The 55602-nt window shown below is 58.8% G+C and carries 60 protein-coding genes and 1 riboswitch (2 of these 61 cut by a window edge); of the genes, 32 read left to right on the plus strand and 28 right to left on the minus strand.

All coding sequences use genetic code 11. From position 1 onward, the window contains the following. From ACXYMP_RS04495 to fabA, 10 genes are all read right to left on the minus strand, one after another. A protein-coding gene (locus tag ACXYMP_RS04495; protein ID WP_458904599.1) for a class I SAM-dependent methyltransferase crosses the window boundary here: on the minus strand, positions 1-349 show its beginning. The gene continues 350 nt to the left of window position 1, outside the view; the window shows 349 of its 699 coding nt (coding positions 1-349); it begins with the start codon at positions 347-349; the stop codon falls past the left edge of the window. Positions 350-473: 124 nt separating this feature from the next. After that, positions 474-1562: a Zn-dependent alcohol dehydrogenase gene (locus ACXYMP_RS04500; RefSeq protein ID WP_298568214.1), complete on the minus strand. Its 1089-nt coding sequence runs from the start codon at positions 1560-1562 to the stop codon at positions 474-476. A 9-nt stretch (positions 1563-1571) separates the two neighbouring features. After that, a complete protein-coding gene (locus ACXYMP_RS04505) occupies positions 1572-2279 on the minus strand; it encodes an alpha/beta fold hydrolase (RefSeq protein WP_458904601.1) in 708 nt (235 codons plus the stop codon). After that, positions 2272-3066, minus strand: a complete 795-nt coding sequence (gene pcaD, locus ACXYMP_RS04510) for a 3-oxoadipate enol-lactonase (RefSeq protein WP_458905325.1) — start codon at positions 3064-3066, stop codon at positions 2272-2274. The genes ACXYMP_RS04505 and pcaD overlap by 8 nt, the downstream gene beginning before the upstream one ends. Next, a complete protein-coding gene (locus tag ACXYMP_RS04515) occupies positions 3066-4271 on the minus strand; it encodes an endonuclease/exonuclease/phosphatase family protein (RefSeq protein WP_458904603.1) in 1206 nt (401 codons plus the stop codon). Before ACXYMP_RS04515 ends, pcaD begins: the two co-directional genes overlap by 1 nt. 12 nt (positions 4272-4283) lie before the next feature. Beyond that, on the minus strand, positions 4284-5255 hold the full coding sequence (locus ACXYMP_RS04520; RefSeq protein WP_458905327.1) for a threonine ammonia-lyase: 972 nt from the start codon (positions 5253-5255) through the stop codon (positions 4284-4286). Then, positions 5252-6079, minus strand: a complete 828-nt coding sequence (locus ACXYMP_RS04525) for an alpha/beta fold hydrolase (protein ID WP_298568206.1) — start codon at positions 6077-6079, stop codon at positions 5252-5254. Before ACXYMP_RS04525 ends, ACXYMP_RS04520 begins: the two co-directional genes overlap by 4 nt. 204 nt (positions 6080-6283) lie before the next feature. Next, a complete protein-coding gene (locus ACXYMP_RS04530) occupies positions 6284-7072 on the minus strand; it encodes an enoyl-ACP reductase FabI (protein WP_298568203.1) in 789 nt (262 codons plus the stop codon). A 28-nt stretch (positions 7073-7100) separates the two neighbouring features. Then, on the minus strand, positions 7101-8330 hold the full coding sequence (gene fabB / locus ACXYMP_RS04535) for a beta-ketoacyl-ACP synthase I (protein ID WP_458904606.1): 1230 nt from the start codon (positions 8328-8330) through the stop codon (positions 7101-7103). A gap of 59 nt (positions 8331-8389) precedes the next feature. After that, positions 8390-8899, minus strand: a complete 510-nt coding sequence (fabA, locus tag ACXYMP_RS04540) for a bifunctional 3-hydroxydecanoyl-ACP dehydratase/trans-2-decenoyl-ACP isomerase (protein WP_298568197.1) — start codon at positions 8897-8899, stop codon at positions 8390-8392. A gap of 189 nt (positions 8900-9088) precedes the next feature. Between fabA and irrA the strand changes: the two genes are divergently transcribed. Then, positions 9089-9505, plus strand: coding sequence for an iron response transcriptional regulator IrrA (irrA, locus tag ACXYMP_RS04545; protein ID WP_298568824.1), 417 nt, complete (start codon positions 9089-9091; stop codon positions 9503-9505). Between the two features lie 110 nt (positions 9506-9615). Here irrA and ACXYMP_RS04550 read toward each other — a convergent pair whose 3' ends face one another. Together ACXYMP_RS04550 and ACXYMP_RS04555 are read right to left on the minus strand one after the other, a co-directional pair. Then, entirely contained in the window at positions 9616-10044 is a 429-nt protein-coding gene (locus ACXYMP_RS04550) for an FKBP-type peptidyl-prolyl cis-trans isomerase (protein WP_458904609.1), read from the minus strand. Positions 10045-10161: 117 nt separating this feature from the next. After that, entirely contained in the window at positions 10162-11025 is an 864-nt protein-coding gene (locus ACXYMP_RS04555; RefSeq protein WP_458904611.1) for a hypothetical protein, read from the minus strand. Between the two features lie 147 nt (positions 11026-11172). Here ACXYMP_RS04555 and miaB point away from each other — a divergent pair, with 147 nt between their 5' ends. The 18 genes from miaB to trpB all read left to right on the plus strand — a co-directional run bounded on the left by miaB (position 11173) and on the right by trpB (position 27955). Beyond that, on the plus strand, positions 11173-12504 hold the full coding sequence (gene miaB, locus ACXYMP_RS04560) for a tRNA (N6-isopentenyl adenosine(37)-C2)-methylthiotransferase MiaB (RefSeq protein ID WP_298568189.1): 1332 nt from the start codon (positions 11173-11175) through the stop codon (positions 12502-12504). Between the two features lie 234 nt (positions 12505-12738). Continuing rightward, the gene (locus tag ACXYMP_RS04565) at positions 12739-13317 is read left to right on the plus strand and encodes an OmpA family protein (protein WP_458904613.1); all 579 of its coding nucleotides are present in this window, start codon (positions 12739-12741) and stop codon (positions 13315-13317) included. Positions 13318-13321: 4 nt separating this feature from the next. Next, positions 13322-13657: a hypothetical protein gene (locus ACXYMP_RS04570; RefSeq protein ID WP_458904615.1), complete on the plus strand. Its 336-nt coding sequence runs from the start codon at positions 13322-13324 to the stop codon at positions 13655-13657. Between the two features lie 155 nt (positions 13658-13812). Next, a complete protein-coding gene (locus tag ACXYMP_RS04575) occupies positions 13813-14865 on the plus strand; it encodes a PhoH family protein (protein WP_298568180.1) in 1053 nt (350 codons plus the stop codon). A gap of 1 nt (position 14866) precedes the next feature. After that, on the plus strand, positions 14867-15358 hold the full coding sequence (ybeY, locus tag ACXYMP_RS04580; RefSeq protein WP_298568822.1) for an rRNA maturation RNase YbeY: 492 nt from the start codon (positions 14867-14869) through the stop codon (positions 15356-15358). Between the two features lie 36 nt (positions 15359-15394). Continuing rightward, entirely contained in the window at positions 15395-16342 is a 948-nt protein-coding gene (locus ACXYMP_RS04585) for a hemolysin family protein (RefSeq protein ID WP_298568177.1), read from the plus strand. After that, entirely contained in the window at positions 16335-17858 is a 1524-nt protein-coding gene (gene lnt, locus ACXYMP_RS04590; protein WP_458904618.1) for an apolipoprotein N-acyltransferase, read from the plus strand. Before ACXYMP_RS04585 ends, lnt begins: the two co-directional genes overlap by 8 nt. A gap of 32 nt (positions 17859-17890) precedes the next feature. Continuing rightward, positions 17891-17939, plus strand: a riboswitch (SAM-SAH riboswitch). Between the two features lie 4 nt (positions 17940-17943). Then, entirely contained in the window at positions 17944-19110 is a 1167-nt protein-coding gene (gene metK / locus ACXYMP_RS04595) for a methionine adenosyltransferase (RefSeq protein ID WP_298568172.1), read from the plus strand. A gap of 82 nt (positions 19111-19192) precedes the next feature. Further along, complete coding sequence (gene trmB, locus ACXYMP_RS04600) at positions 19193-19921, plus strand: tRNA (guanine(46)-N(7))-methyltransferase TrmB (RefSeq protein ID WP_298568169.1); 729 nt, start codon at positions 19193-19195, stop codon at positions 19919-19921. 67 nt (positions 19922-19988) lie between these two features. Further along, positions 19989-21341 (plus strand): 3-phosphoshikimate 1-carboxyvinyltransferase, encoded by a 1353-nt coding sequence (aroA, locus tag ACXYMP_RS04605; protein ID WP_458904620.1) that lies wholly within the window; start codon positions 19989-19991, stop codon positions 21339-21341. Beyond that, complete coding sequence (locus tag ACXYMP_RS04610) at positions 21338-21859, plus strand: hypothetical protein (RefSeq protein ID WP_298568163.1); 522 nt, start codon at positions 21338-21340, stop codon at positions 21857-21859. The genes aroA and ACXYMP_RS04610 overlap by 4 nt, the downstream gene beginning before the upstream one ends. Then, positions 21856-22458: a (d)CMP kinase gene (gene cmk / locus ACXYMP_RS04615; RefSeq protein WP_458904621.1), complete on the plus strand. Its 603-nt coding sequence runs from the start codon at positions 21856-21858 to the stop codon at positions 22456-22458. Before ACXYMP_RS04610 ends, cmk begins: the two co-directional genes overlap by 4 nt. A gap of 103 nt (positions 22459-22561) precedes the next feature. After that, positions 22562-23191, plus strand: a complete 630-nt coding sequence (locus ACXYMP_RS04620; RefSeq protein ID WP_298568157.1) for an NAD(P)H-dependent oxidoreductase — start codon at positions 22562-22564, stop codon at positions 23189-23191. Positions 23192-23430: 239 nt separating this feature from the next. Then, positions 23431-25110, plus strand: a complete 1680-nt coding sequence (rpsA, locus tag ACXYMP_RS04625) for a 30S ribosomal protein S1 (protein ID WP_298568154.1) — start codon at positions 23431-23433, stop codon at positions 25108-25110. A 291-nt stretch (positions 25111-25401) separates the two neighbouring features. Next, positions 25402-25683: an integration host factor subunit beta gene (ihfB, locus tag ACXYMP_RS04630; protein ID WP_298568151.1), complete on the plus strand. Its 282-nt coding sequence runs from the start codon at positions 25402-25404 to the stop codon at positions 25681-25683. Positions 25684-25692: 9 nt separating this feature from the next. Then, positions 25693-26043 carry a LapA family protein gene (locus tag ACXYMP_RS04635; RefSeq protein WP_458904622.1) on the plus strand — a complete coding sequence of 117 codons (351 nt, stop codon included), beginning with the start codon at positions 25693-25695 and terminating at the stop codon, positions 26041-26043. A gap of 6 nt (positions 26044-26049) precedes the next feature. Then, entirely contained in the window at positions 26050-26694 is a 645-nt protein-coding gene (locus ACXYMP_RS04640; protein WP_298568146.1) for a phosphoribosylanthranilate isomerase, read from the plus strand. Between the two features lie 13 nt (positions 26695-26707). Next, entirely contained in the window at positions 26708-27955 is a 1248-nt protein-coding gene (trpB, locus tag ACXYMP_RS04645) for a tryptophan synthase subunit beta (RefSeq protein ID WP_298568143.1), read from the plus strand. 6 nt (positions 27956-27961) lie between these two features. Here the strand turns inward: trpB and ACXYMP_RS04650 are convergent, their stop codons facing one another. Genes ACXYMP_RS04650 through pth form a run of 3 tightly spaced genes read right to left on the minus strand, consistent with a single transcriptional unit; the run spans position 27962 to position 30877 of the window. Continuing rightward, complete coding sequence (locus ACXYMP_RS04650; RefSeq protein WP_298568141.1) at positions 27962-29128, minus strand: serine hydrolase domain-containing protein; 1167 nt, start codon at positions 29126-29128, stop codon at positions 27962-27964. A 22-nt stretch (positions 29129-29150) separates the two neighbouring features. Further along, positions 29151-30173, minus strand: a complete 1023-nt coding sequence (locus tag ACXYMP_RS04655; RefSeq protein ID WP_458904623.1) for a DUF2332 domain-containing protein — start codon at positions 30171-30173, stop codon at positions 29151-29153. Then, positions 30170-30877 carry an aminoacyl-tRNA hydrolase gene (gene pth, locus ACXYMP_RS04660; RefSeq protein ID WP_458904624.1) on the minus strand — a complete coding sequence of 236 codons (708 nt, stop codon included), beginning with the start codon at positions 30875-30877 and terminating at the stop codon, positions 30170-30172. The genes ACXYMP_RS04655 and pth overlap by 4 nt, the downstream gene beginning before the upstream one ends. Before the next feature lie 151 nt (positions 30878-31028). On the opposite strand from pth, the gene ACXYMP_RS04665 reads away from it, so the two are divergent. Beyond that, the gene (locus ACXYMP_RS04665) at positions 31029-31682 is read left to right on the plus strand and encodes an FkbM family methyltransferase (RefSeq protein ID WP_458904625.1); all 654 of its coding nucleotides are present in this window, start codon (positions 31029-31031) and stop codon (positions 31680-31682) included. 56 nt (positions 31683-31738) lie between these two features. On the opposite strand, the gene ACXYMP_RS04670 is transcribed toward ACXYMP_RS04665, so the two are convergent. The 11 genes from ACXYMP_RS04670 to ACXYMP_RS04720 form a co-directional block, all read right to left on the minus strand. After that, positions 31739-32398, minus strand: coding sequence for a 50S ribosomal protein L25/general stress protein Ctc (locus ACXYMP_RS04670; RefSeq protein WP_458904626.1), 660 nt, complete (start codon positions 32396-32398; stop codon positions 31739-31741). A 110-nt stretch (positions 32399-32508) separates the two neighbouring features. Then, positions 32509-32910, minus strand: a complete 402-nt coding sequence (locus ACXYMP_RS04675) for a hypothetical protein (RefSeq protein ID WP_458904627.1) — start codon at positions 32908-32910, stop codon at positions 32509-32511. Then, on the minus strand, positions 32903-34003 hold the full coding sequence (locus ACXYMP_RS04680; protein ID WP_458904628.1) for an EscU/YscU/HrcU family type III secretion system export apparatus switch protein: 1101 nt from the start codon (positions 34001-34003) through the stop codon (positions 32903-32905). The genes ACXYMP_RS04675 and ACXYMP_RS04680 overlap by 8 nt, the downstream gene beginning before the upstream one ends. Continuing rightward, on the minus strand, positions 34003-34776 hold the full coding sequence (locus ACXYMP_RS04685; RefSeq protein ID WP_298568120.1) for a flagellar biosynthetic protein FliR: 774 nt from the start codon (positions 34774-34776) through the stop codon (positions 34003-34005). Before ACXYMP_RS04685 ends, ACXYMP_RS04680 begins: the two co-directional genes overlap by 1 nt. Next, entirely contained in the window at positions 34773-36854 is a 2082-nt protein-coding gene (gene flhA / locus ACXYMP_RS04690; protein WP_458904631.1) for a flagellar biosynthesis protein FlhA, read from the minus strand. Before flhA ends, ACXYMP_RS04685 begins: the two co-directional genes overlap by 4 nt. Continuing rightward, complete coding sequence (locus ACXYMP_RS04695; RefSeq protein ID WP_458904633.1) at positions 36851-37669, minus strand: transglycosylase SLT domain-containing protein; 819 nt, start codon at positions 37667-37669, stop codon at positions 36851-36853. Before ACXYMP_RS04695 ends, flhA begins: the two co-directional genes overlap by 4 nt. Positions 37670-37747: 78 nt before the next feature. After that, entirely contained in the window at positions 37748-40006 is a 2259-nt protein-coding gene (locus tag ACXYMP_RS04700) for a hypothetical protein (RefSeq protein ID WP_458904635.1), read from the minus strand. Continuing rightward, complete coding sequence (gene motA, locus ACXYMP_RS04705; RefSeq protein ID WP_298568111.1) at positions 40003-40872, minus strand: flagellar motor stator protein MotA; 870 nt, start codon at positions 40870-40872, stop codon at positions 40003-40005. The genes ACXYMP_RS04700 and motA overlap by 4 nt, the downstream gene beginning before the upstream one ends. 75 nt (positions 40873-40947) lie before the next feature. Then, positions 40948-41565, minus strand: coding sequence for a MotE family protein (locus tag ACXYMP_RS04710; protein WP_458904638.1), 618 nt, complete (start codon positions 41563-41565; stop codon positions 40948-40950). Further along, positions 41562-41951 carry a hypothetical protein gene (locus ACXYMP_RS04715; protein WP_458904640.1) on the minus strand — a complete coding sequence of 130 codons (390 nt, stop codon included), beginning with the start codon at positions 41949-41951 and terminating at the stop codon, positions 41562-41564. Before ACXYMP_RS04715 ends, ACXYMP_RS04710 begins: the two co-directional genes overlap by 4 nt. A 15-nt stretch (positions 41952-41966) precedes the next feature. Further along, on the minus strand, positions 41967-42464 hold the full coding sequence (locus ACXYMP_RS04720; RefSeq protein ID WP_458904642.1) for a flagellar basal body-associated FliL family protein: 498 nt from the start codon (positions 42462-42464) through the stop codon (positions 41967-41969). A 127-nt stretch (positions 42465-42591) separates the two neighbouring features. Between ACXYMP_RS04720 and fliF the strand changes: the two genes are divergently transcribed. Genes fliF through fliP form a run of 4 tightly spaced genes read left to right on the plus strand, consistent with a single transcriptional unit; the run spans position 42592 to position 45902 of the window. Further along, on the plus strand, positions 42592-44238 hold the full coding sequence (gene fliF / locus ACXYMP_RS04725; protein ID WP_458904644.1) for a flagellar basal-body MS-ring/collar protein FliF: 1647 nt from the start codon (positions 42592-42594) through the stop codon (positions 44236-44238). 14 nt (positions 44239-44252) lie between these two features. After that, positions 44253-44861 carry a FliH/SctL family protein gene (locus tag ACXYMP_RS04730; protein ID WP_298568101.1) on the plus strand — a complete coding sequence of 203 codons (609 nt, stop codon included), beginning with the start codon at positions 44253-44255 and terminating at the stop codon, positions 44859-44861. Continuing rightward, complete coding sequence (locus tag ACXYMP_RS04735) at positions 44854-45144, plus strand: FliM/FliN family flagellar motor C-terminal domain-containing protein (protein ID WP_298568099.1); 291 nt, start codon at positions 44854-44856, stop codon at positions 45142-45144. Before ACXYMP_RS04730 ends, ACXYMP_RS04735 begins: the two co-directional genes overlap by 8 nt. A 17-nt stretch (positions 45145-45161) precedes the next feature. Next, positions 45162-45902, plus strand: coding sequence for a flagellar type III secretion system pore protein FliP (gene fliP / locus ACXYMP_RS04740; protein WP_298568098.1), 741 nt, complete (start codon positions 45162-45164; stop codon positions 45900-45902). A 50-nt stretch (positions 45903-45952) separates the two neighbouring features. Here the strand turns inward: fliP and ACXYMP_RS04745 are convergent, their stop codons facing one another. Beyond that, positions 45953-47116, minus strand: a complete 1164-nt coding sequence (locus ACXYMP_RS04745; protein WP_298568097.1) for an alpha-hydroxy acid oxidase — start codon at positions 47114-47116, stop codon at positions 45953-45955. A gap of 191 nt (positions 47117-47307) precedes the next feature. Here ACXYMP_RS04745 and ACXYMP_RS04750 point away from each other — a divergent pair, with 191 nt between their 5' ends. From ACXYMP_RS04750 to ACXYMP_RS04770, 5 genes are all read left to right on the plus strand, one after another. After that, positions 47308-48369, plus strand: coding sequence for a Hint domain-containing protein (locus ACXYMP_RS04750; protein WP_458904647.1), 1062 nt, complete (start codon positions 47308-47310; stop codon positions 48367-48369). A 165-nt stretch (positions 48370-48534) separates the two neighbouring features. Further along, positions 48535-49155, plus strand: a complete 621-nt coding sequence (rpsD, locus tag ACXYMP_RS04755; protein WP_298568092.1) for a 30S ribosomal protein S4 — start codon at positions 48535-48537, stop codon at positions 49153-49155. A 182-nt stretch (positions 49156-49337) separates the two neighbouring features. Next, a complete protein-coding gene (gene hisC, locus ACXYMP_RS04760; RefSeq protein ID WP_298568089.1) occupies positions 49338-50477 on the plus strand; it encodes a histidinol-phosphate transaminase in 1140 nt (379 codons plus the stop codon). Further along, on the plus strand, positions 50474-51391 hold the full coding sequence (locus tag ACXYMP_RS04765; RefSeq protein ID WP_458904650.1) for a prephenate/arogenate dehydrogenase family protein: 918 nt from the start codon (positions 50474-50476) through the stop codon (positions 51389-51391). Before hisC ends, ACXYMP_RS04765 begins: the two co-directional genes overlap by 4 nt. Before the next feature lie 51 nt (positions 51392-51442). Continuing rightward, a complete protein-coding gene (locus ACXYMP_RS04770) occupies positions 51443-52264 on the plus strand; it encodes an extensin-like domain-containing protein (RefSeq protein ID WP_458904651.1) in 822 nt (273 codons plus the stop codon). A 2-nt stretch (positions 52265-52266) separates the two neighbouring features. Here ACXYMP_RS04770 and ACXYMP_RS04775 read toward each other — a convergent pair whose 3' ends face one another. Continuing rightward, entirely contained in the window at positions 52267-53268 is a 1002-nt protein-coding gene (locus ACXYMP_RS04775) for a DUF2125 domain-containing protein (protein ID WP_458904653.1), read from the minus strand. A gap of 71 nt (positions 53269-53339) precedes the next feature. On the opposite strand from ACXYMP_RS04775, the gene ACXYMP_RS04780 reads away from it, so the two are divergent. From ACXYMP_RS04780 to ACXYMP_RS04790, 3 genes are all read left to right on the plus strand, one after another. After that, on the plus strand, positions 53340-53879 hold the full coding sequence (locus ACXYMP_RS04780) for a gamma-glutamylcyclotransferase (RefSeq protein ID WP_458904655.1): 540 nt from the start codon (positions 53340-53342) through the stop codon (positions 53877-53879). A gap of 80 nt (positions 53880-53959) precedes the next feature. Beyond that, the gene (locus tag ACXYMP_RS04785) at positions 53960-55159 is read left to right on the plus strand and encodes a biopolymer transporter ExbB (RefSeq protein ID WP_458904657.1); all 1200 of its coding nucleotides are present in this window, start codon (positions 53960-53962) and stop codon (positions 55157-55159) included. Positions 55160-55162: 3 nt separating this feature from the next. Beyond that, on the plus strand, positions 55163-55602 hold the start of the coding sequence (locus ACXYMP_RS04790) for a peptidoglycan -binding protein (protein ID WP_458904659.1). 1297 nt of this gene lie beyond the right edge of the window; the window shows 440 of its 1737 coding nt (coding positions 1-440); the start codon lies at positions 55163-55165; its stop codon lies beyond the right edge, outside the window.

The raw sequence follows: 55602 nt of genomic DNA on the forward strand, positions 1-55602 counted from the left end.
CAAGGTCGAATTGATCATCGGGCAGGGGGATCGTCTTGCCGTCGATATGGCAATATTCCTCGTCGCCCGGATACAGTTTGCGCGCCTGATCAATGCTCTCACTCGACACATCGGCGCAGACAATCCGCGAGCTGCCAAAATTTCGCCGGAAACCCGGAAGTGAGTTTCCGATGCCGCTGCCAAAATCCATTACGTCCGGGTTTTGCAGCCCCAAGCCATCGGCGAGCAGGCGCAACTGGTCGATTTTGTAGTCCGAGAAATAGCTCGGCTCCTCACCCGTAATGCGGATGTTGTCGAGGTGCATCTTCTCGTAATCTTTGGCGTATTCATCAAATTCTGCTGGATCCATTGTTCCTGACTAGCAGCCGGAAGACCTCAATCAAGTGCAAACTTGATCGGATCAGATCCCGGTGGGCAGGTGTTGTAAAATGGCTTGGGCGGTGCGATCGGCGGGCCACGGCTGCGTCGTCCGCCTATCGCATCACGATCACATTGCGCCGCGCGGCCCCCGATTTCGTGTCTGCAATGGCCTCGTTGATCTGGTCCAGTCGCCATCGCGCCGAGACAAGTTCATCAAGCTTCAGGCGACCCTGCTGGTAAAGCTCGACCATCCAGGGGATGTCGCGGCTGATCACCGTGTCCCCCATCAGGCTGGCCTGAACGCCTTGTCCAAGTGCTGCCATCACAACCGGCTCATAACGTGCGGTTTCGCCGGAATGGGGCATGCCGACAACGATGACCTTGCCGCGCGGCGCAAGATAGCGTGGTGCAGTGTCATATGCTGCGACCTGACCGACCGTCACGAACACCGCATCCGCCCCGCGTCCTCCGCTTGCCTTGCGGGCGGCTTTCCATGGCGTCTCGGCGGTGGCAAGGATGCCGGCAGTCGCGCCGAACGCCATCGCGCCATCCAGCTTGTCTTGCGTCATGTCGACGGCAATGACATGGGCGGCACCGGCAAGATGCGCGCCCTGAACGGCATTCAGTCCGACACCACCCGCGCCGATGACAACAGCCACCTGACCGGGCCTGAGCCCCGCTGTGTTGACGACGGCGCCGACGCCGGTGATCACGCCACAGCCCAGAAGGCAGGCCACGTCGGGGGCGATCCCGTCCGGCAATTTCACGAGCTGCGCGGCTTCGACCACAACTTTCTCTGCGAAGGCCCCGGTTGCCAGACCTTGGTCCAGTGTGCCGCCCCCGAGTGTGTGGATTGGTCCTTTTGTGCTGTCATATCGGGTCGTGCAGTTGACCGGGTGACCCGACGCGCAAGTCGGGCAGCTTTGGCAGGACCGGATCAGTGTGACGACGACAGGGTCGCCAACCGAAAACCCCTTGGCGGAGGGTCCGGTGGCGGTGACCCGGCCTGCGGCCTCGTGGCCATAGACCGCAGGCAGCGTGCCGCCCCAAGCGCCTTCGGCATAGGAGATATCGGACTGGCAGACTGCAACGGCGTCGATCGTCACTTCGACCTCGCTGCCCTGTGGGGCGCGTATCTGGATGTCTTCCACCGTCAAGGGCTGCCCGAACGCGTGGCAGATGGCGGCTTTGATCGTTTGCATGGCAGGCTCCTATTTCAGTGCGCGAGCTGTCTTGGCAATCTGGTCCAGTCGCTGCGCCAAACCGGCAGGATTGGCAAAAAAGGGCGAATGGCCCGTGTCGATGTCGATCCGGGCCGTGCATCCCTTTGCCATCTCGGCTTGATAGGCCGGTGGGATCGCTTGGTCGCGGGTGCAGCGAATGTAAGTCGCGGGGGAACTGGGCTGACCAGAGACGGGCGTTCGCGACGGGCGCGCAAGCTCCCAGCACAGGTTTGCGCGCGCATAGGCAACGGCCTCTGGGCAATCTTGATAGAGCTTACCTTCGAGCAGGTCATCCTTGAAGGCAAAGGCGGTCTGGTCGGCCGACATCTCGAACGCGTCTGCCAAGGGCTGTTCGGGCCACGCGCGCCGCATCTCGACCAAGCTTTTGCCGGGGCCGGGCACATAGGCACACAAATAGACGAGGTGGCGGACCTTTGCAGGTTCCCGCACCGCAGCCTGGGTGATCGGAAAGCCGCCCATCGAGTGGCCGACAAGGATAACCGGGGTGTCAATCGCGGCAAGGATCGCGTCAGCATAGCTGTCGAGCGTTGCATCGCCCAAAGGCGTCTGATCGTCGCCATGGCAGGGCAGGTCGATGGCGCGCGCGGTATGGCCAAGCGCTTCTAGCGCCTCGATCAGGTCGCGCCAGCACCATGCGCCGTGTCCGGTGCCATGGATCAACAGAAAATCAGACATGGCCAATCCCGGTCAGGAAGGTCGTCAGAAGGCGTGCGACCTCTTCAGGCCGTTCAACAGGTGGCAGGTGGCCAGTCCCGCGGATCAACTCGAACTGTGCGCCCGGTATCAATCCGGCGGTTTCGCGCACCAGATCTGCCGGGGTCGATCCATCCTCGGACCCGGCGATGACAAGCGTGGGCAATCGCAGACGGGCCGTGCTTTCATAAAGGTCGGTTTCGGCGATGGCTTCCATTGCGCCAAGATACCCCTTCAGCGGTGTGGCCAGCAGGCGCGCGCGGACGTTGGCGACCCGGTCGGGGTGGGTGCGCAGGGTGGCGCGTGAAAACCAGCGCTCTAGCGTGGCGTCAGCGATCGCTTCAATGCCGCCACGGCGCACCTCTTCGATCCGGTCCCGCCAGATCGCGGGCGTTGCGATCTTGGTGGCGGTGTTGGACAGGACAAGACCGCGCACAAGGTCCAACCGCTCTGCCGCCAGCCCCTGCGCGATAATGCCACCGATTGACAGCCCGACGAAAACGCACGCCTTCACCCCCAACCGGTCCAGTGCGCGCGCCGCATCCTCGACCAGATTCCCCATCGGATAGGGGCCATCGGGGCAGGGGCTTTGGCCGTGCCCGCGCATGTCCAGCCGGACAAGGCGAAGGGTATCCGGCAGATACGGTAGCATCGCATCCCACATGGTCAGATCCGTCCCCAACGCATGGGCAAAAACGACAACAGGGCCGTCTTTCGGACCGCTTTCGGTCACATGCAACGCGGGCGCGGCGTCGTCGGGCAGGATGATCAAGGCTCGTCCTCACGCAGGCTCAGTTGTGCCATGATCTGCCCATGATCAGACGCCAGCTTGTTATAGGGCGCTTCGGGGTGCGAGCCATCCGTGATGTGGTCGTTCAGGACGCTGAAATAGGTCATGTCGGCGATCCGCTTGGGATTGTCCGGGTGGAAATGGCGGCTCAGATAGATTTGGTCGATGCTTTCGAACACGCCACCAAACGCCGATGTGTAAACCATGTCGCGCAAGGATTTTCGGACGAAAAGCTTCTCGGCGGAATGAAGCCGCACCGCTTCGACGGCGCGGGTGATCCGCTCGTTCTCTTTTTCAGAGTAGCGGTCGCGATCGTTCTTCGCGTCATGGCGCAGCATCCAGGCGTAGTTTTTGAACGGCACTTCGCCCGAGACGATCTCGGAGCTGACGGCGTGTTCACCATCGTTGAAGTCGCCCAATACGACAACCGGGTGGCCTGCGTGCAGTTCAGCGATGATGAATTTGCGCAAGACCCAAGCTTCGGCCATACGGCGCATGGCGGCGCGTGCTGTCCCCAAGGCGCGGCCCACCGGGTCATAATTCGTCAGATCCTCTTCCGGCGCGAATTCTGCACCCGCCGGGCGGATGAATTCACCCAGCTTCGATTTGAGGTGACAGTTGAACAAGGTGATCACCTGATCGCCAACCGGAATCCGGGCCTTCAGGATCGGACGCGACAGCCGGGTCAGCGTGTAGTGACCCGCTTCGCCTTCAAGCCCGCGCAGTGCGGCAAACGGAATGGTGAGCGGTTCAGGCAAATCCTGTATGGCAACAGGATCGCCCACGAAGCCAAAGCGCGACAGGACGGCCACGCCGGGGCGTCGCGCGCCGGGGCCACTGTCAGCGACATTGGGGGCAAAGGCCAGATGGTCCTGGTTCCATGCCGTAATGGCCAGTTTGCGAAAGATCGCCTTGCGGTGATAGCGTTTGCTTTCATCGGGAATGGTCGCGGCATTCAGCGCAGCGGCGCGTTTGTTCGCCTCGCCGATCACATCGCGCAACGCGTCTTCTTCGAAGATTTCCTGAAACCCGATGATATCCGCATCCAGAGACATCATCTGGTCCGCCATCCAGTCGCGTTTCCACGCGTATTCTTCGGGCGTATAGCTCAGGAATTCATAGAACTCCTGGTCGGCGCCAATCAGGTTCTTGACGTTAAACGAGGCGATTGTGAAGTCGGTCATCTGGTCCTCCGATTAGGCAAACTCGTTCAAGGCGCGGGCAAAAACGGGGGCGTCGACATTGCCACCCGAGGCGACGGCGATCACCGTGTCGCCGTTGATCTGGTCTGGGTAGAACAGCGCAGCCGCCAGCGCAACCGCGCCCCCCGGTTCAATCACCACCTTCAGTCGTGTAAAGGCCATCGCCATCGCGCGCAGGCAGTCCTCTTCGCTCACGACGATCCCAGTGCCGCACAGCCTGTGCATGATGGGAAAGGTCAAGTCGCCGGGTTGCGCGGTGATGATTGCATCGCAAAGCGACCCGGACAAGCGTTCGTTGCGCATGATCCGGCCCGACGCGAGCGACCGCGCCACATCGTCAAAGCCCGTCGGTTCAACGGGTCGAACGGTCATCTTGGGTGCGTCCGCCTCCAGCGCAAGCGCCACGCCCGAGGTTAGCCCGCCGCCGCCACAGGGCACCAGCACCTCGGCGACGGTGAGCCCTTCTGCGCGCGCCTGCGCGGCGATCTCCAGCCCGACCGTGCCTTGACCAGCCACCACATCGACATTGTCGAAGGGTTTGATCAGGGTCAGCCCCCTGTCGGCCGCAATTTTCGCGCCGATTGCGTCGCGATCCTCGGTCGCGCGGTCATACAATATCACCTCTGCCCCCAGCGCGCGGGTGTTTTCGATCTTCATCGCAGGCGCGTCCGACGGCATGATGATCACAGACGGGGCCTGGTGTTGGCGTGCGGCCAAGGCAATGCCTTGTGCGTGGTTGCCCGACGAAAAGGCGATGACGCCGCGCGCGCGGGTGGTGGTCTCCAGCGCGGAAATTGCCGACCAGGCGCCTCGGTATTTGAAGCTGCCGGTGTGTTGCAGGCATTCCGGCTTTACCAACACGCGCCGTCCCGCGATGTCATCCAAAAAAGGCGAAAACAACAGCGGTGTCACGCGCGCGCGGCCTGCAGTCCGCTGGGCTGCTGCTCGGATGGCGTCGATGTTCATCGCATCTGATCCAGCCATGTGCCAATCACCTCAAGCGCTTCAGGCTCGTCAAGAAAGGGCACATGTCCGCGCCCCGGAACGCGGCCATACAGCATGTGGGGGCAGCGCCGCTGCATCTCGGCCACGGTGCTGTCGGTCAGAAGGTCCGAATTCGCACCATGGATCAGCGCAAGTGGCATGTCCTGAAAGGCGTCAAAGAAAGGCCAGAGGTCGGGCGCAGGTTGCGCACCAGCTTCGGCGACGGCCTCGCGCAAGGCTGGGTCATAGCGGTTTTTCAGACCAGTTTCCGACTGGCTGAACAGGTTGCGGACCTCGGCCTCCCAGCGTGCCATTGGCACGTCGTCGAATCCGACCGCCGCCATCGCGTGCGCCCGTGCAGCGGCGGCGTCCTTGTAGAACCGCGCCGTTGGGGGGCGGCCCAGATAGCCCATGATGTAGTCCAGCCCGCCCGGGTCAATCACCGGGCCGATATCGTTCAGGCACACGCCCAGCAGCCGTTCCTTGACCGAGGCCGCCAACCCCATTGCGATCAGCCCGCCGCGCGAGGTGCCAAGAATTGCCGCCCGATCGATCCCCAGATGGTCCAGCAATCCAAGCGCGTCGGCGGCTTCCTGGGGAACGGTATAGCTTTGATGCGGGCCCCAATCCGATGCGCCACGACCGCGGTAATCCATACGGATCAAGCGCACCCCCTGCAAATGCGGGGCCACAAAGTTGAAATCGTCCGAATTGCGCGTCAGGCCAGACAGGGCCAGCACGGGCAGCCCTTCGCCTTCATCCCGGTAGGCAAGGATCAGGCCATCATTGGCGGTGAAGTTTTCCATTTGTGCTCCCGTCCGCATTTGTCTTTTGGACAGTAAGCACGGGTTCGCACCGAGGGTCCAGAGCCCGCGCCAATCCCGCCACACCGCTGTCGCAAAAGGCGACCGCCCTGCGTGTTACGTCGAACCGAAAAAAGCCCCCGGCAGGGGCTTTTGTGGGCAGTTATTGTGGGCTGTGTTCTTGACTTCAGCCGGTGAGCTGACTGCTTACAGATGGTCCGGCTGCGGCATGCCCAAAACGTGGAAGCCACTGTCGACGGTGATGATTTCACCCGTCGTGCAGGCGCCATAGTCCGAGGCCAGATAGACCGCGGTGCCACCGACGGCCTCTAGCGTGGCGTTCTTGCGCAGGGGCGCATTGGCTTCGGTATGGCGGAAGGTCTTGCGCGCGCCGCCGATGGCCGCGCCAGCCAGCGTTTTCATCGGGCCGGGCGAAATTGCGTTCACGCGGATGCCATCAGGGCCAAGGTCGTTTGCCAGATACCGGACCGAGCTTTCCAGCGCCGCCTTCGCGACCCCCATGACGTTGTAGAAGGGGGTCACGCGGTTCGACCCGCCATAGGTCAGGGTCAGAATTGTGCCACCATCGGTCATTTTCGGGGCCACGCGGCGCGCGACCTCAATCAGGGAATAACAGCTGATATCCATCGAGTGCTTGAAGTTCGCACGGCTGGTATCGACAAAGCGACCAGTCAGCTCGTTCTTGTCGGAGTAGGCGATGGCGTGGACCAGAAAGTCGATGCTGTCCCACTTGGACCACAGCGCATCAAAGCCCTTGTCCAATGCTGCATCGTCCGAAACATCCATTTCAACCAGCAAGTCCGATCCGACCGATTCTGCCAACGGGGCAACGCGTTGTCCGAACGCTTCACCCTGATAGGAAAACGCCAGATCAGCCCCTTCGTTGGCCATCGCCTGCGCAATGCCCCACGCGATTGACCGATTGTTGGCGACCCCCATGATGAGGCCACGTTTCCCTTGCATAAGCCCTGTCATGTCAGTCCCTCATATCAGTTTAAAAACATCAGTCGCGGTATTTGCTGAGAAGCATCGAGCCATTGGTCCCGCCGAACCCGAAACTGTTGGTCATGACCGTGTCCAACCCGGCGTTTTCCACCAAAGCGGTCGCAATCTCTTCCGGTTTGATTTCCGGATCCAGCGTTTCGACATTGATCGACGGTGCGATGAAATCATGTTCAAGCATCAGCAGGCAGTAAACGGCTTCCTGCGCGCCCGTGGCGCCCTGACTGTGGCCCGTCATCGACTTGGTCGAACTGATCGGAGGCGTTGTGCCAACCCCAAAGACGCGCCGCACCGCTTCCACTTCTCCGACATCGCCCACGGGTGTCGAGGTGCCGTGGGCGTTGATATATCCCACTTTTCGCGTTTCAGGCAGGGATTGCAGCGCCAGCCGCATGGCGCGTTCGCCGCCTTCACCCGACGGGGCGACCATGTCGTGACCGTCCGAAGTGGCGCCATAGCCAGTGACTTCGGCATAGATCCTGGCGCCGCGCGCCATGGCGTGCTCCAGATCCTCCAGCACCAAAATGGCACCACCGCCTCCGATGACAAACCCATCGCGGTCTGCGTCAAACGCACGCGAGGCCTTTTCAGGCGTGTCGTTATACTTGGACGACATCGCGCCCATTGCGTCGAACAAGCACGAAAGCGTCCAGTCCAATTCCTCGCCGCCGCCAGCGAACATCACGTCCTGCTTGCCCATCATGATCTGCTCGGCGGCATTGCCGATGCAATGCAGCGACGTCGAACAGGCCGAGGTGATCGAATAGTTGATGCCCTTGATCTTGAACGCCGTCGCGAGGTTCGCGGAAATGGTCGAGCCCATGCATTTGGGCACTGCGAACGGGCCGATCCGCTTGGTCGCGCCGGTTTTCAGCGCCGTCTGATGCGCGGCAAACATCGCGCTGGTCGATGGTCCGCCCGAGCCCGCGACCAGTCCGGTGCGGGGGTTCACGATGTCGTCTTCGGCAAGGCCCGCATCGGCGATTGCCTGCGTCATCGCGATATGCGCATAAGCCGCCCCCGGCCCCATGAACCGCAGCGCTCGCTTGTCCACATGTGCAGTTATGTCGATGTCAGGCTTGCCTGCAACCTGGCTGCGAAACCCATGTTCGGCCATGTCTGCATTTGCGGTGATACCGGACTTGCCAGCCTTCAGCGAGGCCAAAACCTCGTCCTTGTTGTTGCCGATGGCCGAGACAATGCCCAACCCGGTGACGACGACACGACGCATGCGCGCACTCCTTCGCAAAGCGGTGACGGGCGCCCGTCACCGGAAATCTTGTTGTCCCGTCAGCTTTCCGACAGGGCGACTTTCATATCCTTGACCTGATAGATAACGTCTCCATCAGCTTCCACAATCCCGTCTGCAACCCCCATGGTCAACCGACGGGTCTGGATGGCTTTGGTGAAATTGATCCGGTAGGTCAGCATTTTGCGGTCCGGGCGGACCATGCCGGTCAGCTTGACCTCACCTACACCCAGCGCATAGCCGCGCCCCTGCCAGCCACGCCAGCCAAGGTTAAAGCCAGTCAGCTGCCACAAACCGTCAAGGCCAAGGCAGCCGGGCATGATCGGATTGCCCGGAAAATGGCAGTCAAAGAACCAAAGATCAGGTGTGATATCGAACTCGGCGATGACGTGGCCCTTGCCATGCTCGCCACCATCACCTGAAATATCGGTGATGCGGTCCATCATCAGCATTGGCGGGGCAGGAAGCTGCGCGTTTCCCGGGCCAAACAGTTCGCCCCGTGCGCATTTCAGAAGATCAGCCTTGTCAAAGCTTGTCGGATAATCCGCCATTCCCACCGCCCCAATACTTGTGTGTTACGTCTCTTCCCCCTCTATCACCCGCCCCAAGTCGGACGCAAGGGCGGGGCAGGGTCAAGGACCGGGTGGATTGGCGGGACGCCAAAAAATATTGGCACTTTCCACCATAAACCCCTATATTCCAGCAGTTGTTTCATGAAATGCGGATCAGGCGGCAAGGATATGGATCGTATCGACCACAAGAACGAAGCAGGCTGGTTGGCCAGCGCGGGGCTTCGCCCGACGCGCCAAAGGCTTGCCTTGGCACAGCTTTTGGTGGGCGATGGGCAGCACCGGCACGTGACGGCGGAAAGCCTGTATGAAGCCAGCCGCGACAGCGCCGAGCGGGTATCGCTTGCCACCGTCTATAACACGCTGCGGGTCTTTTCCGAGGCTGGGCTGCTGCGCGAAATCACCGTAAACGGCGCGCGCAGCTATTTTGACACCAACGTCTCCAATCATCCGCATTTCTTCTGGGAAGACAGCGAAGAGCTGATGGACGCCCCGGCAGAAGACCTGAAAATCGCCGGCCTTCCCAAAGCACCCGAGGGGGCCGAGATTAGCAAAGTGGATGTTGTGATCCGGTTGCGGCGCACCTAACTGACGCTCGACTGACGCATAACCGACGGACGCGGGCCAATCGATCACCCAATGAAAAACCGCCCAAGCATCTGCCGGGCGGTTTTCTTTTGTGCAGGCCTTGGGGCGGATCAGCCGATGCTGACGATCTCGAAATCGAAGATCAGGGTTTGGCCAGCCAATGCGTGGTTGGCGTCCAGCGTCACGCTGTCGTCGGTCAGCTCGGCCACGGTCACAGGCATCGGTTGCCCCTGAGGGCCGCTCATCTGCAATTGCAAACCGACCTCAAGCGGGATCTCGGCAGGGATATCCTTGCGCGGGACTTCAAGCAGCGCTTCGTCCTGACGTGGGCCATAGGCTTCTTCCGGTGCAATCGTCACTTTCTTCTGCTCGCCAACACTCATGCCGGGCAGCGCCTTATCAAGGCCGGGGATGATCATGCCGGACCCGACAGTGAATTCCAGCGGGTCGCGCCCTTCCGAGCTGTCGAAAACAGTCCCGTCTTCAAGGGTGCCAGTGTAATGAATGCGCACAGTTGCGCCGGTGGTGACCTCGGTCATAGATGCCTCTCGATGTAAGGGGATTAATGGACGAGGCCGCTTGCTGCGCGGGTGCTCGTATGATGGGCGGAGCCTAAAGAATAAATGCCGGATGTAAAGGGAGGCGCAACAGCCACACTAGAACCACTGCCCCGGCTCCATCAGACCCAGATCCAGCAACTGCTTGGAGGTCCAGTCAAACTCGACCGAGTTGTGCCATTTAAAGGTCGGAATGTCGAAGGTCGACCCGGCATTTGATTTCAAGGCCTTGGCAGTGCGGAAGCTGGCAATCGCGACAGTGATGTTGTTGTGCCAGGGACAGGCGAAGGTGTTATATTCTTCGTCGTTGAACGTGTGGTTCGGGCGCAGCCGCAACCCCTTTTTGGCCCGAAACAACGCGATGCGGTCGATTTTGCGCCGGGCGGCGGGAATGTGTTCTTCGAACCGCCAGCGCAAGCCACCGAAGAAATCCAGCTGTCGTTCACGCGGTTCGCCCTGTTCGTCCATCCGACCAAGCGCGTAGTAGCCTGACTTGTCCATCAGGGCGTGGTCCAGCGACACCGCATCGGGGTGTTGGCCCAGATCGTCCGCATACAGGTCCACCACATAGGCCAGAACCGCGTCGCGTCGTTCCTCGTTCTGGAACGCCAAAAGCTCTCCGATGGATCGTGTTTCGCAGAAGGGATGAAACAGGTATTCCGCGTTGAAACCATAGTAGAGCCATATGCCGGGGGCGGCCTCGATGATCGTGTTGACCGCGTGTTCCAACGCCCCTTCGCGCGACAGATCATAGGGAATACGATGCAGCGTCTGCTCCAACGCTTCGGGCAGTTCCAGAGCGTCCGGTGCGAACAGAAGAACTTCGGCAAACCCGGCATTCTGATGGTGGGTGATGGTGCTGTCCACTGCGACCAGATCTTCGACGAAGATCATCGCAACCGGCCCCTTGGTCAATGCCGCGGTGCCGGTCTTCAGGAAATCTGTCAGGCCTTGATAACGCATCAGTCACTTTCTTGGGGCGCAGGTTTCTGCAGCATCTGCGCCAAAATGCTATGAATTCAAGGCCTTTTGCAAGCGTTGCGAGGCGAACTTCTTTCCTGTAGGACACGAGGCCTGATCCAAAGCCTTGTCCAATGGGAACTGCGCGTCATGTCCGACCCGAAAAAACTGTTCATTCGCACCTATGGTTGTCAGATGAATGTCTATGACAGCGAACGCATGGCCGAAGCGCTGGGCGCGGGAGGATATGTGGAAACGGACACGCCGGATGATGCGGACATGATCCTGCTGAACACCTGTCACATTCGCGAAAAAGCGGCTGAGAAAGTGTATTCGGAACTTGGCCGCTTCAAGGGTCTAAAGGCGGACAACCCCGATCTGAAAATCGGCGTGGCGGGTTGTGTCGCACAGGCCGAGGGTGAAGAGATCATGCGCCGCCAGCCGCTTGTCGATCTAGTGGTCGGCCCGCAGACATATCACCGCCTGCCACAGATGATGGAGCAGGTGGCGAAGGGGGAAAAGGCGCTCGATACCGACTTCCCCGAAGAAGACAAATTTGAACATTTGCCCAAGCGTCCGGGTGCGCAAAAGGCGACCCGCAACCCGTCGGCCTTCCTGACTGTTCAGGAAGGTTGCGACAAGTTCTGCGCCTTCTGCGTGGTGCCCTACACCCGTGGGGCCGAGGTCAGCCGCCCGGCAGACCGTATCCTCCGCGAAGCCCGTGATCTGGTCGAACGGGGTGTGCGCGAAATCACCCTGCTGGGGCAAAACGTCAACGCCTATCACGGCGCGGGCGAGGGGGGTGACTGGTCGCTGGCGCGTCTGATTTGGGCGCTGAACGATGTCGATGGGTTGGAGCGCATCCGCTTCACTACCTCGCACCCCAACGACATGACCGATGATCTGATCGAAGCGCATGGCACCTGCGAAAAACTGATGCCTTATCTGCACTTGCCGGTGCAGTCTGGGTCCGACAAAATCCTGAAACGGATGAACCGCAGCCACACAGCCGATGACTATTTGCGCGTGATCGAACGCATCCGCGCCGCGCGACCTGATATCCTTCTGTCGGGCGATTTCATCGTGGGCTTCCCGGAAGAGGATGATCAGGATTTCGAGGACACGATGGCCCTGATCCGCGAAGTGAATTACGGGCAAGCCTACAGCTTCAAATACTCGACCCGTCCGGGCACCCCGGCGGCCGAACGCGCGCTGGTGGATGATGCGGTCGCGACCGAACGTTTGCACCGTTTGCAGGCGCTGCTGACCGAGCAACAACACGCAGCCCAACAGGGCATGGTCGGCAAGGAAGTCGGCGTTCTGTTTGAAAAGCAAGGCCGCCTTGAGGGGCAGATGGTGGGCAAGTCTGACCACCTGCACGCCGTCCACGTCACCGCGCCGCATATCAAGACCGGAGAGCTGCGTCAGGTGAGAATCATCGAAAGCAGCACGAACTCCTTGGCCGGTGTTCTGGTCGATTGATCGCTCTACCCAATGGCGAAGTCACGCCTGAGTTTGCCACAATCTGTGAGAAAAGTCCTGTATTGGTGGGTAAATACCAACAATCGCAGGCGATTAGTTCTTTTTTAGGTAAACCGAAACTATTAGCGTGGCACAAATTGAAAAACGTGCCAGCTGGTGTCTGTCGTATCGCCTCCCTACCAGAAAGTGGGAAAGAACAGATCAGGCCAAGCGGGTGTAGAAATGGTAGGGACCATGTTGGTCAAATGGATGGACTGGGCGGGGTTTTGGCGTATTGCTGCGATATGCGCCGCGTTTTCAGTTGCGGCCCCGGTTGCGATGGCCCAGCAAAGGGTTGAGGTCACAGGTGCGATCGAATGGGGTGTGTGGATCGACCCGGATGGATGCATGCACTGGTGGTCTGACGGTCTGGAAGAGGGTTATATGGTCACCCGCCTTCATCCGAAGACCGGAAAGCCCTATTGCCTGCGCCAGAACACGTGTCTGGTCGAAGCTTCAGATACGCTGTTCGCAACGAACAGCGCGCGCCTGACGTCGCCCGCACGCCAGAGGCTGGCAGAGTTCTTTGCCCGCGACAATTCGTTTTCCTATGCGATTTATGGTCATACGGACAGTCGCGGGTCGGACCGCCAGAACCTGCGATTGTCCGAACGCCGCGCCGAAGCCGTGGCCGCTATCGCACGTCAAAACGGATCGGTCGTCGACCGTTTGGCTGGTCTGGGGGAAAGCCAACCCATCGTCCCAAACTCATCTGCGGCCAATATGCAGAAGAACCGCCGTGTCGAGGTGGTTTGTTACAGGCTACCGGAGTGAGCATATGACCAAACCATTCATCAGCGCAGCACTGCTTCTGGGGCTTGCCGCATGCGGTCCGGGGGCAACGACGACCCTTCAGGGGCAATCGGGCATCCCGGTGATCGCACGCGCCACCGACACCGCCACCAGCAACAAAGACACCTTGCAAAGTCGTAACTTCGCCATTGCCGTGTTGCCTGACGGGTGCCAGGCGTGGCTGGGTGACAATGGGATCGAAGGTTACGCCGACAACCGGTATGACCCGGTCACCGGGCTTCCTGTCTGTTCGAACCGTTTGCCACGCGGCGCCGTGATCGGTGACCCGCGCCAGACCGGCCTTCGCGACCTGAAGCCTTGATCCAGCAAGCGCGTGACCGACGGCAAAACGCCGCCTGTTGCGCTGGTCCGGATGGCGCGCTTCATTTGGGAAACATGACAATTGCGGATGAGGGCTTGCGCCCGCCCCATTGTCTTGGCACCATCATCCCATAGGACCTGACCAGGAGACCCGTATTGGGATTTGAAGACCTGACTGCAGCCCCGGACGCTCAAACTGCACCTGAAGCGCTGCTTGAATTTCCCGACAACCGCCTTTTGATTGATTTGTGCGGTGAATTTGATCGCAACCTGACCCACATTGAAAGCCACCTTGGCGTGCAGATTTTGCGGCGCGGCAATCAGCTTGTCGTTATCGGCGAACCCGATGCGCGCGAAAAGGCGTGCGAGGTGCTGCGCGCGATCTATGAGCGGTTGGAGGCAGGCAAAACCGTGGAGGCAGGTGATATCGACGGCGAAATCCGTATGGGCGCCTCGGACCAGGGCACGGGCACACGTGACGGCGACCAGATGGAGATGTTCAAGGGCGGCCCGGTCGAAATCAAGACCCGCAAGAAAACGGTTGAACCCCGCACTGACGCCCAGCGCGCTTATGTCCTGAGCCTGTTTCAGAAAGAGCTTGCCTTTGGTATCGGACCCGCCGGCACTGGCAAGACCTATCTGGCCGTCGCCGTTGGTGTGAACATGTTTCTGGGGGGGCATGTGGACCGGCTTGTGCTGAGCCGCCCCGCGGTCGAGGCGGGCGAAAAACTCGGATACCTTCCGGGCGACATGAAAGACAAGGTCGATCCCTACATGCAGCCGCTTTACGATGCGCTGAACGACTTTTTGCCCGGCAAACAGGTCGCCAAGCTGATCGAGGAAAAACGGATCGAGATTGCGCCTCTGGCGTTCATGCGCGGGCGCACGTTGTCAAATGCGTTCGTGGTTCTGGACGAAGCCCAGAACGCGACCACGATGCAGATGAAAATGTTTCTGACCCGCCTGGGCGAGGGGTCGCGGATGGTGATCACGGGCGACCGCAGTCAGGTGGATTTGCCGCGCGGCGTGGACAGCGGATTGCGTGACGCCGAAGGGCTGCTCAAGGGGATCGACCAGATCGCGTTCAACTATTTCACCTCGAAAGACGTGGTGCGCCACCCGCTCGTGGCCAAGATCATCGAGGCCTATGATGACGCGGACCAGAAAGCGCTGGTCCGTGCGTCGAAAAATGGCCGCCGCGACAGCTGACATGCAGGTGGATCTGATCATTGAAGACGACCGCTGGAAGGCGGTTGATCTTGACGCCTTGGCTCATCGGGCCGCGCAAGCAACGCAGGCGCATCTTGCGCTTGCCCCTCTTGACGCGGGCCTTGAGGTAAGTTTGCTGGCCTGCGACGACACGCGTATTGCCACCCTGAATGGCGATTTTCGCGGCAAGCAGCAGGCGACGAATGTGCTGTCATGGCCATCAGAAGACCGTGCCGCAGCCGTTCATGGCGGCCCACCGACACCCCCAACCGATCCCGAACTGGGCGATATCGCAATTGCCTATGACACCTGCCAGCGCGAAGCAGAGACGCAAGGCAAGGACTTTCCGGTCCATGTGACTCATCTTTTGGTGCATGGAATGCTGCATCTGTTGGGTTATGATCACATAAATGACAAAGATGCGGCCCTGATGGAGGGGTTGGAGGTTGAAATCCTTGGCAAGATGGGCATTTGCAACCCATATGAAGATTAACCTGCGCTAATTTGCGCGTTTACGGAAAAAGGGACGATGGGCGACACGACAGACGGCTCTTCTGAAGCAGCGCAAAGCGCGCAGAGTGAGACCGAGACCGAGACAGGGACCGAGACCGAAAGTGGAAGGACTGGCTTTTTTGGCCGTATCATTGGGGCACTTAGCCCTGCGGATGCGGGCGGCGAGCCACCACCGGAAGCCGTCATAGTTTCGAATGGCGCGACGCAATCCGTTACTCCCGGCATGATGAACCTGCGGCGCATGCGCGTCGAGGATGTGATGATCCCGAAATCGGAGATCGTCTCAATCCCCGTAGAAATCCAGAAAGACGAGTTGGTCGAGGTGTTTCGAGACAGCGGACTGTCGCGCTTGCCGGTGTTCAATGGCACGCTCGACACACCCATCGGGCTTGTTCACCTAAAAGATGTGGCGCTGACCCACGGGTTCAACGGTAAGGCCGGGGCCAAGCCTGCGCGCTTTGCATTGCGCGATTTGATCCGTCCCCTTCTGTTTGCGCCGCCCTCGATGCCGATCGGCGTCTTGTTGCAAAAAATGCAAACCGAACGCACGCATATGGCGCTGGTGATCGACGAATATGGCGGTGTGGATGGCTTGGTTACGATCGAGGATCTGATCGAACAGGTGATCGGCGAGATTGAGGACGAGCACGACCTCGAAGAAGGGGCGCTGTGGATTGAGGAAAAGCCGGGTTGCTATCTGGCCGAGGCAAAGACGCCGCTTGATGAATTCGAGGCCGAGCTTGGGATGCGACTGCACGGCGATGACATCGACGATGAAGAGATCGAGACGCTGGGCGGCTTGGTCTTCGTCCTGCTGGGGCACGTGCCCGCACGCGGCGAGGTCATATCGCTGCCGGAAGGCCCCGAGATCGAAGTGGTCGATGCGGACCCGCGCCGGATCAAACGGTTGCGCGTGCGTGTGTCGGGGCAAACTGGCGCCGTCGCCAGAAACACGGATGATTGACAGCCTGAGCCGCGCCATAGGCAGGCCAGTCGGTCTTTTTCTTCTATCCTGCTTTTGCGGCTTGGTCGCGGCGCTGGGTCAGGCGCCGTTCGGCCTGTGGTTTTTCACCATTCTTGGTCTGGCGTTGGGATACCTGATTTGGTCGCGTGTCGCGACAACGCGCTTGGCTGCCGTGTCGGGCTGGGGGTTGGGCACAGGATATTTTGCGCTGACGCTTGTCTGGCTTGTGAACCCCTTTCTGGTGGAACCAGAGGTCCACGGCTGGATGGCGCCCTTTGCCTTGATCGGCATGGCCGCAGGTCTGGGACTTTTCTGGGCGTTTGCGGCGGCCGCTACACACTGGGGTCTGTGCAAGGCAGGGCAGGGCGGCTGGATCGCATGGCCCGCGTGGCTTTTCGTCGCAGAACTTTTTCGGGGTGTGATCTTCACCGGCTTTCCTTGGGGGGGCCCGGGGCTGGTCTGGATCGACACACCGATCGCGCAGCTTGCCGCATGGGTCGGGGTAAGCGGGCTTAGCTTCTTGACAGCGCTACTGGCGGCGGCGCTGGTCGCTGTCCCGCAGTCTGCGTCACGGGTGCGCGATGTGGGTGTCCTGTTGGTGGTCGTCTCGTTGGCGGTGCTCATCGGACTTGGTCGGGCAGGGGCGCAATTGCCCGACACCCGACCGGGCATCGTGCGGCTGATCCAGCCCAACGCGGCGCAGCATCTGAAGTGGGATCCCGACCACGCGCCCGGGTTCGTCCAACGCCAGCTTGACCTGACGGCCTCTGCGCCGGTGGGGCTTGCTCCGGACCTGGTGATCTGGCCAGAGACCTCTGTGCCTTACCTGATGGGCCAGTCGGACGGGTTGTTCGAAGTTATCTCGGACGCTGCGCGGGGCGCCTCTGTGGTGATGGGGCTGCAGCGCGGTGAGGCGCTGAGATACTATAATTCGCTGGCGCATCTGGACCGGGAGGGCAAGGTCGCCGCCGTCTATGACAAGCACCATCTTGTCCCATTTGGTGAATACGTGCCCTTTGGGGATGCGTTCCTGAAGGTCGGGATCGGCGCCTTCGCCTCGCAGCTGGGGCAAGGGTATTCTGCCGGGCCGGGACCGGCGCTTCTGGATCTGGGGCCCTTGGGCAAAGTGCTGCCGCTGATTTGCTACGAGGCAATTTTTCCACGCGATATCCGCAATGCGCCGGGGCGGCCGGATTGGATGTTGCAGATCACCAATGACGCTTGGTTCGGCAGTTTTTCAGGGCCGCAACAACACTTCGTTCAAGCCCGGTTCCGCGCGATTGAGTTTGGCCTGCCTTTGGTGCGGGTGGCCAATACCGGGATCAGCGCGGTGGTGGATGCGCGGGGTCGTGTGCAAACCCAATTGCCGCTTGGACAGGCCGGGTTTCTGGACGCCGCTTTGCCCGGTGCGCTTGCTGAAACAGTTTATGCACGCTTCAGCGATGTTCCCTTTTCGGCGTTTCTGCTAAGCCTCGCGCTTGTATCACTTTTAAGCCGAAGGCGAAAATCGCATTGACCCCGGTCTTGTATCGCTGATACGCCGGGACATCACCGCCACAACGGCTTCCTGACGTGGCGGGTTGCAACCAACGGAGCATTTCATGACTCGCAAGAACCACGTATTTACCTCGGAATCCGTTTCCGAAGGCCACCCGGACAAAGTCTGTGACCGCATCTCGGATGCTGTGCTTGACGCCTTTTTGGCCGAAGACCCGCACGCCCGCGTTGGCTGCGAAACCTTTGCCACCACAGACCGTGTCGTGATTGGGGGCGAAGTACGTGGTCCTCAGGCCGTGCTTGACCGGGTCGAGGATATCGCGCGTGCCTGCGTGAAGGACATTGGCTATACGCAGGAAGGTTTCCATTGGGAAACCATGGATGTATCGAATTTTCTGCACGCCCAGTCTGTGGATATCGCACAAGGGGTGGATGCATCTGAAAACAAAGACGAAGGCGCAGGTGATCAGGGGATCATGTTCGGATATGCGACCGTCGAAACCGATGCGTTGATGCCCGCGCCCTTGCAATACAGCCACGCCATTTTGCGCCGCCTGGCCGAAGTGCGCAAAGATGGGACCGAGGGCTGGATGGGCCCTGACGCCAAATCTCAGCTGTCTGTCCGGTATGAAAACGACCTGCCGGTCGAAGTGACATCGCTTGTGCTGTCGACCCAGCACCTGGACGACACCATGACCCCGGATGATGTGCGCGCCGCTATTGAACCCTACATCCGTGATACGCTTCCCGATGGGTGGCTGACGGAAAACACGGCGTGGCACGTGAACCCCACGGGCAAATTCGTCATCGGTGGCCCGGACGGAGATGCTGGTCTGACAGGCCGCAAGATCATCGTGGACACCTATGGCGGTGCGGCCCCGCATGGCGGCGGCGCGTTTTCGGGAAAAGACCCCACCAAGGTGGACCGTTCGGCCGCTTATGCCGCGCGGTATCTGGCGAAGAACATCGTAGCCGCCGGTATGGCGAAGCGCTGCACCTTGCAACTGTCCTATGCCATCGGGGTGGCGCATCCCTTGTCTATTTTGGTCGACACGCACCGCACCGGCGAGGTGGACGAGTCAGAAATCGAAAAGGCGATCGGCAAGGTGATGGATCTAACACCCCGCGGCATCCGCGAACACCTTCAGCTGAACAAGCCGATTTTTGAACGCACCGCTGCCTATGGTCACTTTGGCCGTGCACCGGACGCAGATGGTGGCTTCAGCTGGGAAAAAACCGATCTGGTGGACGCTCTGACAAAGGCCGTCTAGGCCGGTTTCCCATCACAAACCCACACCAAAAGGGCGGCCCGTTACTTGACGAGGCCGCCCTTTGCACGGCATAGGCGCGGCCATGACACAAGATGATGCTTCTAAAACCCATCACCGCTCGGGTGCGCCATGGCGCAATTTCTATGGCCGCCTGAAAGGCAAGCACCTGCGCGACAGCCAGCAAGGGTATCTCGAGGAAGACCTCGCCGCCCTTAGCCCCGGCGCGGTCGATTGGGAGGCGAACCCGGATCGCACACCGCTGGACCTTGAAGCCCTGTTCGGCGGCAGACCCGTTTGGCTGGAAACCGGCTTTGGTGGTGGCGAACATATGGTGCATCAGGCCGCGATGAACCCGGATGTCGGCATCATCGGATGCGAGCCGTATATCAACGGCGTCGCCATGCTGCTGGGGAAGATCCGCACGGCAGGGTGCGAGAATGTCGCGGTCCACCCCGGCGATGTGCGCGATCTGTTTGACGTTCTGCCAGATCAATCCATCGACAAAGCCTTTCTGCTTTATCCCGACCCGTGGCCCAAGAAAAAGCACCATCGCCGGCGCTTCGTGACGCCGGAATACCTTGAACCCTTCCACCGCGTGCTGAAACCGGGGGCCGAGTTCCGCGTGGCCACCGATATTCCCGACTATGTCCGGCAAACGCTGGAAGAGGTGCCGCGCGCCGGGTTCGAATGGCTGGGAGAACGCCCTTCGGATTGGCGCGCGCCGTGGAGCGACTGGATTTCGACCCGATACGAGCAAAAGGCGCTGCGCGAGGGGCGGACACCGCACTATCTGACATTCCGCAGGCTCTGACGCGGCGGGGTCTGGTTTCGCGCCAATGTCTGCGCTATCAGCATTCGCAGATTACAGGAGTAGACACATGTCCGGACACGGTCCCGCCATCCCCATGACCTCGCGCAAATCCGACCCGCTGAAAGGCGAGGCCCATGTGCCCGGCGATAAGTCGATCAGCCACCGGTCCTTGATCTTCGGGGCAATGTGCATCGGCGAAACCCACATTACGGGCCTGCTGGAAGGTGACGATGTGCTGGGCACCGCAGACGCCATGCGCGCTTTCGGGGCCGATGTAGAGCGGCTGGGCGACGGCGAATGGCGGGTGAACGGTGTGGGCGTTGGCGGATTTGCTGAACCCGAGGACGTGATTGATTGCGGCAACGCAGGCACAGGCGTGCGCTTGATCATGGGGGCGATGGCGACCCAGCCGATCACGGCGACTTTCACGGGTGATGCCTCTTTGCGATCGCGGCCGATGGGGCGTGTGACGGACCCCCTGGCGCTGTTTGGTGCGCAAAGTTTTGGACGCGACGGTGACCGGTTGCCGATGACCATTGTAGGCGCGCGCGACCCGGTTGCTGTGCGATATGTTACGCCGATGGCGTCCGCGCAGGTGAAGTCGGCCGTGCTGCTGGCTGGCCTGAACGTGCCCGGCAAAACCGTCGTGATCGAAAAGGAAGCCACCCGCGACCACACCGAACGGATGCTTGCGGGCTTCGGCGCGGACATCACGGTTGAGGAGACTGAGGAAGGCCACATGATTACGCTGACAGGCCAACCCGAACTGCGCCCGCAAACCATCACGGTTCCGCGCGATCCAAGTTCGGCGGCGTTTCCAGTTTGCGCGGCACTGATCGTGCCCGGATCGGACGTGCTGGTGCCCAATATCGGCCTGAACCCCACCCGTGCGGGTCTGTTTTATACGTTGCAGGACATGGGTGCGGACCTGACCTTTGAGAACGAACGCACCGAAGGCGGCGAACCCGTCGCTGACCTGCGCGCACGCTTCTCGCCCGACATGAAAGGGATCGTGGTTCCGCCAGAGCGGGCGGCCAGCATGATTGACGAATACCCCATCCTGTCAGTCGTCGCATCCTTCGCAACTGGCAAAACCGAAATGCCCGGCGTGCATGAATTGCGCGTGAAGGAAAGCGACCGGATCGACGCCATGGCCAAGGGGCTGCGCGCCGCTGGTGTGACCGTCGATGAAGGCGAGGATTGGTGGTCGGTCGAAGGCCTCGGCCCCGAAGGCGTTCCCGGCGGCGCGACTGTTGCCACCGTGCTGGACCACCGCATCGCGATGAGCTTTGCCTGCCTTGGGTTTGCGTCGAAAAAGCCCATCCATCTGGACGATGGCAGCCCCATCGCCACCAGCTTCCCGGTGTTTGAGCCATTGATGGCTGGTCTGGGCGCGCAGATCGTGCGCACGAACGCTTGAGTCTGCGGCTGGCATTCTGGCTCGCGTTTGCGGCGGCAACGGTGGTCTATCTCGCGATGGTTCTGTGGGCCTTGCCGATCATCTCGGGTGATGCGGGCGGGTTGATGCCATTCGACCTGCGCCCCTTTGGCTATACCACAGACGAGGCGCGGATGTTCCTGTCGGCTTTGGGCGATACAGGGCGGGCGCAGTATCTGGGGCCGCAGCACAAATTGGACACGCTCTATCCCGGACTCTTGGCACTGTCGCTGATCTTGGCGTATTTCCTTTTGTTTCCGCCGCGCTGGGCAATTGGGTTTGCGTCCATCGCCGCCTTGGGGGCGATCTTTGATTGGAACGAGAACTCCGCCGTTGCGGACCTGTTGCGGCTGGGCGTGGACCGCATCGATGAAGAGGTCGTTTCAATCGCCGCGCTTTTCACAATGCTCAAATCGGTCACAGTGACAGTCGCGCTTTCCATTTTTCTAGCAGGCGTGATGTTTGCGGTTTGGCAGCGCTGGAGGAGGCAAACAGGATGAAATTCACAGTCGCCATTGATGGCCCGGCTGCGGCGGGCAAAGGCACGATCTCGAAGGCCGTTGCGGCGCATTTCGGCTTTGCCCATCTGGATACAGGTCTATTGTATCGGGCGGTCGGGGCGAAGGTTCTGGCCGGCGGTGACCCGGTGGTCGCCGCCAAGTCGCTGACGGAACATGATCTGGGCGGCGATCTGCGCACCCAAGAGGTCGCACAGGCCGCAAGTCGCGTGGCCGTCTTGCCCGACGTGCGCGCCGCCCTTTATGCGTTCCAGCGCGATTTTGCGGCGCGTGACGGGGGCGCTGTTCTGGACGGACGCGACATCGGCACCGTCATTTGCCCCGAGGCTGAGGTGAAGCTGTTCGTGACCGCCTCGGCGCAAGTGCGGGCAGAAAGGCGGTTCGTGGAGCTGTCAGAAAAAGGGGCCGATGTGACACGCGATGCGGTGCTTGCCGATGTCAAAGCCCGCGACAAGCGCGACAGCGAACGCGCTGAAGCACCTTTGAAGCCGGCACGTGACGCCGTGATCATCGACACCACAGATCTGTCGATCGAAGATGCGGTCGCCAAAGCCGTCGCCGCAATTGACGCTTGCCGTTAGGTCATTTCATCCGTTTCTTCGCCTGTGGTTGATCTGCGATTTTGGGCGCTTACCTCTGGGTCGAACCGGGATGATCCGGGCTCGTCAAAAAGGCAGGACCCACATGCTAGATAAGCTGAACTGGCGCTATGCCACAAAGAAAATGGACCCGTCGAAAGTGGTCCCTGATGAAAAGCTGGACCAAATTCTGGAAGCCATCAGGCTGGCGCCGACCTCCAGCGGCACGCAGCCGTTTGAAGTGTTCGTCGTCACCAACCCGGAAAAACGCGCGGACATCCAGAAGGTCGCTTGGAACCAGGCGCAGATCACCGATGGCTCGCATCTTTTGGTGTTTGCCGCATGGGACACCTATACCGCAGACCGCATTGATGCGGTGGTTGACCAGATGAAAGACGAACGCGGCGGAGAGAACCCGCTTTTGTCGCAGTATTATGACAATCTGAAAGCCAACTACCTGCCCCGTGAAGACCGCACCAATTTCGAACATGCTGCCCGTCAGGCCTATATCGCGCTTGGGTTCGCATTGGCGGCAGCAGCCGAATTGGAAGTCGACAGCACACCCATGGAAGGGTTCGACTCCGAAAAGGTGGACGAAATCCTGGACCTCAAGTCACGTGGCTTGCGGTCGGTCGTTCTGTTGCCACTTGGATACCGCGATGAAAGCGGTGATTGGCTCTTGTCGCTTAAAAAGGTGCGTAAACCAGTAGAAAAGCTAATGACGCGGATCGACTAGGCTACAATTGGAGCAGGGGCGATCAATTCCGCGCATCCCCCTTGCTTTATTGGCAGAATCCCCGTATTCCCCGCCCCTGTCGACAAGGTGAAAACACTGCGATCACAGGGATACGAGCAGGGTCGGAGGCTCCGGCCCTCTTTGTATTGTGGTTAACCCGTTGACCAAATTGGAAAATCCAAGACCTGCGGAGACAACCGCACGGCCCGAATAACGACTTGTAAAGGAACAAATCGCATATGTGCGCTAAAGCAACCATGGAGGAATTCGAAGCCCTCCTGAACGAAAGCTTCGAAATGGACACCCCCGAAGAGGGTTCGGTTGTCAAAGGTAAGGTCATCGCCATCGAGGCCGGCCAAGCCATCATCGACGTAGGCTACAAGATGGAAGGCCGCGTCGACATTAAAGAATTCGCTAACCCCGGCGAAGCCCCTGAAATCGCAGTTGGTGACGAAGTAGAAGTCTTCCTTCGTTCCGCCGAAAACTCGCGTGGCGAAGCTGTTATCTCGCGTGAGATGGCCCGCCGCGAGGAAGCATGGGACCGTCTGGAAAAAGCATATGCCGACGACGCACGCGTCGAAGGTGCAATCTTCGGTCGCGTCAAAGGCGGCTTCACGGTCGATCTGGGCGGCGCTGTTGCGTTCCTGCCCGGCTCACAAGTTGACGTGCGCCCCGTGCGCGACGCTGGCCCACTGATGGGTCTGAAGCAGCCGTTCCAGATCCTGAAAATGGACCGTCGTCGTGGCAACATCGTTGTGTCGCGTCGTGCAATTCTGGAAGAATCGCGTGCCGAACAGCGTGCTGAAGTCATCGGTAATCTGACCGAGGGCCAAGCGGTTGACGGCGTCGTCAAGAACATCACCGAATACGGTGCGTTTGTTGACCTTGGCGGTGTTGACGGTCTGCTGCACGTTACCGACATGGCATGGCGCCGTGTGAACCATCCTTCGGAAATCCTGACGATCGGCGAAACCATCAAGGTTCAGGTCATCAAGATCAACAAGGAAACCCACCGCATCTCGCTTGGTATGAAGCAGCTGCAAGACGATCCGTGGGATCTGGTTGCTGGCAAATACCCGCTGGAAACAGTGCACACTGGTCGCGTGACCAACATCACCGACTACGGTGCGTTTGTAGAGCTTGAGCCGGGCGTCGAAGGTCTGGTGCACGTGTCTGAAATGTCGTGGACCAAGAAGAACGTTCACCCCGGCAAGATCGTTTCGACAAGCCAAGAAGTCGAAGTCATGGTGCTGGAAATCGATCAGGCGAAACGCCGTGTGTCGCTTGGCCTCAAGCAGACCATGCGCAACCCGTGGGAAGTGTTTGCAGAAACACACCCCGAGGGCACCGAGGTCGAAGGCGAAGTCAAGAACATCACCGAATTCGGCCTGTTCATTGGCCTCGACGGCGAAATCGACGGCATGGTTCACCTGTCCGACATCTCTTGGGACCAGCGTGGCGAAGAAGCCATCCAGGACTTCAAGAAGGGCGACATCGTCAAAGCTGTTGTCTCGGAAGTTGATACCGACAAAGAGCGTATCTCGCTGTCGATCAAAGCCCTGGACGGTGACCCCTTCGCAGACGCCATTGGCGGCGTGAAGCGCGGTTCGATCATCACTGTTGAAGTGACCTCGATCGAAGAAGGCGGCATCGAAGTCGAGTATGAAGGCATGAAATCCTTCATCCGTCGTTCGGACCTGTCGCGCGACCGTGCCGAGCAGCGCCCCGAGCGTTTCCAGGTTGGTGACAAGATGGACGTCCGCGTGACCAACGTGGACAGCAAATCGCGCCGTCTGGGCCTGTCGATCAAAGCACGCGAGATTGCCGAAGAAAAAGAAGCCGTTGCACAATACGGTTCCTCGGACTCGGGCGCCTCGTTGGGCGACATTCTGGGTGCAGCGCTGAAGCAAGACGACTAAGCTTTATCCACACAAGACAACAAGCGGCCTCGTGCGATGCACGGGGCCGTTTTTCTGTCTGCAGCGTGACGAATCACGCTGCCTTTGCGGCCACTGTTTTCGAAGGGTTGTTCAGCTCTGCCCCATTTCTTGGCCCACGAAGGTCGGAAAAACAGACCGAAATTGGACGTTTTGCGCCGATTTTTTTCCTCGTCTGCTGCAAAGCTTGTATCTCGATCGTGTGTTTGCTCCTATAGTTGGACGGAATAAGGATGCAAAATCCATTACATAGACCAATTTGGGGGGACCAAGATGATCCGGTCGGAACTGATCCAGAAGATCGCGGATGAAAACCCACACCTCTATCAGCGCGACGTCGAACGCATCGTCAACACCATCTTCGATGAGATCATCGAGGCCATGGCCCGCGGAGATCGGGTCGAACTGCGCGGCTTTGGCGCATTTTCCGTCAAGAAAAGGGATGCTCGTATCGGGCGTAATCCCCGGACGGGCGAGTCGGTTGAAGTTGAAGAAAAACACGTGCCGTTCTTCAAGACGGGCAAGCTTTTGCGGGACCGTCTTAACGGCAAGTAAGAGGTAGTCATGCGCTATATCCGTTACACCTTCTTGGCGGTCCTTGCGATCGCCCTGATGACCGTCGCCTTCGCAAACCGCGACACAGTAACATTGAACCTGCTGCCGCAGGAGCTTTCGGGGTTCTTGGGGTGGAGCTGGTCGATGACCCTTCCGCTGTTCGTCGTGATCTTCGCTGGCGTCATTGCCGGCGTTCTGATCGGCTTCATTTGGGAATGGTTCCGCGAACACAAGATCCGCGCCGAAGGTGCGCGCCATCGCCGCGAACGCGATCAGCTAGCCCGCGAAGTCAAAACCCTGCGCGAGCCAAAAGCCCGCACCGGGGATGATGTGCTGGCCCTGATCGACGACGCCAGCTGACTTTTCATGAGCGCAGTCGTGAAAATCTGTGGGCTGACGGAGCCTCGCCATGTTGTGGCTGCGGCTGCGGCGGGAGCGCGCTATCTGGGGTTCGTTTTCTTTCCCAAAAGCCCTCGAAATATCAGCGTGGCCGACGCGGCGCGTCTGCTGGAAGATGTGCCCATCGGCGTGGCTAAAGTTGCGCTGACGGTGAACGCCGATGACGCGTTGCTTGACCGGATCGTCGGTGAAACGACGGTGGACATGCTTCAGCTGCACGGTTCAGAAAGTCCCGAGCGGGTCGCGCAAGTGAAAGCCCGCTTCGGCCTGCCGGTTATGAAAGCCATTGGCATCGCCGGACCCGAAGATGTCGGGCAGATAGAGCTTTATGCCGGGGTGGCGGATCAATTGTTGATCGACGCCAAGGCCCCGAAAAGTGCGGACCTTCCCGGCGGCAACGGCATCAGCTTTGACTGGCGGCTGGTGCAGCGTAAATACTGGCCTTGCCCGTGGATGTTGGCTGGCGGGCTGACCCCGGAAAACGTTGCAGAGGCTGTCCGTTTGACAGGCGCAAAGCAAGTAGATGTTTCGTCAGGGGTTGAATCTGCGCCGGGGATCAAGGATGAGAAGTTGATCGCGGCGTTCTGTGCCGCTGCACATGCTGCCGCATAGGGGGAGTGAGCCCATGGCCGACGAACTTTTCAACAGCTTCATGAATGGCCCCAATGAAAAGGGCCGCTTTGGCGACTTTGGGGGACGGTTCGTGTCCGAAACGCTGATGCCGTTGATCCTTGATCTGGAAGCCGAATATGAGCACGCCAAGACCGACGACAGCTTCTGGGCCGAGATGGACCACCTCTGGACCCACTATGTCGGCCGCCCCAGTCCGCTCTATTTCGCTGAGGGTTTGACCCGGCATCTGGGTGGCGCAAAAGTGTATATGAAACGCGACGAGCTGAACCACACAGGCGCGCACAAGATCAACAATGTGCTGGGTCAGATCCTTCTGGCCCGTCGCATGGGCAAGACGCGGATTATTGCAGAAACGGGCGCAGGGCAGCATGGCGTCGCCACCGCAACCGTGTGTGCCAAATTTGGCTTGAAGTGCATCGTCTATATGGGTGCCCATGACGTTCAGCGACAAGCGCCGAATGTGTTCCGCATGCGCCTTCTCGGGGCCGAGGTGATCCCCGTCAGTTCGGGCCGCGGCACGCTGAAAGACGCGATGAACGACGCGCTGCGTGACTGGGTGACCAATGTGGCTGACACGTTTTATTGCATCGGCACCGCCGCTGGACCGCACCCCTATCCGGCCATGGTGCGCGATTTTCAGTCGATCATTGGAAAAGAAGCCAAAGCGCAGATGCAAGCTGCCGAAGGTCGCCTGCCTGATACGCTCATTGCCGCGATCGGTGGGGGGTCGAACGCAATCGGCCTGTTCCACCCGTTTCTGGACGACAAAACCGTTCGCATCATCGGCGTCGAGGCCGGCGGCAAAGGTGTGAACGAAAAGATGGAGCATTGCGCGTCCTTGACAGGCGGGCGTCCGGGCGTTCTGCACGGCAACCGCACGTTCCTGTTGCAAGATGATGACGGGCAAATCCTTGATGGCTATTCGATCTCGGCCGGATTGGATTATCCGGGTATCGGCCCAGAACACTCCTGGCTCCACGAAATCGGTCGGGCGGAATATGTCGCGATCACCGACAAAGAGGCGCTAGAGGCCTTCCAGTTGTGCTGCCAGACCGAAGGGATCATTCCCGCGCTGGAACCCAGCCACGCGCTGGCGCATGTGATGAAGATCGCCCCGGATCTGCCGAACGACCACATCATCTGCATGAACATGTGTGGGCGCGGCGACAAGGATATCTATACGGTCGCCAAGTATCTTGGCTTTGACATGTCGGACACCGAGGGTCGCGACGCGGACTGAGCCTGCTTAGTCCATCGCTGCCGCAATAGCGCGAAACATGTCGATATTGGCGGCGTGGACGCCGTCTTGACGAAAGCCCCGGTCGGCGCTGTTCACCGCGATCACCACGCCGTTGTCGCGGTCTATATAGATATACTGGCCGTATATTCCGCGCCCAAAGTATTCGCCTGCGGGCGCATCTGGCGCGATCCACCACTGGTATCCATATTGCTCGGCACCTGGCGCGGTCGCCGCAGAGGGGCGCGTTGACTGCGTGACCCAATCGGCAGGAACGATCTGGGTGTCATTCCATTCTCCGCTGCGCCGAAACATCTCTCCGAACCGGGCATAGTCACGGGTTGGCAGGTTCAGACCGCCCAGAACAAAGGCAACGCCGCCGCCATCAGTGATATAGACCGGGTCAGCTTCGAACCCCATCGGTTGCACCAAGTATTTCTGCATCAGATCGGGAATGGACTGCCCGGTCGCCCCTCGGAGCACCATTCCGATGATATGCGTGTCGATAGACACATATTGCCATGTCGCACCCGGGGGGGCGAAAGTTTCGCTTAGCCCGGCGGCGAACGCATCCATTGACTGGCCAAGCGCCAGAACCCGCCCCATGCGGTTGATGTCAGAATTAAAGTCCAGATAGTCTTCGTTAAACACCACGCCCGAGGACATGTTCAAGACATTGCGGATCGTCGCGCCTTCGTAGGCGCTGCCTTTCAGGGCCGGTGCATAGTTTTCGACGGGGTCATCAAGCGACGCAATCGCGCCCTGTTCCAAAACGATCCCGGTCAACGCCGACAAGAAGCTTTTCGCGACAGACCAGCTGATGCGGCGGTCATCGGGCGACGTATCAAGATAATAGCTTTCATGGCGCAGGGTTCCATCCTTCAACACCACCAAACCCGTGACAGCGCGGTCCTTGATCCAACCCTCTGTGCCCGCAGGTAGGACAAGTGGATCACCGGCAGGTAAGGGCGACACCTTCCCGCCGTCGCGCGCCATCGTAACGGTCAGAAAGGCCTGATCCATGTGCGAGAAGTTATGAACAATTTTCTCTTCTGAAAACAAAGAGTTCACGGTCAGCAACCTGCCGATTTCCTCCCGCTTCCAGAAGGCTGCGGCACCGACCAAAAGAGCGATGAACAGCGCAACCTGTAGCAGGCGCTTGAAAAACCGACGCATGTGACCTCCTGTTAGTTCAGGGTTAGGGTGCCGTCCAATCCACCCAACGTCCATGAAAATCGACGCGACCAAGCGTCAACTTCTGTCCCTCTGGCCATATCATCAGAGTGATTGCAGCCCCTGCGCCGCGTCGTTCGTCGGCTTCCATCGAAAGATGGGCGACCGGTCCGTGCTGTGACGCGGCTTTGATGGCCGCCGCGCAGCGCGCTTGCGTTTCGGGCGGAAAATACTGCCACGCGATCGTATGATAAACGAGCGTCAGGTGATCAGGTGCCGTGTGGCGCAACTGGGCCTCAAGCCATGGGGCTGCGTCACCGGCGTCAACTTCTGCGTCCAGTATCGCGATGGCGGCGCGGGTGCGGGCAAGCCGCTCTGGTTGGTCTGCCCAAAGATACGAGATCAGCCGAAGCGCATCATCGGGGTCATGCGCATTCATCGGCATCAGATCAACACCCCGCCGCCGCGTGATTTGCGGGCATGGCCCGGAAGGCGCATCACCGCGCCATTCAGGTGACAACGTCACAGCCGCGGTGTTTGGGCCAAGGCGCCCGTCGGGCAGATCAAGTGCAAACTGATCCCACATCAGGTTCAAGCCGGCGCTCGCCCCCAGTTCATACATATGTATCGGAAGCCCAAACCGCCCCGCCAAAAGATGCCCGGCCGCAATCAGAATCGCGGCGCGACGCACCTCGTTGGTTTGTGGCGGATTGTCCAGCCAGCGGTCCAGAAGCGCGGCGTGATCGGTCAACGCCACTTGAATCGCAGCCCAAAGGCTGGCGTCGTCGGGTGAAGGGTTCGGCGGATAGACCGCTTGCAACGCGGGGCAGGCGTCGATCAAGACCAGTGCGTGTAGCCCGGCCAAAAGGCGCAGCGGCACCGAATGCCCACGCGGTCCGATGTCACCCGACCAGTCAAACATCCGATCTGTCAGTGGCGTGCCGGGCTGGATGTTATCTGCCAGCAGGTCCAGCACGCGCGCGGTGAAAGGCGAGTCAAGATGCCTGTTGCTGCCCGCCTGGTGACGCAGCGCGTCACGTAGGCTCATGAAAACTTGTCCATCAGGCGTTGTAGTGGGCTGCGGGTTTCCTTGGGTTCGGCGTCCGCTTTTTGCTCGGAAGGCGACGCCGGTGCGGGATTGGCTTTGACGGCTTCGGTTTTCGGTTGCGACGTGGAAGAACGCGGCGGATTGATCCGCCGCCCGATGGCGTTCATGAACTTGCCACTGTCCCCTTCGACAAGATCCACCGCCCCGTCGGCACAGCCGCGCAACACGTCATCCAGCCAGCCTTCATCCGCCTTGGCGAAATCGCGCAGAACATAGGACGAGACCGCATTCTTGTTCCCCGGATGCCCGATGCCCATCCGCACGCGGGTATAGTCCGGCCCGATATGAGCGTGGATCGAGCGCAGACCGTTATGCCCGGCGTGCCCGCCGCCCTGCTTCACGCGCACCTTGCCGGGGGCCAGATCCAGTTCGTCATGGAATACGATAACGTCGTCAGAAGTCAGTTTGTAAAACCGCATCGCTTCGCCGACGGACTGGCCCGACAGGTTCATGAACGTCTCGGGTTTAAGCAACAGCACCTTCTGATTGCCAAGCAGACCCTCTGAAAAGGCGCCCTGAAATTTACCCCGCCAAGGCGCAAACCCGTGGTCATCCGCTATCCGGTCCAGCGCCATGAAACCAATATTGTGGCGATTCCCGGCGTATTTCGGGCCGGGGTTTCCAAGTCCCACAAAGATTTTCATCGGCAGGCCTTTCTACTGGACATTTCGACGGAACCCCGGACATTCTGGGGTCCGAACAAAATAGAGGTCCCCTTAACAGGTTGCAATCATTGCATCGCACGCCAGCAGAAGGAGGCTATTTTTGCCCCGGTTTCACATAGACGGAATAACTTTGCAGATCCCTCAACGCTGCCTCAACCCTGCAATTGAAGACGCGATTGGGCAGGGGCATTATGAAGGTAAGGAGTTGGCAGGGATAAAGCGGCACCTCAAGCCCGAAGACCGTGTGTTGGATCTGGGCGGGGGGGCCGGCTATCTAGCCGTGCAGGCTGCAAAGATTGTGGGTGCAGGCAATGTAACCACCGTCGAAGCCAACCCCGATATGGTGCGTTCAATTGGTCGAACCCTGGCGTTGAACGATGCGCTTGACCTAAGGGTGCTGCATGGGGCTGTCGTGGCGGACAGTTACAAGCAGGACACTGTCACCTTCGAAGCGAAGGCGGCATTTTGGGCGTCGTCCATCTCCAATGGTGCACCAGGTCAGAAATCAAAACTGGTGTCGGTTCCGGCCCTGAAACTGAGCGATCTGTTCGAGGCCTTCGACCCGAGCTTTGTCGTGATGGATGTCGAGGGCGCAGAGGTCGAACTGGCGCAACAAAGCTGGGCCAAGTCCGTGCGGTTTGTGATCATGGAAATCCATCCGCAGCTGTATGGTCCGCCTGATATTCAGCAAATTTTCGATGGAATGTCGCGGGCGGGGTTTACCTATATGCCGTGGGGGTCTCGCGGAAATGTTGTTGTCTTTCAGAGAGTTGCATCAGATTGAGTCACAAAAAAGCGGACCCCAAGGGGCCCGCTTACCAATCATCCAATCGGACGATCTTATTCTTCAGACTTCATTTCAGTCGCTTCGACTTCGTCTGCTGCGACCTCTTCAATCTCTTCTTCTTCGTCCTCATCAGCAGACCGCAGCGAGCTGGGCGCCGAAATGTTGGCGATTACGAAGTCACGATCAACGGTGACTTTCGCGCCTTTGGGAAGATCGACATCCGAGATGTGAATGACGTCGCCGACTTCGCGGCCCGTGAGGTCGACAACGATCTGATCGGGAATTTCACCCGCCATGACATTCAGTTCGACTTCCGGGCGCACAACGGTAAGAACGCCGCCTTTTTTCAAGCCAGGCGCTTCTTCTTCGTTGGTGAACTCAACGTGAATGAACAGGCTGATCCGCGTGTTGCGGTGCAGACGCATAAGGTCAAGGTGTGTCGGAAGGTCCTTTACCACGTCACGTTGAACGTTCCGGCAGATGACGCGGAAATCATCTGTGCCCTCAACCTTCAGGTTCCAAAGGGTCGAAAGGAAGCGGCCAGCTTTCAGCTTCTTCAGCAGCTCGTTGAAGGGGATGTTGATCGGCATCGGATCTACACCGCCACCATACACGATACCCGGTACCAAGCCTTCGCGGCGAGCTTGACGAGCGGCCCCCTTGCCTGTCCCCGTCCGTACCGTGGCGACTAGATCAGGAATCTGTTTTGCCATGGAAATTCTCCAGTTTGTTTGAGCGGGATTCCTCCAAGGGTGTAAGTCCCGCGGTTGAAGCCGTGCCTATAGACCGGCATTCCCCAAAAGGAAAGCGATTTCTCGGCTCTTCAGTTTGATGACGCGCTTTGTTCCAGGGCCTTTGCGACCCTGACCCGCCGTTCCAGTGCGGCCCTGTCCTTCAAGGCCTCGGTGGCGCTGCGGCGTCCGAATGCAACGCGGGCTTGTGCAAGGTAGGATTCGCGGTCGGCGCGAGCGCGGGCCAACGAAATGTTCAGTTGCATAATCTGCATCTCTGCCCACCGCTGCCACTTGTCGAAATACCCGCTGGACATTGCGATTGGCACGTCGCCTGGCGAACCACCTTTGGGGAGGTCGAAAAGGCGGCGTCGCAGATCCGAAATCTGCGCCTCCAGCGACTGTATCTTTTGATTGTGACGCGCAAGATCTGACATGGCCAGATCATATTTCATCGCCGAAAGCTGGTGCAGTTTTGATAGCTGATCAGTCATTCGCACCCCCGAAAGAGCGTCGCGCGCGGCTGCGCATTTTTTCGGCGAACCGGATAGCTGCGGCAACGGCCTGATACTGGTCTGGCGGGATTTGTTCGCCGATCTCTACGGTGGCATGCAGCGCGCGCGCGGTGGGTGGATCACGGTGGATGGGAATTCCGTGCTCTGCCGCGACTTCGCGGATGCGGGCGGCAATTTCATCTACCCCTTTTGCGACACAGACCGGGGCTTCGCCGGGCAGTCGTGACCATTTCAGCGCCACAGCGTAGTGGGTCGGGTTTACAACGATGACATCTGCCTCGGGCACCTCTGCCAGCATCTGGTTCATCGCAATATCATACCCCTTTTGCCGGCGCTGGTGCTTCATATGGGGGTCACCTTCGTTTTGCTTTATTTCGTCCATCAGCTCTTTGTGGGACATGCGGTTTTTGCGGGTATGTTCCTGCTGCTGCCACATGAAATCAATTCCACCGATGATCATTGCGATCAGCAGCACCAAACTGAAGAACGCGACACAAAGTTTGAGCAGCACGACGGTTGCCATCCCTGCGCTAAGCGACAACGTGGCCAGCATCTGAGGCAGCTTCACCCAAATGAAAACGCCCAGCACCACGGTGTAGATGGTGAGTTTGACGAAGCTCTTGAAAAATTCGAACAAACCGGATCGACCGAATTTGTTCTTCGCGTTGGAAAGCAATGACAGCCGGTTGAGCTTGGGCTGAACCTTCTCAGGCGCGACAACGAAGCTGCGCGTCGCAATTGACAGGACCAATACGGCAATGGCAGGCGCAATGAACCAAGGCGCCATTTGGCCACCAACGCCCAGCAGCAACGCGGCGGACAGGTCGCTCCCACCCCCTCGGAACACGTCGCTTGCAAGCGTGTCAGCGCGCGCCAGCATGCCTGCCAAAAGCGCGCCCACACCTTTCAACGACGCCGCGCCAATGCTCATCGCCAGTAGGAGCAGGACAAGATAAGACATGGCGGTGTTCAGATCGGATGATCGGGCAACTTCGCCACGTTTTCGCGCATCGTCCAGCTTCTTTTGTGTCGGCTCGTGTTGTTTGCTGTCGTCGTCTTCCGTGTCGGACATCACCAGCCTCCGAACGGATCAGAGAGTGCGGCCGCCAGCGCTGCGCGCCAGATGGGCAGCAGCAAAGGGGTCGTTAAGAACAAAAGGATCAAGCCCCCCGCAGTGATGGCCGGCGCCCCCACGAAGGCCACCATCAACTGGGGCATCGCGCGGTTAATGACGCCCAGGGCGACATTGTAGAGCAATGACACGATCACGAAGGGCGCGGCCAGAGTGAACGCTAAGGTGAAAGCCTGAGCAATGTGCGTGAGGCCCCAGTTCGAAAAAGCCTGTGCGGCCGGAAATACACCTGGGGGGAAGGCGCGATAGGACAGGATGAAGCCCTCGGCGATCCTGACATGCAGACCCATCATTGCCGCCAAGGCTAGCCCGGCGATCAGCAAAACATGCCCAAGCGCAGGTTGAGGGTCGGCATTCGCGCCCCCCATCAATTGTGCAAGCGACGTGGACTGTGCTGCAATACTGCCTGCGATCTGAAGGCTCATGATCACAAGTCGCAAGACCAACCCAAATGCCAGCCCGATAATAGGTTCCGAGGCGAGCAACAGCATCTGGGCTTGGGGCTCGATCGTGACGCCGATGTCGGATGCGACTGCCGGGGCGACGATCAGGCTGAAGGCAAGAGCAAGGCCCAACCGCACGCGCGGTGGCACCGATCTTTCACCGAAGACAGGCAACAATGCCATCGCAGCACCGACCCGCAGGAACACGATGAAACCGACCACCAAAAAGCCCGAAGCCAAGTCCGAGATATATGCAAGCGCCTCAGTCACGCTGAAATCATGCCGACCAAAGAGGGGCGCGCTTCAGTTCCGATTTCCTCGAACGATAGAACGGGATTCGCAATTCCCTTTGCAGATAGAACCGTGCGCAAAAACCGGCGCCGGCGTGATGAGGTGACAACCGCTGGGTAGATACCGTTTTCGCCGGCACGTGCGATCCGGTCCGCAACCGAATTTGCCAGTTTGTTGAACTCTTCCGGTGGAAGTGCGACGTCATTGCCCCGGTCGCCGTCCAGTTGGTGGGCTTGAAATCTTTCTTCCCATTCCGGGGCCAGTTGAACCAGAGGAACGGTGCCGTCCTCTCGTTTCAGGTCGGCAATCAGCTGGAACCCAAGACGTTGCCGGACGTATTCACAGATGGCTTCTGGCGATCCGAAGACGGGCTTGGCCTCTGCTACACTTTCCAAAATGACGGGCAGGTTGCGAATTGACACGCGCTCTTCCAGAAGCAGTCTGAGCACGGAATGCAGTAGATCCAAGGGCACCTTGTCGGGGATCAGTTCCTCCAGCAAACGGCGGTTGGCCTCGGCGCGGGCGGGGTCTGAAAGATTGACAAACTCGTCCAGCAAACGCCGCAGCGACTTAAGCCCGAGCAAGCGCGGAAAGTTTCGTTTCATCACCTCAAGAAGATGCGTGGCCAATACTTCGGTCGGGGCGATGACGGCGCAGCCAGAAAGGGCTGCTTCTTCTTGGTCGTCTTCGCTTACCCAGCGGGCAGGCGCACCATAGACCGGCTCCTTCACGTCCTCTCCGGCGGGGATGTCGTCACCATCGCCAGCCAGAATAACCAATGTCTTGTCCGGAATCAGCCTGCTGCGCGCCTGTTCGATGCCTTGAATCTTGATGGCGTAGGTGCCGGGCGGAAGCATGCTGTCATCGGTCAGTCGGATTTCTGGCAGGATCAAGCCGAAAGCACCGGCGATATGGTTGCGGATGCTTGATATGCGGGCGTCTAGTCCGGTCGAAGGATCCAACACCATCGACACGAGATCGGGCGCAAATTCAACATGGATGTCGTCAAGATCCAATATATCGCCCATACTTTCCTTGCGTGGCATGGTGCTGTCATCCAACGTTTCCGCAGCGGTGTTTTCAGCCTCTTTCTTCAGAATTTGATGGCCCTTCCATGCGGCGGCTGCCAAAGCCATTGAACCCAAGATAAACGGGATGAATGGCAAGCCCGGAACCAATCCGAAAAGTGCCATCAAGACGGCCACAGTTGCCAGCGCTGATGGGTATTTGCCCAATTGCGAAAACAACGCCAGATCGGTCGAACCAGAAGTGCCCCCGCGCGCCAATAGCAGGGCTGAAGCGATTGAAATGACGACCGCCGGGATCTGAGTCACAAGCCCGTCGCCGACCGTCAGGATTGCGTAGGTTTGAAAGGCGCGGCCGATCTCCATATCGTGGACAACCACGCCGATCAGCAGCCCCATCACCAAATTCAAGGCGGTGATCAGCAAACCTGCCACCGCATCGCCTTTGACGAATTTCGAGGCCCCGTCCAGCGATCCGAAAAACGTGGTTTCAGCCTGCTCGCGTTCACGGCGAGCCTTGGCCTCGGTGTGGTCAATAGCACCCGCGGACATGTCGCTGTCGATCGCCAATTGTTTGCCGGGCATGCCATCAAGCGCGAAACGCGCACCGACTTCGGCCATGCGCGCGGCGCCTTTCGTGATTACGATGAAATTCACGATCAGCAGAACGCAGAACACCACGAGCCCCAGCAGAACGCTCCCACCCATCACAAAGCTCGCGAACCCTTCGATAACGCTTCCGGCGGCTGAAGTGCCAGTGTGACCTTGCCCGATGATCAACTTCGTAGACGATACATTCAGGGACAATCGCAACATCAGCGAAGCAAGAAGAACGGTCGGGAAGGCCGAGAAATCCAGCGGCCGCTCAATGAACAACGTTACGGTGAACATGAGAATGGCCAAGGCAAACGATGCGGCCAGACCGACATCCAAAACCCAGGCTGGCATCGGCAAGATCATCATTACGATAATGGCCATTAGTGCCAGAGCGAGCAAAATGGTCGGGTGAAAAATCTTCTGAACCAGGATCATTTCCACAACCCCTGACCGCTTCGTTCTGAAAACAGGCTTGTTGCAGCCAAGGCGCCACTGATCGGGGCAAGCGAGCCGAGTGTGGTTGAACCGGCGTTTCTTTGTAGTAACGGAAAGTCATTTTGCCGTGGAACGATGTCGCGGGCGTGGCCAGTCGGAGCCACTGGTCCTGTGCGCAACTGTCGATTATGTGCAAGCCGGATCGGGACTCCATCTTCAGCCAGAAACTGACGGCGCAGCGTTCGGAACTTCGCCTTGTAGGTTGTCGCGTGCTGTGGCGTGCGCGAGTGGTAAGCTCCAGCAGCAGCATCCCACGCCCCAAACTCTTGATGTAACTCAAGAAGGAAGCGCGCTGCATAGCGCGCATTGGGCAGGGGGTCGAACATCTCACTTATCGACGTGAAGTGTTGTCGGTGCCATTTGTAGTTGATCTGGAAGCAACCAACATCAAAGCTTTCCGCTCCACGCGACAAATGGGTTTGAACATAGCTTTCTGCCTCTTCGAAAGTGTCAAACCAAACCCCCGTTCCTTCCATATTGACCGTCCAGGGCCAGGGCTGCAGCGCGGCCGTCTGCTTGCGTCCTGTTTCGACCAGAGTGATGGTTTTCAGAACCGACACGGGAACACCGGTTTCGGCAGCCGCCAAATAAGCGGCGTCATAACAGGCTGCAGTCTGAAAAGTGCTGGCATGCGCTGCGGTTAGCTTGGCGATAAAGATGATCATTGGCATCAAGGCCAATGCAATTCTGGTCAATAATGTGCTGTGTTTGTGGTCGCCAAACAGCGAAGGAGATACTTTAAGGGCTTCGGGCATGTTGCTGCGCAATTCTTGCTGCGGATTTGATGCTCAGAATACGCATGCTCCCTTAACAAGCGGTAACCATGTCCCATCTTAGGGTGTCGGGAATTCAGCTAGCAACCGATCCAGCGTCGTCCTTGCCCCGGCACTTGCAGTTAACAAAGACTGATAGGCAGAAAGTGTGGTCGCATCAGCCAGTTGCGCATCGCTTGAACTGGCGAGCGACGCAGTGGCAGCAAGCGTTTCGTTCGGTGAGCGGCCCAATGCGGCCCAGGTACCAGATCGCCATAGCTCTGAAAGCCTTGCGTCCGGTTTCTGCAAGATCGCAAAAAGCTCTGCCGCATCCTCGTGGCGACCCAATCCAGAAAGCGAGGCCGCTCGCAATTCCAGCGCGTCCGGGCTGTCGAGACCCGCAAGATAGCCGAGTGCAACCTCAGGACGCCCTTCGGTCAAAGCTGAACGCGCGATGAGAATTCGCTCGTTTTTGTCGGGGGGCTGCTGGTCAAGCAGCACCATTTGCTTTGCCGGCTCCGCGAACCCGAGCCGAGACAGCCTTTGTGCGATTGCAAAGCGAGCGCTGTTGGTCGCATCCGTCCACCTGTCAGAAGACAAGGCAAATCGCAGGAAGACGGCATCAGAAGCCTTTTCAGTCAAGGCCTGCGCCAGCGTCGCAAGCAACTGCGCGCGCGCTTCAAAGTCGGGGCTTTCTAGTGCCTGATATGCGTCAAAAGCTTGTTCTATCCGCCCGACATGAGCAAGAGCGCGAATTTCGGCATGTGCCAGTTCGGATCCAATTTCTGTGGCGCGGTTTTCATAGGTGAGTGTCGAAAGGAGCTCCAATGTACGTTCTGGTATGCCTTCATCCGAGGCGATCAAAGTGTCGACATTGAGAAGCATAGCCTCCGCCGCTGTATCGACATCAGCATTGATTATGTTTTCAAGCTGTTGAAGGCCACGATGCTTGTCCCCTTCAAGTACTTGCAACCGCGCATTTGAGAGCGAAGGCGGGTGGAGGTCTTCAATTTGAGTGCGCTCCAATACCTGATTGATCTCATGTGCGGTCGCACGGTCTGCGCCAGAAAGGAATTTCTCGACCAGTAAAGGTCCTAAATGCGTTCGTAGATGCGTGGGTAGGGCCGAGAAAGCTCGAAGAACCCCAGAAGAATTGATTTCAGTTCCGGCACGAAGCGCGGGCTGAGCAAGCACTGCCCAAAGCGCGACCTCACCGTCACAGATTAGTTGGGGTGCCAAGAATTCAGAGTGTGATGACTCACCTTGGTCCATGATTTCGGCCATGGCACTCAAAACAGCGTGTTCAGAGATTTCGTTAGGGAAAGCAGATAGATAGGATAGGGCTTCTGCGCCCAGAGTGAGATAAATTTGGTTGCGGACAAGCCGGTTCAGGGCTGTTTCATTCAAGCGATCAAATTCGCCAAACAGCTCGGCCCTTTGAGACGAGAAATCAAGTTCTCTCCCCTCGTTTGTGGCCCAGTGCGCGATTGCAAAAGCGTCCGCGTCCAGACAACGAACGCCATTTTCTGTGACCATCGTATGCCCGAGATTGCTGTTGGCCTCTCGATCTACGGCAGTCTGAATCGCGATATGGTCGTCTGGAGTAACCAGGACTGTTTCCGGCGCGGGCACATCGGGTGGTTCAGCACTCGTAAGGCCCGGCGCGTCAGTGTCTGCAACAGGAAGGAGTTGGTCGACCGAGGTGCTGACCAAGCCTTGGGCCGCAGCGCGCGAAAGCTGAGCCAAGAGCGTGTCTTCGGTCAAGCGGTCTGTAGTTTGAACCGCAGCGGCTTCATCGGCATCTTTGGAAGGTCTTTCCGCGATCGTGTCTTTGGTGCTTGCCTCCTCGGGCTTGTCAGACGAGGTCTGCCCAATCGGCAATCCCAGCCGAACGGCACTTGGCGTAAGGCTTGCCGCTGGAGATTGCGCGAGCGCGTCACGCTTGCTGTGAGCGACCAAGGTTTCTGGATTTTTACCGCTGGGACCATCAAAGATATCAATGACATACGGGCCACTAGGCAGTCGTTCCGTTTTGGCATGGCAATCACAATCTGCGATGATCTTTAAGCTGCCGTCTTGAGCGCTGAAGACGGCAGAAATACGGGTTCTGGGAATCTTCTCAAAGACACGCTTGGTAGTGAACGTGTTGCTTGGGTCCTTCGTCGACAGGACATAGCCTTTTGGCGTTTGGTTGAACTCGGCCACGTCATTGGTGTCTGTATAGATCACCAGCCTTGAGAAATCTGCATGCTCGCCCGAGCGGACAACTATCTCGCGTGCTTCCGACAGCGTCGGCGCTAGCAGAAGAGTGGCCAAGAAAAGGCGAACCATCATAATCATGCCGCCGCTTGTTTGACCTCTTTTAACGCTTCCTCAAGGTCAGAGTAGCTGGGCCGGTGATGTCCCGGTGTGTTCTGGCGGCCCACCTCGATGCAGATGTTGACAGAATGGTTGTAGAGATTTGCCACCAGCACTTCACGGATAAGCTGGTAGAAGTGGGCATCTTCCTCGACCACTGTTTTGACCTTGGCTGAAAACGGCCCAACCAACCCATAAGCCAGAAAAACGCCAAGAAAGGTCCCGACCAGTGCCCCCCCGATCATCTTGCCAAGGATTTCGGGTGGCTGATCAATCGACCCCATTGTTTTGATCACCCCGAGAACAGCAGCGACAATGCCAAGGGCAGGCAAACCGTCTGCAACAGTCTGAAGGGCATGGCTGGAATGCAGTGCATGGTGCAGGTTTGCATCCATGCGCTTTTCCAAAACCTCCTCGACTTGATGGGGATCATCATAATTCATGGAGGCCGAACGGAGGGTGTCACAGATTAGGTTTACCGCTTCGGCGTCCTCCAAGATCTTGGGATAACGAGAAAAGATGGTGCTTTCGGATGGATTCTCAATATGCTCTTCAAGCGCCACAGCGTTTTGCCGGGCTTGTCGTATCAACTCAAACAGCAAGCACAGCAAGTCTTTGTAGTCTTCGTGTGTCCATTTGGGACCCTTGAACACCTTCCCGATGTCTTTCATTGTGTGTTTGATTGCTGCCATGTCGTTGGAAATGACAAAAGCGCCCGCCGCGGCCCCCCCGATCATGGTGAATTCGAAGGGAAGCGATTTGAGGATGATCCCCATCTTGCCGCCCGCAGCAAGGTAGCCGCCGAAAACCATAACGAAGATCAACGCAATACCGACGAAACCGATCATCTTTTACCTCTGCGCATATACGTGCTTGTTCGGGTTCAACATGACATCACTGGGTTAATAAAACGCGACCGTTGGTCAGTTCGTCGGCACATCTGTATGCCGGCCTGCCAACACAACGCTGATCGCGTAAGCGGTCTGAGGCTTCAACCCAGCCATGATCTGAGCCGCAATAGGCGCTTTCATACGCGACAGGAATCCTGCAGCAAATTCCGGCGCCATTTCCTCGAATAGAGGAATGGCCTGTTTGGGCTTCATGTTCTCATAGAGGGTCGTCAGCCCATTCAGATCATCCGCAGCAGCTGTTTTGGCAGTCGCCATCGTCGCAGCCAATTTCTGTTCAGCAACGATCAAGGCATCCATTTTACGCGCTATCTGTTCGTCGGCGACAGACAAAGCCTTCAGGCGATCTTCAAGGGCAGTCTCTCGTTTCGCAACTGCAGCTTCGCGATTTTGCAGGGCTGCCAACAGCCGTTCGATATCTGCGTCGCTCTTGCAGCTGTCATTTTCGACGGGTTCAGCTGAAGTGCCTTTCAGGATGGTGGTTACATCATCTGCCACAGCCATACCCAATGGCCCCAATCGAACCAGCCCGGAGGAGGCCAACATGATGGCCAGAAAAAGCAGTATGCGTCGGTTCGTGGATTTGCGCCGCGATGTTCTTGGCGGGCTGTCGGGGTTGTCCGGACGATTCATTCTGCAGCCTCCAGCACCCGATTGCTTGAAAACAGTGGTGGAGCGTCTTCCTGATGGTTCTGCGCCTGGCTATCGCTACTTGCGTCGTGATTTTCAGTGTGGTCGGGAATGTCATGTAGACTGGCCATCATCAGTTCCAGTTTGCGCGCAGAGCTTTCCGCGCGCTCTGTCAAGTCGCCCAGCACGGCGGCGCTTTCGCCTGCGGCCAATCGGGCTTTGTCCAGCGTTTTCGTCATGTCATCGACCTGTGCCGACAAAACCGCCACCGCACCGCCCATGCCATTTTGTAGATTGTTGAAGCGACGCAGGCGCCTGGACAGCACCAGACAATAGACAGCCGCACCAAGAGCACCGAGGCCCAAAAGAATGTCTGCGAGGATATCCATGTGTGTCCCTCCTTCTTAGTTGAGGACGAATTCCAAGATGAGCAGGTCCCGCACGCGACCTTCGCCGGTTACCAATTGAATGCGGCGCAGCATTTGCGCACGCAGCTGGATAAGAGCGGCTGGGTTTTCCAGCATCGGAAGTTCAACCGCGCGCAAATACGAATTCAGCACGTCCACCACGCGCGGCAGCACATTTTGCACGTCCGCTTCGTGACCTGGCACGACCTCTAGAGAGGCGCGGAAGCGCAAGTGGCGCGTGGCACCTGACTTTCCCAATGAAACGACAAGCGGTTCCATTTCGACGAATGCGACCGGCGGAAGATCGGTCAATTGCGGATCTTCCGTATGCGCATCTTCTTGGCTGGAGGCGCTGCCAACGACCCCAGTGTAGGCCGCAAAAAACCCGCCACCGCCAAGGAGAAGGGCCAACACCAACCCAATAAGAAGCCCCTTCTTGGAAGATTTTTTAGGTGCTTCGTCTGCGGTGTCTTCTTTGGTTTCCGGTTCTGCCATGAGTGCATCCAAGTTTCTTGTCTCGAATCGTTATAAACCTCTGGGCACTAACCAATTGTTAAGGGCGATTGACGATAACGGCATTCAGTGACGGGGGCAGAAGCCCGCTCGTGAAAGGAGTTACGTCTTGCAGCAGATCACTTCGGTTTGGACCGCCCTGGACATGAAAAAACGCGTGATCGTCGTGTTGGCCACGCTTGCGATGTTCGCTGCGGTGATTGGTTTGTCCCGTATGGCGACGAACCCGCGGATGACACTGCTGTATGCCGGTCTGGAAAATGGGGCCGCGGGTGATGTCGTCAACGCACTTGAAGCACGCGGCGTTGCCTATGAAATCCGCGGTGGCTCGATCTTGGTCGACGATTCCGCACGCGACAGCCTGCGTATGACGTTGGCCAGCGAAGGTCTGCCCGCAAATAGCGGTCAAGGCTACGAATTGCTTGACGGATTAAGCGGGTTTGGAACGACATCGCAGATGTTCGATGCCGCCTATTGGCGCGCCAAGGAAGGCGAACTGGCACGCACAATCGTCGCAAGCCCACTCATTCAGAATGCCCGCGTGCATATCGGAAATGTCTCCTCCCAACAGTTTCGTCAGCGCAACGAACCCTCAGCCTCGGTTACCGCGACCACGTCCAGCGGCACCTTGGCACCTGCGCAGGTCAAGGCGCTGAAATTCCTTGTCGCGTCGGCTGTGCCGGGGCTGTCGCCTGATCGGGTGTCGATTATCGACAGTCGCGGTGGGCTGTTGGGCAGTGGTGATGAAACCGAAAATCTTTCTGGGGCGGCCTCTGATCGGGCGGCCCAATTGAAGCGCAATGTCGAACGATTGATCGAGGCGCGAGTCGGGTTCGGAAATGCCGTCGTCGAGCTGAACCTGGAGACTGCGACAGAGCAGGAATCCATTTTGGAACGCCGCTTTGATCCCGAAAGCCGCGTCGCTATCTCGACGGACACACAAGAGACATCGAACACAGCCAAGGACAGCGCGAACGCCGGCGTTACCGTGGCTTCGAACCTGCCGGAAGGCGACGCAGCGGGTGGTGGAAATTCGTCATCGAACACGTCAGAAAGCCGCGAGCGTATTAACTACGAGGTCTCTGAAACTACACGAGAAGTTGTGAAATCACCAGGTGCGGTGAAACGGCTGACGGTGGCAGTATTGGTTGACGGCTTAAAAACGACCGACGCTGACGGCAATGAAGTCTGGGAGCCGCGAACCGCCGACGAGTTGGAAAGTTTGCGCGATCTGGTGGCCGGGGCGGTTGGTTTTGACGAAGGGCGCGGCGATCAAATTACAATCAAGACAATGCGGTTCGAAGCGATCGTCGCCGATGGGACGGCGCCATCGGCCGGACTTCTGGCGGGGCTTGACCTTGATGTAACCTCGTTGGTGCAGATGGCCTTCTTGGCGGTTGTGAGCCTCGTTCTTGGCTTGTTCGTTCTGCGTCCTATCTTTGCAGCGCAAGGAAAAATCGATCAGGGGGCGACGGGCGCTGCTGCGTTGCCGGGACTGCCTCAAGACCGCGCTAATACCTCTATGCTGCCCGCAACCCAAGAGATCGCGCCACTGCCAGCTTTTACTGGCGAGATCGACGATGGTGACTTTGCACCCCCCGAAATGGCAGTCGTGTCGGATATTGATTTCGGCGACGATGACACTGGTTCGGATGACCCTGTTCAGCGACTTCGAAACCTGATTGCCGAGCGTCAGTCCGAAACGGTCGAGATTCTGCGCGGTTGGATGGAAGATGATGAAGAGGTGGCGCGATGAGCGCGCGCGTGTTCTTGGAGGAATTCGGCGCTGTAGATGCGCGTGTTTCAAGTGATCTGCGGGGCAACGAACACTCATCAGATACAGATCAAACGGCAGCTGATCTGGAGAGCAAACGCCTGGAAGGCTATGCCGCGGGCTATCAGGCGGGCTGGGATGACGCATCGAAAGCCAATACCGACGAAAAAGAACGCGTTGAAGCCGAGTTCGCACGCAACCTTCAAGATCTAGGGTTCACTTTTCAGGAAGCACGAAGTCACGTCCTTGGAACACTGGAGCCGTTGCTGACTGCGATGGTGGAAACGGTTCTTCCAAAAGCCATTCAAGAAGCATTGGGGCAGGTGATCAACGAAGAGCTGATCCCGATGGCGGAGCAAGCCGCCGATTCACCTATCCAAGTCTTGGTTTCACCCGCCAGCCGTGGGGCTTTGGATCACCTGATGCAGCACCCAAATGCGGTTCCATTTGAAATCGTGGAAGAAAGCACATTGCCCGAGGGTCAGGTCTACCTTCGTTCGCCGACGGCTGAGCGGCGGATAGACCTGAGTTCGGCGCTCGACCGTATCAAAGATGCCGTCGAAGCAGTTTATGACATCAACGAGAAGGCATTCAACTATGGCTGAACCCGCACCTGAAACCGATGCTCAAGGCGCAAAAAGCCCGTTCGTCAAAGTTCCGATCGAAGTCACGATTTCGGTCGGATGCGCACGCCCGACAGTGCAAGAGCTTTTGCAGCTGGCACAGGATTCCGTCCTGCCTTTGGACAAGAAGATCGACGATCCTGTTGAGCTTTATGTCGGCGGGCAGCTTATCGCACGCGGCGAACTGGAAGAGCTGACCGGAGACTCGCAAGGCCAACTCGCCGTTCGTTTGACCGAAGTTGCAGACCTCAAATCCGGATTGTGAAGCAAAGGTTGTTCCTCATGGCACCGCTCTTTCTTCGCGCTGTAGTGCTCGCGGTCCTGCTTGGGATCGGCGCCTCCGGTCAGGCCAGTGCGCAGGACATCTCCATCTCGCTCGGGGATGATGGGTCGCTGGCGACGCGAACAATCCAGATTTTCGTTCTGCTCACGGTGCTTAGCCTTGTGCCGGGGTTGGCCATCATGGTCACCTGCTTCCCCTTTCTCGTCACGGTTCTGTCTATTCTCAGACAGGCGATCGGCCTACAGCAGTCGCCGCCAAACATGTTGATCATCAGCCTTGCGCTGTTCTTGACCTATTTTATTATGGAACCCGTCTTCGTTGAGGCCTGGACCCAGGGTGGCCAGCCGTTTTCCGAAGGCAAGCTGGAAATCGAACCAGCGTTTCTGGCCGCGATCGAACCCTTCCGCCTCTTCATGGCAGACCGGATCGACCCGGAAACCTTCGAACATCTTGCAACCCTTCGTGAGCAAACAGCGGGCGTAACTGTCGGTGCTGATGCGCCAATGTCTTTGCTGGTGCCGTCTTTCTTGCTGTCAGAAGTCGAGCGCGCCTTTCAGATCGGTTTTCTTGTGTTTCTTCCGTTTCTGGTCATCGACCTTGTGGTCGCGGCCATTCTGATGTCGATGGGCATGATGATGGTGCCGCCCGCGATTGTGTCGCTGCCCTTCAAGCTGGCGTTCTTTGTTGTTGCGGATGGTTGGACGCTGATTTCAGGCGCCTTGGTCCGCAGCTATTTCTAGCAACGAGGGTTGGCGATGCCCAAACGCGACCCAACTGGTTCCGGGTCGGGCTATTCCCAGTCGCCTGAGAACCCTTTTGGCACGTGTAGAATTGAACGATCCACGGTCGAGATGTCGGTGTGACCGCAGAACGCCATCGAAATATCCAACTCTTTGTGGATCACCTCCAACGCCTTGGTGACACCCTCTTCCCCCATCGCGCCCAGGCCATAGGTGAATGCGCGGCCGATATAGGTGCCCTTGGCGCCCATCGCGACCGCTTTCAGAACGTCCTGCCCTGACCGGATGCCACTGTCCAGATGGACCTCGACCTTGTCACCGACGGCGTCAAGCACAGCGGGCAATGCGCGGATGGAACTGAGCGCGCCATCAAGCTGGCGCCCGCCATGGTTGCTCACAATGATCGCATCTGCACCGGCGTTCACCGCCTCGATCGCGTCTGCTGGCTCGATGATCCCCTTGATGATCATCGGACCGCCCCACATCTTTTTGAACTGTCGAATGCGGTCCCAATCCAGTGACGGATCGAAAGCCTGCGCGGTCCATGTGTGAAGCGATGAGGGGTCTTCGACCCCTTGTGCGTGACCGACAATGTTGCCGAAGAACCGTCGCTTGGTGCCCAGCATTCCCAAGCCCCACTGGACCTTGGTCATCATGTTCGCGACCGATTTTGCGGTCAATTTGGGCGGGGCAGACAAGCCGTTCTTCAAGTCCTTGTGGCGCTGCCCCAGAACCTGAAGATCAACGGTGATGACAATGGCCGTGCAATTCGCGGCGCGGGCCCGGTCAAACAGCCGCTGCATAAAGTCGTCATCTTTCAAGGTGTAGACCTGAAACCAGAACGGCGCAGAGGTGTTTTCGGCCACGTCCTCAATCGAGCAGATCGACATGGTGGACAACGTGAAGGGCACGCCGAACTTTTCGGCCGCTCGTGCCGCCTTGATCTCACCATCTGCGCATTGCATCCCGGTCAACCCGACGGGCGCAAGCGCGACGGGCATGGCCACATCTTGCCCGATCATCTTGGTCTGGGTGGAGCGGTTGTCCATATCCACCGCGACCCGCTGTCGAAAATAAAGCTTTTCGAAATCCGAAGTGTTTTCGCGAAACGTCTGCTCGGACCAACTGCCGCTTTCCGCATAATCGTAAAACATCTTTGGCACCCGCCGCTGGTAGATGCGGCGCAGGTCTTCGATTTCGGTGATGACGGGCATTTCAGCCTCCTGAAAAATTGGTAAAGAAAACTTACCAGCAGTTCTTTTGCTTGGCAATGGACCTTTGGCGCGGCCTAACTGGATCGAAAATTCCACGCACAGGGGCGACGCCGTAGGGACAAAAGCCTTAACAACGCGAATCACCCGTGGTAGTTTGCAAAAAACAAAAAGAAAAATGGCAGGTATCAGGCATGAAGACGGGCTATCGTGGCACGTTTGTCATTTCATGGGCGCAGACAGAAGTAGATGGTTTGCCGGGCGCACCGGTGGCCTCTCTTGGTGTCGGGGCAAGCTGGCGCTGGACGGGGAAACCGTTGCGCGTTGATGGGCCTCGTGAAGTTCTGGACCTTGAGGCTACTAGCGATGAAGAGGATCTGCGTCGTCGAGCGGCGTATGTGGTGCAGAACCTGGTCGGGGCCGCGATGGACCCGGCCCAACCCATTGAGGCGCATGAGGTTGACAGCACACGGTTGAACATGGGCTTCGAAGTCACCGACGGTCACGCCAGCTATATAGCGTCATTGATTGATGCGAAAAGCAGGCAGCCCTTGTTGATGTTCGTCGGTGACATGCCACCACCCGGCACCGAGCTATGGGTGGTGCGCGCATCAATGGAACCTAGCTATGTCAACCGGTTGAGCGACCAGCCGACAGGGGTTATCTGTTTCACGCCGGGAACCCGGTTGCGGACCGCCGACGGTGAAGCGCTGGTCGAGCACCTGTCCGAAGGCGACATCGTTCAAACACGCGACAACGGCGCACAGAAAGTGTTGTGGGTCGGACGGCGCCGAATTTCTGGCGCGCGCCTGTTTGCCATGCCCGAACTGCGGCCAATCCGACTGCGCGCCGGCGCGATTTGCTCGGGCCAACCCGATGAGGATCTTCTCGTTTCGCCAGAGCACCAGCTTTTGATCACCGGTGCGCGTGCGCGAGACCTGTTCAACGAAGACGAGGTTTTGGTGTCCGCCCGTGATCTGGTGGATGAACGTCGCGTGGTGGTCGATCGCCTGGCAAAAGAGGTTGTTTATTGCCACGTGCTTTTGGAACACCACGAAGTCGTCTGGGCCAATGGCGTGCCGACCGAAAGCTTTCACCCGGCCAATACCGATCTTGAAATGCTCGACGCGGGCCAACGCGCCCGGTTGCTCGAGATTTTTCCGCTTCTTGACTACGACCCCATGGCCTACGGCGCTTTTGCGCGACGTAGTCTGAACAAGGGCGAAACGGCAATTCTGCGCGGTCACGTGGCATAAGTTCTGCCGGGGGCGTTGACTCCCTCACTCATGGCGTTATAAGCCCTCAATCCGGTCCCGCGAGGGGCCGGTTTTCATTGGTGTTGGTGGCCCCTGCGAAGGGATGCCTGTCGGGCTTCGGCCAAAGGACAACGCCCTTCGATATCTTTATGAAGGAGACCAGCCGTGACCAAACGCACGTCTGCCAAGTACAAAATTGATCGCCGCATGGGCGAAAACATCTGGGGTCGCCCGAAATCGCCGGTAAACCGTCGCGAATACGGCCCCGGCCAACACGGCCAGCGTCGTAAGGGCAAACTGTCGGATTTCGGTCTGCAGCTGCGCGCCAAGCAGAAGCTGAAAGGCTACTACGGCGACCTGACCGAAAAACAATTCCGCCGCATCTATGGTGAAGCCGAGCGTGTCAAAGGCGACACCGGTGAAAACCTGATTGGTCTGCTGGAACGCCGCCTTGACGCTGTTGTCTACCGCGCCAAATTTGTGCCGACCGTGTTTGCAGCCCGTCAGTTCGTCAACCACGGCCACGTGCGTGTGAACGGCAAAAAAGTGAACATCCCGTCCTATCGCGTGCAAGAAGGCGACGTGATCGAAGTGCGTGATCGTTCGAAGCAAATGGCATCCATTCTGGAAGCGGTTCAACTGCCCGAGCGTGACGTGCCGGACTATATGGACGTTGACCATTCGAAGCTGACCGCCACTTTCACCCGGACTCCCGGCCTGTCGGATGTGCCGTATCCGGTTGTGATGGAACCGAACCTGGTCGTCGAATTCTACGCGAAAAACTAAGCTAGTCTTACAACATCGCAGTGTTTTGGAACCCGCCCAGGATCTGGGCGGGTTTCTTTTTGCGTTGCTGGAAATCGCAGATGCAGTGAAGCCTCAGCGCGGGGCACAATTCTCGCCGCGTTGCTTTCGTGCTTTGCAGGGTCTGGTGACCGCGCTACATCACTCGACAAAGGAGCATCCTCATGGCCAAGATCATACCCCAGCCGGGGATCATGCAGATCACGCCCTATGTGGGCGGCGCCTCGACGGTGGACGGCATTGCCAATGTCATCAAGCTAAGCTCGAACGAAAACCCGTTCGGGCCAAGCCCGCACGCAGTCGAAGCCTTCCAGCGCGCCGGGCACGAACTGCATCGCTATCCGAACACGGATCACGGCGCACTGCGTCAAGCCATTGGCGATTTCCACGGATTGGACCCTGATCGCATCATCTGCGGTGTCGGATCGGACGAGGTGATCACGTTCCTGTGCCAAGCCTATTCGGGCCCGGGCACTGAAGTGATTCACACAGAGCATGGCTTTTCGATGTACCGGATCTCGGCGTTGGCGGCAGGTGCGACACCGGTCATGGTGCCGGAACGTGAACGCATGGTCGATGTCGATGAAATCCTGAAAGGTGTGACTGACAAAACCAGTTTGGTGTTCGTTACCAATCCGGGCAATCCGACGGCCACGATGGTAAGCCACGGAGAGCTCGCGCGCCTTGCCCGCGAATTGCCCGATCACGTGTTGTTGGTTTTGGACGCAGCTTACGCGGAATATGTCGACGGCTTTGATGGAGAGGCGTCGCTGGTCTCCAAATACGAAAACGTCTTCATGACGCGCACGTTTTCCAAGATGTATGGCTTGGGTGGGCTGCGGATCGGTTGGGGGTATGGCGCGTCCGACGTGATCGACGTGTTGAACCGGGTGCGGGGTCCGTTTAACCTGTCGATGCCTCAGCTTGCCGCGGCCGAAGCTGCGTTGCGCGACCGGGATCATGCCACGCGCTGTCTGCGTGAAAATACGCGGCTGCGGTCCTGGCTGGCCGAAACCCTGGCCGAATTTGGTGTGCCGTCAGACACGTCTTGCACCAACTTCATTCTGGCGCGCTTTGCCAGCGAGGACGAGGCTTCGACCTGTAACACCTACTTGCAAGAACAAGGGATCATCGTGCGCAAGGTCGGCGGCTATGGCCTGCCCAACTGCCTGCGTATCACGGTTGGCGACGAAGCGTCCTGTCGCCGGGTGGCGCATATGATCGGTCGCTTCAAAGGCGGCGCGCCGGGGTCCAAGTTGATGCTGCTGGAAGAAGACAGGCTTGAGGAAGGGGAGGGTACATGAGCGTCATCTACAACCGTGTCGCCTTGATCGGTCTGGGTCTGATCGCGTCTTCGATGGCCCATGCGATGCGTCGCGCTGGCTTGGCGGGCGAGATTGTCGGAACCGCACGTTCGGTTGAAACCCGTGACGTTGCGCGCGAACTTGGGTTTTGCGACCGCATTGTCGACACCGCCGCCGAGGCCGTCGACGGGGCGGATCTGGTTGTCCTTGCCGTGCCCGTCGGTGCGATGGATGGCGTCGCTTCGGAAATCGGACCCAAGCTTGGCGAAGGGGCCACTCTGACAGATGTCGGGTCGGTCAAGCGCGCGGTGATCGAAACCGTTGCGCCGCATTTGCCCGATCACGTGCATTTCATCCCGGGCCATCCCTTGGCTGGGACCGAGCACAGCGGCCCTCGATCCGGCTTTGCCGAACTGTTCGACAACCGTTGGTGCATCCTGATCCCCAACGGCACACCCCAAGCCGCCACCGACCGGTTGACCGCGTTCTGGCAGGGGCTGGGTGCCAATGTTGACGTGATGGATGCAGACCATCACGACCTTGTTCTGGCTGTCACCAGTCACACGCCGCACCTGATTGCCTATACCATGGTGGGCGTTGCAGATGACCTGTCGCGCGTGACCGACAGCGAGGTCATCAAGTATTCGGCGGCGGGTTTTCGCGACTTTACGCGTATCGCTGCTTCAGACCCGACCATGTGGCGTGATGTATTTTTAAACAATAAGGACGCGACGTTAGAGATCTTGGGTCGGTTCACGGAAGAGCTTTTCGCCCTGCAACGCGCCATTCGCACCGGTGATGGCGAAGAGCTGTTTGACTATTTCACTCGAACCCGTGCCATTCGCCGTGGTATTATCGAAGCCGGGCAAGACACCGACGCGCCCGATTTCGGGCGGTCCGGCAAACACGACTAGGCCGCACCACAAGTGCGTTCGACCGCGAAGAGTATGTGTGAAGGAGCAGTAATGATGGTAATCGGTTTTGGTGTTCGGGCTGTGTTGAAGCGATCCCTTGGCGGGGTGGTTCTGGCCGCGATGTTTTCGACCACGGCCATGAGCGCGCCGCCTGACAGTTCGCTCAGACCGACGCCGCGCCCGGCAAGCAACCAAGGAGTCATCGCGACCAGTGGCGCGCAGCTGGCAGCAGCAGTGGCGGCCCCGACACGCCTTGCCGTCGCACGTTCGCTGCGCCCCAACAAACGGCCCAAAGGCTTTTCCCGCAAGGTCGCCGCATCCATGCCCGCGCCAGCGAATGTTGGGCGCAAGGGCCGCGTATGTGGCGTGAACGAGATCAAAGGCCAAGCCGTCTCGGCGATCCCCGGCAAGATCCGCGGCTGTGGTGTCGCCGACCCTGTGCGTGTGACCGAAGTGTCTGGCGTCAAGCTCAGCCAGGCTGCGGTAATGGATTGCACCACGGCAAAGGCGCTGAACAACTGGGTGCGAACGGGCGTCTTCCCCGCCGTTGGTCGGCTGGGTGGTGGACCGTCTTCGCTACGGGTTGTGGCGCATTATGCGTGCCGCACGCGCAACAACAAGTCTGGCGCAAAAATCAGCGAGCACGGCAAGGGTCGCGCGTTGGACATCGCGGCGGTGCGTTTGAAAAACGGGGCCGAAATTTCGGTGCTCAAAGGGTGGCGTGACCCGGTTCAGGGCAAAGTGCTCAAGTCGATGCACAAGGCGGCTTGCGGGCCGTTTGGAACGGTGCTTGGCCCAAATGCAGATCGATATCACCAGGACCATTTGCATCTGGACACAGCGCGGTATCGTAGCGGCGCGTATTGCCGCTAAGTTTACCGGATTACAAGAACCGGCGCGCGGCCAACTGGAACCGGCCCAAGAAAGACCGTGCCACCAGACAGGCGCAGTGGCACATCCAGCGTTTCACTGTTGCCCGACAGGCCTGCGACGAATTGCAGGGCGCCGGTCACGGTTGACACCAGCTCTGGCGCCAGCGCACCAGATGCTTCGGCAAGCTGGATCATCTGTCGCCAGTTGCGGGCCTTGACGGTCACATTGCCTGATGGATTGCCCCGCGCGTCTACGTCCACGGCGCCTGCCATGGCGAGTTCAAGCTCGCCCCATTTTGCCACGAAGGACGACAGGTCGATCCGCGTAACCTGAGGGCGGGCATCCTCGATCGCGCTGCGGTCCCATGGGGCCGAAAACGTGACGTTGGCGTCAAACGACACCCCTTCGAAGACCGGTGGTAATACGTCATCGGTATCGAGATTTCGGATGAAGGAAGACGCAGGCGTCAGATCTGAAGCCTCGAAGTGAATATCTTGGCGGTTCTCTCCCTCGGTATCCCGACGGGTCGCCAGTTGCCCATGCACAAGCGACGATGTCCACCCGGCAGATGATGTCATGGTCAGCCCTTCGATGACAATCGAGCTGCGGTCCAGCGTCAACGCGGGCGTCGGATCGACAACCAGCGACCCCTTCAAATCCAAGGCGGAGATCGTGATCCGCTGTTGGGGCGTTGACAGAATTTGCTCTCCGGGCCAGGCGGCAATCACGTGATAGGGCTTGTAGGACAGCGCCAGGATCTGGAATTCGGGCGCGGCCCATGCCAGTCCCGTATCGGGGTCGGCCAGCTCTAACCCGGTGAAGACAGTGTCGAACCGGTTGGGAAACCCGCGTGTTGACAGGTCGCTGACCTCCGCGACCCAGCCGTCAGCCTGCCGATCCTTGATCCACGCCGCAAAGGCCCCTTCTGTGGCGCGCGCGCCGACAAACCAATATCCGGCCCAAAGCCCCGCCAATACAAGCGTTATTACGATCAATCTGCGCATCACACTTTCCTCTTGTCACGTCACGTGCTTATTGGCGTATTTAAAGCGGCACGTGACGAAGAGCGAGTGAAATGAGCACACAGGATCTATGGGTTTTCGGGTATGGGTCATTGATGTGGAACCCAGGGTTTGCCCATACCGAAGCAGTTGTGGCCAGTCTGCCGGGCTTTCACCGCAGCTTTTGCATGAGATCCATTCACCATCGCGGAACCGTGGACAACCCCGGACTTGTCCTTGCGCTGGACGAAATGGAGGCCGCACAATGTCAGGGTCTCGCCTTTCGTGCCTGCCCGAAAAGCCATGATCAGGCACTGGCCGATCTGCGCGAGCGCGAACTTGTGTCCTCGGCCTATCTTGAAAAACAGCTGAAGATCTCGCTGCGCGATGGCCGAGAGGTCGAGGCCGTCACCTATGTGATCGATCCACACCACGTGCAATACTGCCAAATCGATTTGGAAGAACAAGCACGGATAATCGCACAAGCGATCGGCGGGCGTGGTCCGAACACAGAATACCTTTACAACACTGCTGCCCACCTGAACGAACTTGGGATCGAAGATGACGACCTGAACTGGCTTGCGCAGCAGGTGCGGAAGTTGGCGGGCGACTGACAGGTCTACACAGAGCTTGGCACCTGCACAAATCGCGCCTATCCTGTGCCCAACAACAACGGCGACAAGGAAATGCCCGCATGGATCAGTTGGATCGCGGGACGCTGACTGCGCCCAAAAAACACGGGGTCGAGCCGTCTTTCACCCATCCGGTCCGCCAAATCTTTGTGATGTTGGTGGTGTTGGGTCTTGTAGGCTTTGGCGTGTTTTTGGCTTTGCCAAGGGTGCTGCCGGTGTTTCAGGCAAATCTCTATCTGAATGGCTTCATCCTGTTTGTCTTCGTGATCGGCCTGCTGGCTTGTTTCTGGCAGGTCTGGCAGGTCTTTTCATCCGTCGGCTGGATCGAGGGCTACGTTCAGGAACGCGATGGTCATGACCCGGACCGGGCGCCGCGGTTGTTGGCGTCTTTGGCGGCGCTTTTTCGATCAAACCGTGGGTCGCATCTGCAGATCGGTGCGTCGTCCGCACGGTCGATCCTCGATAGCATCGCAACACGTATAGATGAAGCCCGTGACATCACACGATATATCGTCAACCTGCTGATATTTCTCGGACTTCTCGGCACATTCTACGGCTTGGCGACGACCGTCCCGGCGGTGGTCGAAACCATCAGGTCGCTGGCGCCGGGTGAGGGTGAAGGCGGGGTTGATGTGTTCAACCGTCTTATGACCGGGCTTGAGGCGCAGCTGGGCGGCATGGGCACGGCTTTCTCATCCTCGCTGTTGGGTCTTGCGGGGTCGCTGGTCGTCGGGCTGCTGGAGCTGTTTGCCGGGCATGGCCAGAACCGGTTTTATCGCGAGCTAGAGGAATGGCTGTCCACCATTACGAAGATCAGCTTTGCCACCGGCGATGGAGAGGGCAACGACCAAGGTGCCAGCGCCTATCTTGGCGTTCTTGCCGAGCAGGTCGAAGCGATGCAGACTCTGTTCACCCAGACCGATGTGCAACGCAGCATGCTGGACCAGCGGCTGGGACATTTGGCCGACAAAATCGATGCGGTTGCCACGAAACTGCAAGACGGGGGCGGTCAGGCTGCCGCCTTGTCACGGCTCGCGGACGGGCAGGACAGGGTGGTCGAAGTGCTGCAGGGACGCGCCGATGACGCGGACGATCACCCGGATGCGGAAAGCCGGATGCGGCTTCGCTCCATCGATGTTCAACTGCTGCGCATTTTGGAAGAAATGCAAGCTGGACGACAGGAAAGTCTTGCCGACCTGCGCGGGGATCTTGCAACCCTGACCCATGCGATCCGCGTGGCGTCCGGTCAGGACAGGGCGTAACCCATGGCCCTGACGCGGCGATCGGTTCAACGGATGAGCGGCTCGATCTGGCCGGGTTTTGTGGATGCCATGACGGCGCTTTTGCTTGTCCTGATGTTCGTCCTGACCATCTTCATGATCGTGCAGTTCATATTGCGCGAAACGATCTCGGGGCAGGCGGATGAACTGGACGAGCTTTCCTCGCAGGTGTCCGAACTGGCCGACGCGCTTGGGCTGGAGCGGACGCGGGCGGCGAAGCTTCAGGGTGAAATCGGCACGTTGAACGCGACCTTGGCCGAAGCCAGATCTGTGTCTGAGGCACAAACAGCCCTGATCGCCCAGTTGACCGCACAAACTGCGGATCAGGCCTCTGAGCTAGCAGCGCGGGCCGCAAAGATCACCAGTTTCGAAGCGCAGGTTGCAACGCTTTTGTCGGAGCGCGATCGCGCAATTCGCGAGGGCGA

It is taken from the genome of Aliiroseovarius sp. CAU 1755 (assembly GCF_054482655.1).

Coding starts and splice junctions, on each gene's coding strand:
- ACXYMP_RS04500 (WP_298568214.1), bottom strand. CDS start 1,562: ATGCAAACGATCAAAGCCGCCATCTGCCACGCGTTCGGGCAGCCCTTG.
- ACXYMP_RS04505 (WP_458904601.1), bottom strand. CDS start 2,279: ATGTCTGATTTTCTGTTGATCCATGGCACCGGACACGGCGCATGGTGC.
- ACXYMP_RS04515 (WP_458904603.1), bottom strand. CDS start 4,271: ATGACCGACTTCACAATCGCCTCGTTTAACGTCAAGAACCTGATTGGC.
- ACXYMP_RS04520 (WP_458905327.1), bottom strand. CDS start 5,255: ATGAACATCGACGCCATCCGAGCAGCAGCCCAGCGGACTGCAGGCCGC.
- ACXYMP_RS04525 (WP_298568206.1), bottom strand. CDS start 6,079: ATGGAAAACTTCACCGCCAATGATGGCCTGATCCTTGCCTACCGGGAT.
- ACXYMP_RS04530 (WP_298568203.1), bottom strand. CDS start 7,072: ATGACAGGGCTTATGCAAGGGAAACGTGGCCTCATCATGGGGGTCGCC.
- fabB (WP_458904606.1), bottom strand. CDS start 8,330: ATGCGTCGTGTCGTCGTCACCGGGTTGGGCATTGTCTCGGCCATCGGC.
- fabA (WP_298568197.1), bottom strand. CDS start 8,899: ATGGCGGATTATCCGACAAGCTTTGACAAGGCTGATCTTCTGAAATGC.
- irrA (WP_298568824.1), top strand. CDS start 9,089: ATGGATCGTATCGACCACAAGAACGAAGCAGGCTGGTTGGCCAGCGCG.
- ACXYMP_RS04550 (WP_458904609.1), bottom strand. CDS start 10,044: ATGACCGAGGTCACCACCGGCGCAACTGTGCGCATTCATTACACTGGC.
- ACXYMP_RS04555 (WP_458904611.1), bottom strand. CDS start 11,025: ATGCGTTATCAAGGCCTGACAGATTTCCTGAAGACCGGCACCGCGGCA.
- miaB (WP_298568189.1), top strand. CDS start 11,173: ATGTCCGACCCGAAAAAACTGTTCATTCGCACCTATGGTTGTCAGATG.
- ACXYMP_RS04565 (WP_458904613.1), top strand. CDS start 12,739: ATGTTGGTCAAATGGATGGACTGGGCGGGGTTTTGGCGTATTGCTGCG.
- ACXYMP_RS04570 (WP_458904615.1), top strand. CDS start 13,322: ATGACCAAACCATTCATCAGCGCAGCACTGCTTCTGGGGCTTGCCGCA.
- ybeY (WP_298568822.1), top strand. CDS start 14,867: ATGCAGGTGGATCTGATCATTGAAGACGACCGCTGGAAGGCGGTTGAT.
- ACXYMP_RS04585 (WP_298568177.1), top strand. CDS start 15,395: ATGGGCGACACGACAGACGGCTCTTCTGAAGCAGCGCAAAGCGCGCAG.
- lnt (WP_458904618.1), top strand. CDS start 16,335: ATGATTGACAGCCTGAGCCGCGCCATAGGCAGGCCAGTCGGTCTTTTT.
- metK (WP_298568172.1), top strand. CDS start 17,944: ATGACTCGCAAGAACCACGTATTTACCTCGGAATCCGTTTCCGAAGGC.
- trmB (WP_298568169.1), top strand. CDS start 19,193: ATGACACAAGATGATGCTTCTAAAACCCATCACCGCTCGGGTGCGCCA.
- aroA (WP_458904620.1), top strand. CDS start 19,989: ATGTCCGGACACGGTCCCGCCATCCCCATGACCTCGCGCAAATCCGAC.
- cmk (WP_458904621.1), top strand. CDS start 21,856: ATGAAATTCACAGTCGCCATTGATGGCCCGGCTGCGGCGGGCAAAGGC.
- ACXYMP_RS04620 (WP_298568157.1), top strand. CDS start 22,562: ATGCTAGATAAGCTGAACTGGCGCTATGCCACAAAGAAAATGGACCCG.
- rpsA (WP_298568154.1), top strand. CDS start 23,431: ATGTGCGCTAAAGCAACCATGGAGGAATTCGAAGCCCTCCTGAACGAA.
- ihfB (WP_298568151.1), top strand. CDS start 25,402: ATGATCCGGTCGGAACTGATCCAGAAGATCGCGGATGAAAACCCACAC.
- ACXYMP_RS04635 (WP_458904622.1), top strand. CDS start 25,693: ATGCGCTATATCCGTTACACCTTCTTGGCGGTCCTTGCGATCGCCCTG.
- ACXYMP_RS04640 (WP_298568146.1), top strand. CDS start 26,050: ATGAGCGCAGTCGTGAAAATCTGTGGGCTGACGGAGCCTCGCCATGTT.
- trpB (WP_298568143.1), top strand. CDS start 26,708: ATGGCCGACGAACTTTTCAACAGCTTCATGAATGGCCCCAATGAAAAG.
- ACXYMP_RS04650 (WP_298568141.1), bottom strand. CDS start 29,128: ATGCGTCGGTTTTTCAAGCGCCTGCTACAGGTTGCGCTGTTCATCGCT.
- ACXYMP_RS04655 (WP_458904623.1), bottom strand. CDS start 30,173: ATGAGCCTACGTGACGCGCTGCGTCACCAGGCGGGCAGCAACAGGCAT.
- pth (WP_458904624.1), bottom strand. CDS start 30,877: ATGAAAATCTTTGTGGGACTTGGAAACCCCGGCCCGAAATACGCCGGG.
- ACXYMP_RS04670 (WP_458904626.1), bottom strand. CDS start 32,398: ATGGCAAAACAGATTCCTGATCTAGTCGCCACGGTACGGACGGGGACA.
- ACXYMP_RS04675 (WP_458904627.1), bottom strand. CDS start 32,910: ATGACTGATCAGCTATCAAAACTGCACCAGCTTTCGGCGATGAAATAT.
- ACXYMP_RS04680 (WP_458904628.1), bottom strand. CDS start 34,003: ATGTCCGACACGGAAGACGACGACAGCAAACAACACGAGCCGACACAA.
- flhA (WP_458904631.1), bottom strand. CDS start 36,854: ATGATCCTGGTTCAGAAGATTTTTCACCCGACCATTTTGCTCGCTCTG.
- ACXYMP_RS04695 (WP_458904633.1), bottom strand. CDS start 37,669: ATGCCCGAAGCCCTTAAAGTATCTCCTTCGCTGTTTGGCGACCACAAA.
- ACXYMP_RS04700 (WP_458904635.1), bottom strand. CDS start 40,006: ATGATTATGATGGTTCGCCTTTTCTTGGCCACTCTTCTGCTAGCGCCG.
- motA (WP_298568111.1), bottom strand. CDS start 40,872: ATGATCGGTTTCGTCGGTATTGCGTTGATCTTCGTTATGGTTTTCGGC.
- ACXYMP_RS04710 (WP_458904638.1), bottom strand. CDS start 41,565: ATGAATCGTCCGGACAACCCCGACAGCCCGCCAAGAACATCGCGGCGC.
- ACXYMP_RS04715 (WP_458904640.1), bottom strand. CDS start 41,951: ATGGATATCCTCGCAGACATTCTTTTGGGCCTCGGTGCTCTTGGTGCG.
- ACXYMP_RS04720 (WP_458904642.1), bottom strand. CDS start 42,464: ATGGCAGAACCGGAAACCAAAGAAGACACCGCAGACGAAGCACCTAAA.
- ACXYMP_RS04735 (WP_298568099.1), top strand. CDS start 44,854: ATGGCTGAACCCGCACCTGAAACCGATGCTCAAGGCGCAAAAAGCCCG.
- fliP (WP_298568098.1), top strand. CDS start 45,162: ATGGCACCGCTCTTTCTTCGCGCTGTAGTGCTCGCGGTCCTGCTTGGG.
- ACXYMP_RS04745 (WP_298568097.1), bottom strand. CDS start 47,116: ATGCCCGTCATCACCGAAATCGAAGACCTGCGCCGCATCTACCAGCGG.
- ACXYMP_RS04750 (WP_458904647.1), top strand. CDS start 47,308: ATGAAGACGGGCTATCGTGGCACGTTTGTCATTTCATGGGCGCAGACA.
- hisC (WP_298568089.1), top strand. CDS start 49,338: ATGGCCAAGATCATACCCCAGCCGGGGATCATGCAGATCACGCCCTAT.
- ACXYMP_RS04765 (WP_458904650.1), top strand. CDS start 50,474: ATGAGCGTCATCTACAACCGTGTCGCCTTGATCGGTCTGGGTCTGATC.
- ACXYMP_RS04770 (WP_458904651.1), top strand. CDS start 51,443: ATGATGGTAATCGGTTTTGGTGTTCGGGCTGTGTTGAAGCGATCCCTT.
- ACXYMP_RS04775 (WP_458904653.1), bottom strand. CDS start 53,268: ATGCGCAGATTGATCGTAATAACGCTTGTATTGGCGGGGCTTTGGGCC.
- ACXYMP_RS04780 (WP_458904655.1), top strand. CDS start 53,340: ATGAGCACACAGGATCTATGGGTTTTCGGGTATGGGTCATTGATGTGG.
- ACXYMP_RS04785 (WP_458904657.1), top strand. CDS start 53,960: ATGGATCAGTTGGATCGCGGGACGCTGACTGCGCCCAAAAAACACGGG.